We start from the raw sequence: 49424 nt of genomic DNA on the forward strand, positions 1-49424 counted from the left end.
GATTGCGCGCCACCGCCCGGGTTTCATAGCCGGCAAAAAGGCTCCAGCCGATGCCATTGGGCTTGGCGCGCAGGATTTTGCCCGATCCCGTGGCGCTGGGATTAATCCGTGGGGGCAAGGCATGGGGCAGGAAATTGCCGATCCGCCCCACAAGCCCCAGATTCGCATCAACAAAAACCGTGCCAAGATCGGCACCCACACGCGGCGACAGATCCCCCGCAAGCCAATCCCCCCATTCAAAAATCTGATAAAACCAGGCTCGCTCATAATAAAGCTGCACGGTGGGTTCGGCCTCGATCTGATAATCCCAGCCCTGGGGTTCGGGGGAATTGGTCAGGGTATGAACGAATTTCTGGGTCCGCTCCGCCAGCGAAGGTGGCCCCGTCACCCCCAGCGACAAGGTCAGGGTTTCCTGCATATTCCCCACCTGGCCCGAAGCCCCCACCTCCACAAAAAGCCAGCCCGCATAAGGGCGATCATCGGGCTGGCGTTCGCGGATCGTGATATCCTCAGGGGAAAACATCGATTGTCCAATCGCTATGAACAGATCGGTCTCTTTTGCCGCCGGTTTGGAGGGCAGCCAATCCCCGATGAAAGAGACAGCGCCGGGCCGATCATCGGGGGCCAAAGCCAAAGCCATACGAAATCCATTGGTAAACCAGCGATCCTTGCCATCGCCATAGAGATCATTTTCGCTTTGGAACGATAAAACCGAACGCTTGGGCGATTGAGAAGGCGGCATGCTTTGGGCCAAAGCCGCACTGATGGGCACATTGAGACCGATCAGAAACAGGAAAAAAGCGCTTGGATATGTCATGAGACTCAGCTGCCATCAGGAAAGATGAAGAAGGATTAAGCACAATCTGAAGGGAGGATCACCCCTTCATCGCATAGGCGGGAGGCATTTCTTCTCAGGTTTCACAAAAATTTCAAATCCGATCCATCGCCATATTATTTCAATATATTTCATATTGGGGTTTTCATAGGGCTTATAAGTTTAACCACACAATATTGTTATTAATGGGGAAATAAGGCATTTTTTGGCGCATATCCTATATATTTTGAACCCATGCATTTTTTATTAGGGTGAGTATTTACGATCACAGCCCTGTGATCTCTGTTTAAAGCTGCAAATTTCTTAATAATACATTTCTGTATTGTTTTATTCATCTCGTCATTCAGGCTGGATATTTAATCAAATTTAATCATTTATCGGCCAGATTATTGTCACATGACGAGATATTTCAAAACGCACTGGCCGGGTCTGGTCATCATCATAGATCAACATTGTTTGTTTGCGGGGGAAAGCGTGTTTTTAAAATCACAATCAAATTATATGGCTTATCAGGCAAATGCGGCAGCCCAAAGGTTGCGTACGCGACTCATGCACTCTGCCGCCAGCCTTGCTATCCTGCTGTGTGCCGCCCCAGCCATGGCCCAATCGGCTACGGCCGATGAACAGGCCCGGATAGAGGCTTTGGAACAGCAATTGCAGCAGGTTCTGGGGGTTGTGCAATCCCTGAGCCAGGAACTGAAGGCGCTGAAATCGAGCCAATCCGAGCCAGGCAATGCAGCCCCCGGCGACGCCCCGGCTCAAAACCTTTCCGCCGACACTTTGTCTCCCATTGATCTCTCCAAACGCCTTGATGAGGTGACGGCATCCGTCGCTGAAACCAATGCCCGCCTCGATGATGTGGAAGATATCGCTTTTGATATTGATGAGCGGGTGGGCAGCCGGGCTTTGGTGCGCGCCTTTGATGCCAAAAGCTTTGATCTGGGGGGTATGCTCCATACCGCCGCCACCTTCGTCGATGGCCAGAATAATGATGAATTTGCCGTCAACCGCCTGACCTTCGAGCTGTTTGCCAAGGCGGAATTGAATGATAAATGGTCCTTGTTCGTGGCGCAGGCTTTCATCCGGGAATCCAATATCAATTTCATCGATCCGGGGGCGCGGCTCGATCCCAATTTCAATATCGGGTCATCCTCTCCTTTGGTGATTGCCACCGCCACCTATAAAGCCAATGACAAATTCGTTCTCGATATGGGCCGTTTCATCACGCCTCATGGTATCGTCAATATCGAGCATTTCCCGGCCATTTTGCTTGATCCCGAACAGCCGCAATTCCTGCGTCCCTTTGGCGGACAAACGATCTTTGCCAATTTCCTCAATGGGGCGAAGGCCAGCGGCCAGTTTTATAAGCCATTCGGTATCGATGGCACCTTTGGCTATGCCGCCTATGCCGGGACCTTTACCGGAAATAGCGACAGCGTGAATTATGGCGGCCGCGCCTTTTGGAGCTTTGCCGATACTGGCATCACTCTCGGCGCCAATGTGGGCGGCGGTCGGCGCGATGGAAGCGATAGCGATTATGTGCTTTATGGTGCCGATCTGCTCTATGACAAGGGCATGATCTTGTGGAAAAACGAGCTGTTCGTCACCAGCGAGGATCAAGGCGGCGACAGGCTGGCCTTTTATTCCCAGCCTGGCCTGCGTTTTGGCGATAGCTGGACGGCCTTCTACCGCTTTGATTTCCTGGATGACGGCACTGAAGCCGGCGACCGTAAAGAGCATTCCATCGGCTTTACCTTCAAGCCCATTCCGCAGGTTCATTTGCGCGCCATCGCAAGGCTCAATCGTTTTGATGCCGGCACCGGCCTCACGGGCAATGACTTCCCAAGTGCCAATGCCGAAAATTATCAGCTTTCAGCAACATTCTCATTCTAAGGCGGGGCCATAGCATGTTCAAAACGATGAAATACAGCCTGGCCGCCTTCATGATGATGATCGGTCCGGCTTTTTGGGCCAATGTCGCGCAGGCTGCTGATTATGCCGTGATCATTCATAGCGATAATAAAATTGATCTGGCGGGCAATGCGGCACGTGAAATCATCAAGCAGCTTTATTTAAAAGAACTGACCCAATGGCCGAATGGTCTGGCGGCGGAGCCTTTCGGCCGCGAAAGCGGCTCGGCGGTGCAGCTTGCCTTTGAAAAGCAGGTGCTTGGGCTTTCAGGATCGGAAAGCAGCAATCATTGGGCCCGCATGAAACAAACCAAAGGGGAAACCCCCCCGCGGGAAGTGGGGCCTGATCGTGTTCTGTTTCGGCTGGTCGGCAAATTTCCCGGCGGATTTGCTGTGGTCACGGCAGAAGAAATGGCCAATGCGCCGTCATCCGTGATGGTGCTTTATAATTTCAGCGATTGATCCCTGTGGGAAAACTCCATGTTTAAAAAAGCGACCACTGCATTTGCCGTCCTTTCTATCCAAGGGAAAATGCTGTTTCTTCTGGGTATATTGGGCTTTCTGGTGATCGGCGGTCTGATGCTTGTGCAATATCAGATTTTTGGCGCCAGAACGGCTATTTCAGACCAATCCATATATCTCGATACGCTCGAGCGCACCAATGGTATGCAAAAAGCATTCGGTGATATGAAATACTGGTTTTCCGATCTCGCCAATAGCTTGTCGAGCGAGGCCGAAGAGCAAGGCGCGCTTGCGCTCAAAAATTTTCGCGCCAGTGCACAGGATTTGAAGGCCCTCAGCCCACAGGAACGCGACAAGCTGATCCGCAATGCCGAGCAGATCGAAAAGCTCTCTCTCGATTCTCTGGTCGAATATATGATGGAAGAGCGCAGCAAGGGCGATGCCCTGATGGCACAGGCGCGGGACCTGATCACGGAAAATGACCGGGTCATCAGCGCTCTGCTGGCCAAAACCCGCCAGGATGCCGAAATGGCCGCGCAATTGGTGGATAAAGATAGCAGGCTCGCATCGCTGCTGGGATTTGCGGCGATTGCCATTCTGATTATTTGTGGCCTGTCGATCGTTGTCACCGTGCAAAAATCCGTGGTCATGCCGATCCGCCAGATCACCGATGCGATGAAAGCGGTTTCTCGTGGGGAACAGGATTCCGATATTCCCTATCGCGATAATCCTGGCGAACTGGGCGATATGGCCCGCGCCGTGGCGATTTTCAGCGAAAATGGCAAGAAAATCGACCAGATGAATGCCGAACGCGAAGCCCAGCGCGAAGCCCAGGAACAAGAACGCCAAAGGCTGGCAGAAGAAAAGCAGGCCCGTGACGCGCAGCAGCAAAAAGAACTGACAAGGCAGGCTGAACAGCAAAAAGCCATGGCCCAATCGGTGATCGAATTGTTGCAAGGCCGGGTTTTCTCCACCCTGGATCAGGTGGTGTCGTCTGCGCATGAGCTTGAAGACGCATCAAGCACCATGGGATCGGCGGTCACGAAATCGCAAACCACGGCCAGCGATGTGTCGGTGGCCTCTGAAACCGCCACATCCCACGCCCAAAGCGTGGCATCGGCGGCAGCCCAAATGGCCGCTTCCGTGCAGGAAATTGCCAGGCAGATCGCCGCATCAACCAGAGTGACCAGCGAAGCGGTCAGCCAGCAGAGTCGGGTGAAGGGAACTGCCCAGAGAATGGTGGAGCTGGTGGGCGAGGTGACCCGCGTGGTGGGGCTGATCGATGAAATTGCCGATATGACCAATCTGCTCGCCCTGAACGCAACCATCGAAGCCGCGCGGGCCGGTGAAGCGGGCCGGGGTTTCTCTGTCGTGGCCGCCGAAGTGCGCACCCTGGCCGGTGAAACCCAAAAAGCCACGGAAAGCATTTCCAGGCAGATCACGGAAATCCATTCAGCCAGCCGCGAAACGGCTTCGGCAGTAGATGACATTGGCCTGTCTATTCAGAAAATCGATGAAGTCTCAACCGCTGTGGCCGCCGCCATCGAGGAACAGCAGGCCTCCACCGATGAAATCAGCCGCTCTATTTCTGAAGCTGCCGACAGCACGGCCGGCATATCGGAAATGATCGCCTCCGTGGTCCGTGATATTGAATTGACCGGCAAAAGCGCCACCAATGTCTCGGAACTCTCTGAAGTGCTGTTGTCGATTGCATCAAATCTCCGCACCGAAGTGGATGGTTATCTGCAAACGCTGGATGAACGGAAAAAAGTCGCCTGAGAAATGATAGGCTCTACAGATCGAGATTACATGTGTACTGACCTGCCCAATCTCCTTGACATTCGCGCTAATGAGGCGCATTGAACCTTCTGATTTCTCGCGATCACGCGAAACGCCGCCGGATCATAGCGATTTAAACGGCCTCTCATCTCGAGACATTTCAATATTTATTTTCCATGGCCCGGATGCGTGTGGGCTGCGGCAACGCATCGCCCGGCTGCCATTGATGGCTGGCCTGCGCCGTGCAGAAAGTTACGCTTCGTGACCAACCCGACCTTTGCAGATCTTGGCCTGACCAAGACCATCAGCACCGCCCTTGATCAACTGGGCATCACCCAACCCACCCCCATTCAGGCACAAGCCATTCCGCCGCTGCTTTCAGGCCGTGATGTGCTGGGCATTGCCCAAACCGGCACCGGCAAAACCGCCGCCTTTTCCCTGCCTTTGATCCAGCTTTTGACCAGCAGCCCCATCACCGTCAAGCCGGGCCAACCCCGGGCCTTGATCCTTGCCCCCACGCGGGAATTGGCCTTGCAGATTTCGGATGCCATCCGCACCTTTTCTAAGGGCAGCCGGCTTTCGCAAAGCGTGGTTGTGGGCGGCGTTCCCATGGGCCGACAGGTGCGTGATGTGGCGCGCGGCATCGATATTCTGATCGCCACCCCCGGTCGCCTGCTCGATCTCATCAGCCAGCGCCATGTGCGCCTTGATGGCTGCGATTTTCTGGTTCTGGATGAAGCAGACCGGATGCTGGATATGGGGTTCATTCATGATATCCGCAAAATTGTTGCACTGATCAAAAAGAACCGTCAGTCGCTGCTTTTCTCCGCCACCATGCCCGCGCCCATCCAGCGCTTTGCCGATGAAATTCTGCATCAGCCGGTGCGGGTCGATATCACCCCTGAAACCATCACTGTTGATCGGATCGAGCAGCATGTGCATCATGTGGCGCAAAATGATAAGCGTGCCTTGCTCACCAAAATTCTGGGTGATCCAGCCTTAAGCCGCGTGATCGTTTTCAGCCGCACCAAACATGGCGCCGACCGGATCGCCACCCAACTCGAACGTGCCGGGATCAGCGCCGATGCCATCCATGGCAATAAATCGCAAAATGCGCGCCAGAAAGCTTTAAACAGCTTTCGATCCGGCCAATCGCGTATTCTTGTGGCCACCGATATTGCCGCCCGGGGGATCGATGTGGATCATATCACCCATGTCATCAATTTTGACCTGCCCCATGAGCCGGAAAGCTATGTTCATCGCATCGGGCGCACGGCCCGGGCGGGCACCCAGGGCATTGCCATCAGCTTTTGTGATGAAACCGAATATCCCCTGCTGCGCGAAATCGAAAAGCTGACCCGCAGAACATTGGATCTGGCTGGCGGAACGCCGCCCAGCGGTCCGGTGGCCTCGATCCGCTCAGCCAGAAGCGGCAAGAGCGGTGGCGGCGGGCGTGGGGGTCGCACTGGATCATCTGCGGGCGCATCCCGTGGCCATGAGGGCGCAAAACGCCATGGCGCACCGGCAGGCCAAAATCCTCGCCGTCCGCAATCCTCTCAGCGCAGAGCCACAGCTTCCCGATAATCGGGGACCCGGGTTTTCCAGCCTAAATCCTCTTCGATCCGGCGGCGCAGGCAATCTGCTGCCGCCGGTTCGCCATGGGTGATAAACGTACAGCGCGGAGGGCTTTCCAGATGCCCCAGCCAATCCATGATGCCATTGCTATCGGCATGGGCAGAAAGCATGGGCAGCGCTTTTACCTCGGCTTTCACCGGATGATAGGCCCCATGGATCTTGATCGATTGCGCCCCCGCCAGCATCGCTTCACCGCGCGTGCCCCCGGCCTGAAATCCCGTGAATAAAATGCAATTGCGATGATCGGAAACATAGCTTTTCAAATGATGCAGCACCCGTCCACCCGTGGCCATTCCACTGGCTGAAATCAGAATTTTGGGCATGGGATCATGATCAAGGGCTTTGGAGTCTTCCACCTCTCGCACATAACGGGCAGCGGAGAATATCTTTTCACACTGCTCGGGGGATAATTTATGTTCGCCCGCATGACGAGCATAAAGCTCGGTAGCATTGATCGCCATGGGGCTATCGAGGAAAATGGGCAGGTCGCCAATCTTTCGGGCCTCTTTCAATCGCCACAGATGATATAAAAGCATTTGCGCCCGCCCCACGGCAAAAGAGGCCAGCAAAACCGTTCCCCCACGTGCCGCAGTTTGATTGATGATGGCGGCCAGCGCGGTTTCCACATCGCCCGGATCATGCACTTTATTGCCATAGGTGGATTCAACAACCAGATAATCGGCATGATGAAGGATCGCCGGATCAATCATGATCGGGCTGTCCTTCCGCCCCAGATCACCGGAAAAAACGATCCGGCGCCCCGCTATTTGAAGCTCAACAATGGCCGCGCCCAGAATATGCCCGGCAGGCCGAAATAAAACCGTGCCAATCCCATCGAGATCGAAAGGCGCGTCAAATGCCACGGGCTTTAGATGCTCCAAAGCCCGCACGGCATCCCGCTGAGAATAAAGCGGTTGGGCGGACCGATGTTTGGAAAAGCCATGGCGATTGGCAAAGTCTGCGTCTTTTTCCTGCAGAAATCCGCTATCCGGCAACAGAATATGGCAAAGATCACAGGTGCCGCTTGTGGCATAAACCTTTCCCTTGAAACCATTTTTGATCAATAGCGGTAGAGAGCCCGAATGATCGATATGGGCATGCGTCAGGATGACAGCATCAATGGATGCGGGGGCAATGGGAAAGGGCTGCCAGTTTTTCAAACGAAGCTGCTTATAGCCCTGAAACAGGCCACAATCCACAAGGATGCGTTTTTTTTGGTGCTCAATCAGATATTTGGAGCCAGTCACCGTGCCTACGCCGCCCAAAAATGTGATCTTCATATCGGCTCCATGGTGATGAATGCGCCTGCGTCGATCACATAGCCTTACAGATAATGACAAAAAATTCACGGGTTACATGCGTGCCGCAGACCTATGCAGATGATGCATGGCAGGCGCGCTGCATTCGGAGCTTCCATTGCGCCGCAACAATCGCCAGACTCCCGATGAACGCAATCGCTATGGCTTTTGATGATGAAGGAGATTTTCGATGTGCACACAGCAAAACCAGCCTTCGGATGCACCGATCAGCCTCACCGACCGATTTCTGAACGCGGCCGCCGTCATTCTCGCCGCCCTTTGTGGTCTGGCGATCAACAGCCTGATGATATAAGCCGCAAAGCATAGGGTCAGGACCCAGCGCTATCACAGATGTTTCACGATAAATTATGACTTTTCTACAGGGATGGGATGACCTGCGCGGCAGAATGTCGCATAATGGTGGGGCGTTGATCGCAATCGATCACCAAGAAGGAGAACGCCCATGAACACTGCACATGCTCAGAATGTTTCTGGCTCGAATGAGCACTCTGCCGATGTTTCCAAAATCCGGCACATAGAAATCAGCGATGTGAAAGCCGCCTTGCGCGCGGGCTATGGCGATTTTCTCAAAAGGCCATCCCATGCCATCTTTCTTGGGCTGCTTTATCCGATCTTGTGTTTCATTCTGGTGGCGGCAGTCACCGGGCGCGATCTTTTGCCCCTTGTTTATCCCCTGATTGCAGGCTTTACCCTTGTGGGGCCCTTTGCCGCTTTGGGGCTTTATGAAATGAGCCGGCGGCGCGAAGAAACAGGGGAAATCCACTGGCGCGATGCTTTCGGGGTTTTCCGCTCCGCCGCCTTCAGCCAGATTTTGATGCTGGGCCTGCTCATTTTACTGGTTTTTTCCTTGTGGATTTTGGCCGCCGTGCTGATCTACAGCCACACTTTAGGCACCATCGCCAGCCCTGCGGCCCCTTTGGCCGGGATGTTCAGCACCACCGAAGGCTGGATGATGGTTTTTGTGGGCAATATCGTGGGTGCGGTTTTTGCGGTGGCCAGCTTCACCATCAGCGTCGTATCCTTTCCCATGCTTTTGGATAAGCATGTGAACGCCCCAACGGCCCTTGCCACCTCCATTCGGGCCGTGATCGCCAATCCCAAAGCCCTGGGCTATTGGGGCCTGATCGTTGTGGCTGGGCTTTTTGTGGGATTTTTGCCGATGGCTGTGGGATTGGCCGTGGTTTTCCCCATTCTTGGCCATGCCACTTGGCATCTTTATCGGGCGCTGATTGCCTAAGGCTCCAATCTCAGCGTTCGGTGGCATCATTAAAGCACAAGGCGAAAAGCTGCGCTTGCGATGAAATGCCCAAGCGGCGAAAGGCGCGCTTTTTATAGGTGCGCACGCTGTTTTCGGTGATCCCCAGATCAAGGCTGATGGCTTCCACCGATTTTCCCAACAAGGTGCTTTTGCACACATCCACCTCACGCGCGGTCAGATGGCGATCCGCCCGCGTGAGGCTATCGGCGATCATGGTCCGGGCATTTTGTTTCAGCACCGGGCGATGGCTTTTCTTACGCAATTCGCCATGCCGGGCCAGCGCCGCCATGATCATGCCGCCCTCCTGCTCCATGGCACGATGCTGTTTTTTGCTGAAAGCCTTGGCCGCATAAAAACGCAGAATATAGATGCCATCTTCCAGCTTGCGATAAAAAGACATCTGCGTGCGTGCATCGAGAAAATCGAACAACCGCAGGCCGATGGCTTCTGACCCCACATCCTCGCGATCAGTGAGATGAAGGCGTGTCTGTTTTTCAACCAGACCTTTCAGATGAGATTTCAGGCTATGATCATCGGGCCACAGGCGCGCCCCATAGCGCAGGGCCGCAAGCGTTGCCAATTCGCCATAAGGCCCATCGCCCGCCGCCGACAAAACGATCACCCTTCCGGGCAGATATAAAAATCCAAGGCTGACATGGCATTGCCCAAGGCTGATGGCCCTTTGCAATAAAACCTCATCGAAATTGGGCAGCCCGATGGATTCAACCAGCGCTTCCAGATCATGTGTGATGGCGGCACCTTTTTATCCTGTCACCCTTTTGGGGACTATAACGGAATCTTTTGCGGTGCACAATAAGACGGTCTGTTTTTGACATAAACAGAAACACAAAGTCGAAAAGGCTGCGCCAATGAAAATGATTATTGCCATTATCCGGCCATCCCGCCTTGAAGCCGTGAAAGACAGTTTGTCGGCTATCGGGGTTGAGGGGATGACCGTGAGCGAAGTGCAGGGCTATGGCCGACAGAAAGGCCACACGGAAATATACCGTGGGGCGGAATATGCCATCAGCTTTGTTCCCAAGATCAAGATCGAAACCGTTGTGCGCGAAGCACAAATGGAATCCGCGATCGAAGAAATCAAAAAAGCAGCGCAAACCGGAAAGATGGGAGACGGGAAAATTTTCGTCCTGCCGGTGGAATTTGCCATGCGCATCAGAACGGAGGATAGCAATGAAGCGGCTCTTTGATCAGATGAAGGGGCGGATGCGCCTTTTGCGAGCCTGTGCCGCCACCGGGCTGGTGGTCTCGGCGCTGCTGGCCCCGGCCCCGGTCTTTGCCGCTGTCTCCGAAGAAACAGCATTTGTTTTCAATACTTTGCTGTTTTTGATTGGTGGCTTTCTGGTGATGTGGATGGCGGCTGGCTTTTGCATGCTGGAAGCGGGGCTGGTGCGCTCCAAAAATGTCGCCGATATCTGCCTCAAGAACATCTCGCTCTATTCCATTGCCGGGATCATGTATTATCTCATCGGCTATCGCCTGATGTATGATGGCGTTGATGGCGGCTTCATGGGCGCCATCGGCTTCTGGTCGCCCGATGATAGCGCGGCCCTGGCCGAGACGGGTGATTTTTCAGCTGGCTATGCGGCAGCATCCGATTGGTTTTTCCAGATGGTTTTCGTGGCGACTGCCGCCTCGATCGTGTCCGGCACCATGGCCGAACGGGTGAAGCTGGTGCCTTTCCTGATTTTCACCGCTCTGCTCACCGGGATCATCTATCCCATTCAGGGGGCGTGGCATTGGGGCGGCGGTTGGCTTTCAGAAATGGGCTTTGCCGATTTCGCAGGTTCGACGCTGGTTCATTCGGTCGGCGGCTGGGCGGCGCTCACGGGGGCCATCATTCTGGGGGCACGGCTTGGCAAATATGATGCCCATGGCCGTCCGCGCGCCATGCCCGGTTCCAGCCTGCCACTGGCCACATTGGGAACCTTCGTTTTGTGGTTTGGCTGGTTTGGTTTCAATGGGGCATCGCAATTGGCTCTGGGATCGGCGGCGGATTCCATCGCCATCAGCCAGATTTTTGCCAATACCAATATGGCTGCTGCCGGCGGTGTGGTAACGGCCCTGATCCTCACCCGGATCATTTATAAAAAGGTCGATCTGACCATGAGCCTCAATGGGGCTCTGGCGGGTCTGGTGGCGATCACTGCCGAGCCGCTGACCCCCAGCATCGGGCAGGCGATCATCATCGGCTCGATCGGCTCGGCTTTGGTGGTTTTTGCCATTCCTTTCATTGATCGTCTGAAGATCGATGATGTTGTTGGCGCCATTTCGGTGCATCTGGTGGGCGGCATCTGGGGCACCCTGGCGGTTCCCCTCACCAATGGTGATGCGAGCTTCCTGACCCAGTTGATCGGGGTTGTTGCCATCGGTGCCTTCGTCATCGTGCTCAGCACCATCTTCTGGCTCATCCTGAAATACAGCATTGGAATCAGGCTGGATGAAGAAGCAGAAACCATCGGATCGGATATCGCTGAATTGGGGCTGGAAGCCTATCCCGAATTTGGCGGCGGTTCGCATAAATACCGAGGTACATGAGGAGAGGACGCGGGAGCCAGCATGGCTTGGGGCTGGTTTCCCGCATCTTTGGAACAGGGGTGTGATCCGGCTCTGAAACGCCCTTGATCCACCAAAACATCAAAGCCCGGCCTCCAGTATTGATCGCATTTCAACGTCCATGGAAGGAACCCATCATGGAACGCACACTCCCCCTTTGCCTGAAGCCTGCCGCCGATAAAGTGCGCGTCTTTACATCTTTCAGCGCTTTGGCCATGATCTTATCGGCGCTGCTGGCCGCCCCCGCCGCCAAGGCCCAAGAAGCCGAAGAGGCTGAGAAAAAACCTGAATTCTTTACCATAAGCGGCAATGTGGCCCTTGTTTCCGATTATCGCTTTCGCGGCGTTTCATTAAGCGATGAAGATGCCGCCATCCAGGGGGGCATCAGCCTCAATACCGCACCGGGATTTTTCATCGGCACCTGGGCATCGAGCATCGAAACCTTTAACGGCGCCGAAACCGAGCTTGATCTTTACGCCGGCTATGGTTTCACCCTGAAAGGCTTTGCCATCACCGCCGGGGTTACGGCCTTTTTGTTCCCCGATGGACAGAATACGGATTATGTGGAGCCCTATTTCAGCGTGGGCCGCAGCTTTGGCGCCTTTAGCACCACATTTGGCGCCGCTTATGCCCCGGATCAATCCAATATCGGCAATAACGATAATATCTATGTATATAATTCCAGTTCGCTGGCTTTGGGCGATACGCCTTTTTCCCTTAATGGCACCCTTGGCTATGAGGATGGCGCTTTTGGCGATAACAAAGTGGATTGGAGCCTTGGCCTTTCCGGGAGTTGGAAGGGATTGAATGTCTCCGCAGCCTATGTGGATACCAGCAAAGCCGGGACGACAACCGATGCCACGGTGGTCTTCTCAATCGGCATGTCATTTTGATGATGATCTGCGGTGCAGGCTTGGCCCGCAACCCTTTGGGACACATGATCGCCAATTGTTATCCCCTGATTACATAAGGGATCTTTCTGGTTTCATGCCCCAACCCTCTGGCCTCAGCCGCCAGAAGCCCGCCGCCGGATTGAAAGCCGGGGCGGGCAACTTTTATTTCACAGCATCCGTGCTTCGCCACAATCAGGCCCCAAAAACCGGGCTAGAAGCCGGGCCAGAAACCGAGCAAGAAAAATCAGGCTGAAGCAGGCACAGGGCCGGTGTGCGGATGCATCAGAGAGTCCCGCACTCTGGCGATCATGATCTGGCGGGCGCGCTCCAGTATCTCATTCATCGATGGGGTTTGCGCAAACATCCGCAAAGCCCGTTCGCGCAATTGCTGGCCATTGGGCAGATCAGGCAAATCGGGCAGATGCAGATTATGCACGAGGGCACCCATTTCATGGCGGGCATGTTCCATCTTGAAATCAAGCTGGGCCTGCCATTGATCGAGCAGGATATTGATGTCTTTTTGCAGGCCATCCATCTTGTGCGACAGATCTTCCATCGAGGCATCAAAGCTTGCGCGGCCGCTCGCAAGCGACTGGCGCAATTCAGAGCTGATCATATCCAGATGAAAGCTGCCCGCCAATTGATGCGCGGCTTTTTCCACCACAGCGCGGCCCAGCCTTTGTTCATTTTTGACGACGGCTTCAGGGGGTGTTTTCAACTCATGCACCACACCAATAAAGGCCAGACCCTTCAGGATGTAAAAGCTGATATCAATTTCATACCAGCGAAAGCCCTGACAGGCGGCGCTTTGATAATAATGGTGATTATTATGCCAGCCTTCGCCAAAGGTCAGCAGCGCCAGCCACCAGTTATTGCGGGATTGATCCCCGGTCAGATAGCGCTGATTGCCATGCACATGGGCCAGCGAATTGATGAAGAATGTGGCGTGCCACAGGGCCACTGTGCTCCAGAAAAAGCCAACCACAAGGCCCGACCAGCCCGCCAGCAGCCACACCACAAACCCTAAAAGGATGGGGGGCAGATAGCGATTGCGATCCAGCCACCGCAATTCGGGATATTTGGCAAGATCAGGAACCGTTGAAAGATCGGTTTCATTATGCTTGCGATCAAAAATCCAGCCCATATGGGAATAAATGAAGCTGCGCTTTACGGGTGAATGGACGTCCTCATCGGTATCGGAATGGCGATGATGATGCCGATGGGTGGATGCCCACCATAAAGCGCCGCGCTGGGCAGAGCTTTGGGCGATGAAGGCCAGAATGAATTGAAATACGCGCCCGGTTTTAAATGTGCGATGGGAAAAATAGCGGTGATAACCACCGGTGACCCCAAACATGCGCAGGGCATAAAGCCCAAGAGCGATCATCACATCAACCAGATGAACCCCGGTCCAGATGGCGGCAAAACAAACCAGATGCGCCAGAATGAACGGGATCGTTGACCCCCATTGAATATCGGCTTTCGGGGCAGAGCCATCAATGAGTGGGGGGTGTCCGGTCCGGTAAGCTTTCATGAACTCTCGTCTTTCCTTGATGAGGGCCTTGATAAGGGTACGGCTTTGCGCAGCGATTTATAGCATGGCGGGAGACAAGCGCCTACGCACATCCACTATATAATCAAATCATTTTAAAAAAACATGGCGATGAAGGATAAAACAGAAAAATTCTGACAACCGTCTGCTCAGCCCCGTATCACAAAAAAACACCCCGGCCAGAAGGCCGGGGCGATGGAATGACGAAATCCTAAGCTGTCATGTTAAAGCCGACGGGTGAGATCGACCCCCCATGTTCTGGGCTGCGCGCGGAAGGTAAAACCACCCGGTGAGAATTCGGCATTATAATCCTTATCGCCGACATTTTTCGCCCAAGCGGTGAGGCTCCAATCATCATTTTCGATCGTGGCCCGCAGATTGACAAGGTTCACCGGATTGCGCACCGTGGTGTTGAACGGCTCCCACCATGTTTTGCCAAAGCGGATATGATCGGCCCGCAAGATGAGATAAGCATCATCCAAAATCCCCAAAGGATAGGTATATTCCAGCCCCAGATTGGTGGTGAGGCGGGTATTGAGCGGCGATTCATTGCCAATGGCCGAGGGATCGACGAAATCCTTGATCTCGCTGTCATTGAAACCAAGGCTCGCATTCAGCCGCAAGCCTTCGATCAGCAGGGCATCGGCTTCGATTTCAAAGCCATTATGATCAACCTTGTCGATGGTCCCAAGATTCTGGGTTGAGTTCTGGGCGATGAACACAAAGAACAACTCGCCCTTCATATCCGTGTGATAGGCGGCAGCGCTCACATTCACACGATTATTGAATAATTGCGCCTTCATGCCAACTTCAGACGTGCGGGCGGTGGAGGCTTCAAAAATATCATCCACCCCGGCAATGCCCAGATCGGCAGCCACGGCCCCCACACCGGATTGATTGAACCCGCCTGAACGAAAGCCTTTGCCCCAGCTTGCATAAAGGCTGACCGTATCGCTGGGCTGGTAACGGGCGGTGAATTTTGGCTGGATGGAGTCAAAACGGGTTTGCCGTTCCTGCCCCTCAAAGGCCGAATTGCCAGGCAGGCAGGGGGTGGGTGTGGCCCCATCGGGGAAGCAGAAGGGCTCATCCGGGGTCAGCGTGGTGATGCGCCGGCGGTCATTATCATAGCGGACCGAAGCCTGAAGCTGCACACTGGGCGAAAGTTCATAGACAAGATCGCCAAAAAAGGCATAGGCGAAATTATCCTGCTTATCAGCAAGGAATGAAGTCGGCAGATTCAAAGGATTGGTGCTGGGATTGATTTTTTCCGGATCGATCCCGTTTCCGGTATCAAAGCGCGTGCTCAAAGAAGCCAGCCGATCCGTTTGGATCATATAGGTTCCCACCACCCAGCTCAGCTTTTCTCCGCTTTCCGAGGTCAGGCGAAATTCCTGGCTGAGCGAATCCGTTTTGAATAAGGCAGTCTGGTTGAGATCGATTGGAAAGCCGAGTTGGCCTGCCAGAAACGAATCCTCGATGGGTAGGAAATCGAAGGCATCGCCGGTTGCCAGCTCATCGGTTTTGTTCCAAGCGGTCACGGATGTCAGGGTTGCAAAACCGGCATCATATTCCGCCCGCACGGAAGCATTATAGCTATCGCGCTCATTCACCCCGGGATTGTTCACCCGCACCGGCAAAACATTATTAACATCAGGCGTGATGGCGAAGGTAAAGGCCCGGGCATCGGTCTTGATGATATTGCCGATCACATCCACCTTCAGCTTTTCGGATGGCTCATAAAGCAGGCGGGCGCGCAAAGAGAGGTCTTCAAAAGGCTGCGCTTCTTCATCAAGGAAGGTATTGGGGATGACCCCATCCGTATCCTTGTAAGAACCGGAAATGCGAAAGCCAAGGCTATCGGTGATTGGCCCCGAAAAGCTGCCTTTGGTTTGATAGCCAAAGCCATTATCCACACCCACCTCGACCTGGCCCTCATAATCGATGCTGGGCTCTTTGGTTTCGATGATGATCGCCCCGCCAATGGCATTGCGCCCATAAAGCGCGCCCTGGGGGCCTTTCAAAACTTCGATCCGCTCCAGATCGAATAATTCGGTGTTAAACATTTCAGGATTGCTTTGCAAAACACCATCAACCACCACCGCCACCGATGGTTCGCTGTTTCGCGCCTGCCCAATCCCACGCACCACCACAAAGGCAGCGCCCTGATTTTGAGTCTGGATCAAATTCACATTGGATGTGAGATTGATGAAATCCTGTGGCGTTTCAATCCCCGCGCGCTCGATTTTACCGGCGGTGAAGGCAGTCACGGCAATCGGCACATCCTGATAGCTTTCAACGCGCTTACGCGATGTCACCACGATTTCTTCCAATTGAAGAATACGTTCCGGGGCTGCATCCTGTGTTTCGGCTCCGCCCTGCTCCTGTGCCGAAAGCTGCGCCGAAACCACAAGGAATGGCACCATACATGCTGTTTTGAGCAACAGGGCCCTCGTGTTTTGCGGCAATCGTGTCTGTCTATTGAACATGCCTTGTCCTCCCCTTGGGTTGATCGATGCAGAATCCAGACAAATGCATGGCTGGTCTTTCATCGCTGCCTTTGGCCTTAAAGCGCGCCCCGATCCGAAGGGCACCTGTGCATCCCTTCTTTTGGAGAATGCTTGTCGGCTGTCACTTTTTGACCTCTGATGAATGTAGTTTACAGAATTTCGATTTACGAAGTCAATTTCATAAATCGAAAAAATGCCGCTTCGGTGATGAAACCAAAGCGGCATAAATGGCTATCTGATTGTTTGATCAATTCCGGGGGGCATCGAAAAATCGCTCAAGGCCAATGGTTTGGGAGCAATGCTCTCAAGCTTTGGCATCTTTGGCGACCCAGCCCGCACCACGCTCAAAATTATTGGTGGGCACATCGTCTTCAGCCATCCAGCGATCCAGAATGCTGCGGGCATCATCGCCAGCACGGGCCATCATCACATCCGTATTTGGCACCCGGGTCGTCAGTTCCACCTGCATCCCATTGGGATCATGCAGATAAATCGATGATAAATAGCCATGATCGGTGAGCACATAAGGATAATCGGCCTCATCCAAACGCTTGCGATAGTCTTGCAAAGCCTCATCATCCGTCACCTCGATGGCGATATGATGGGTGAAAGGATTGATCTGCTCGAATCTTTGGATGGCGTGATCGGCATTTTGCTTCACATTCTTGAATTGGAAAAACGCAAGGCATGAGCCATCCCCCAATTCAAAAAATGTGTGAATATAATTATCCGGCTCACCCGTCACCGGATTGGTGCGTTCGATCCATGTGCCGATCAAGGGCATCGACAGCAGATCTTCATAAAATTTGCGCGTTTCTTCCATGTCTTTGGCCAGATAGGCATGATGATGCATCATGCGAACCTTGTTTTTCGCCTGACGCGCTTTGCATTTTTTATCATAAGTGGCTTGATCGAACTGCGGCTCGGGCATACTGACTCTCCTTTGAACAAATGTCGCTGATCGAAATTATATTCATTTATCGAAATTGTGCAAGAACAGCGAAAGCATGGGAAATCCGATGACAGACATCACAGTTTCTGGAAATGGCACCAACATCCCGGTCAGCCATGCGGGGCACGGCCCGGCCCTGCTCCTGCTCCATGGCTGGACATTAGACCGCCGGATGTGGGCCCCACAACTAGCGGAACTCGCTAAGGATTTCATGGTCATCGCCATCGACAGACGCGGCTTTGGCGATCATGATGCGGCCCCCGATCTGGCAGCAGATCTTGCAGATATCGATCGGGTGCTGGATCATTTCGATCTGCCGCAGGCCAGCCTGATCGGCATGTCGCAAGGCGGCAGGCTCGCCCTCAGCTATGCAGCCCAATCGCCAAAACGCCTTAGATCCATGATTTTACACGGGGCCCCCTTAGAGGGGTTTTTGCCTTTGGCCAAAGGCGATGAGCAGATCCCGCTGGATACATATCGCCGCTGGGCCCGCGCCGGGCGCATGGATGATGTGCGATCCGCCTGGCGCACCCACAGGCTGATGCAGGTGCCCCATGATCAGCCCGAGGTGCAGGCACTGGTTGATAGCATTCTGGCGGGCTATCGCGGCCTTGATCTGCTGCACGATCCCGCCCCCACACCTTCAACTCCGGGGCTGAAAAAAATAGGGGAAGCCAGCACCGATCAGAGCATGGCGGCGCGCTTATCGCAGATTGATGTGCCCACATTGGCTTTGGTGGGGGCGCAAGATACGCGCTGGCTGGATCTGGTGGCGTCGGCTCTTGCCTATGGCCTGCCATTTGGCCAAAAAGCCGTGGTGGCGGGGGGCGGGCATCTGGTCAATCTCACCCATCCCGATGCCTATCATGCCGCTATCCGTGGCTTTCTCGCCTGATCCCTCGGCTTAAGGACATTCAGGACGATATTTTGTCCCGCTTGGTGGGGGCATAGCGCATCTTGATCGAATGGGCGAGCGGCGGCCATTGGCGGATCGCCGCTTCGATGCGGCTGGCGGCTTCATTCAAAATCGGCAGGCGATCCTTGATGATCTCGGTTTTATCAATCCGGGCGGTGGAGGTGGAACAATTGATGGCGCATAAAATCTCGCGCTTTTCGGCAAAAATCGGCACAGAAATCGAAACGATTCCATAATCGAGCTCATCTTGAATACTGGCATAGCCCTGGGCACGGGTTTCTTCCAGAATGATTTCCAATGTGCTGCGCGATGTTGTGGTATGGCTGGTGAGCGGCACCAATTCGGTGTGATCGAAATAATCGGCAATGCTTTGGGGGGATTGAAAAGCGAGCAAAACCCGGCCCAATGACGTGGCATAAGCGGGAAAACGGGTGCCGATGCCCGCCGCCAATCGGATCATCCGATTGGTGGATACATGCTGCAGATATAACACTTCATCGCGCCACAAAACCGCCATCGAGGTGCTATCCCCGGTTTTATCGGACACATCCTGCAAATAAGGCTGCACGATGGTTTCCAAATTCATCGAATTCAAATAAGCCGATGAAAAGCCAAGTACTTCAGGCGTCAGCAAAAACAGCCGACCATTTTTGGCAACATAGCCCAATTCCAGCAATGTATTGAGACAGCGCCGAACGACAGCGGCATTCAGCCCCGTGACCGCCGCAACTTCGCTCAGGGTCATTTCCGGGCGATCACTATCAAAGGCACGCAAAACCGATAAGCCACGGGCAAAGGTCAGCAGATATTCGCTATCATTCTTGCTGGTTTTTTGGCCAGTTTTCTCTGTGGTCCCGGTTTTTACCGTGGCCCCGGCTTTTTCGGCAACCATTGGCCAAACTCCCTGTAACACCCATCGCAAACTGACCGAAAGATATAGGCAAGGCTCAGACCTTTGCATAGATATTATTGGGATCAGGCCGCATTAAACCCGCTAAAGCCCAGAGCATCATGCCCTTTATCTTTGGCCAAGCCATGCCCGCACCCCCCAAAAATGTGTTTAAAAAATCCCCGCAATCGTGAGGCGGGAATTTTCTATAATTTTCACTTTATGGTGATGGCGCGAAGTGATGCCTTACAACTGAAAACGAAGTTTGATATTATATTCTGATATATATCGAATATAGAGTGATGATCTCTTTTTTTGATGGAAAGAATGAAGATCGTGAAAAATATCAATGGGATGCTTGGGCCAAGCGCGACGACAAAGATAACACCGCTGGCGTGTGTTGTGATTGCGAAAAAGGCCATACTCACATCTCTCTGGGTTCCTTCGCCGACTAAGATTGAAACCTATGGCCGGAGGCGGTGATTATGGCGGATAAAGCCATCAGCAGAACGGCGTTGCTCGCCTTCGATCAGGTTCATATTGCGTTTTGGCAGGCCTTCCGGTCATTCCGGTCGGGGGGCCTGCCGCGCGCGCTCGGCCTTTTTGGGCTGGCGGTTGGCACGACCATTCTGCTCATGGCGATGCTCCTCCATTTTCATGAGACCAGCTATGATACCTGGCTCCCTGATTGGGAGCGCATCCATCGCGTTGAATTTTCGCTTCATAATATGAACGGGCAAGGGATCACCTCCTATTCGACCAGCGCCCCTGCGGCTCTGGCACCGGCCCTTAAAGCCTCGGCCCCCTTTATCGAAGATGCCGTTCGGATCTATCGGCCATCGGTTGTTGCCATCAGGCCGGAAGAAGGGGCACCCGCACGCACGGCGATCAATTTTGTGGATCCGCATTTTTTTACATTCTTTGGCCTTCCGCTGCTTTCCGGCGATCCCGCTACCGCACTGCAAAGCCCGGAGCGCGTGGTCATCATGGAGGAAGAAGCGATCCGGCTGTTTGGTCGCGTCGATGTGCTTGGCCAAACCATTGCCGTGGATGGCGGCGCCCCGCTCACCATCGCCGGGGTCATGAAAACCCTGCCAAGCCGAACGCATTTCCGGTTTTTCGGCATGATTGCACCCGTCTCATCACCCCTATCGCGGGGCCAGGCCTTTCTGGATGCGATGTGGGAGCCAGCCACTGTTCTTACCTATATCAAAACGCATGAGCGCTTGGATTCCTTAGCGATTACTGATGCGATGGAGCCTTTTTTACGTAACCATGTGAGACATCTCAATTCAAACACAGAAACGAATGCCGTTCATTTTGACATCTACAGAATAAACGATCTTAGAATTAAATCCAAAAGCGATAGCCACTATATGAAAAAGAGGGCTAATATTGATTATATCAATATATTGTTATATTTTGGTATCATATTGATGGTTCTTTCTGTTATGAATTATGTTCTAATAGAAACAAATATTTTGAATAACAGTAGAAAAAAAATAATATTAAAAAAATTATTTGGAATATCAACATATATGATGATTGCAGAAATCATCATTATGTATAGTGTATCGATAATATTTTGCATTATTGCATTATTTTTGTTTGCATACATCTCTAATAATTTACTGCAAACTATTACATTTATAAATATAGATTATACAAATTTATTTAATTCTAAATTTTCAATAAAAATTGCGATTTTCTTTATATCAATAATCGCATTATTGTCCATATATGCTAACAATATAACTTATCGCATTGCACATAATAAAAAACTTTCATATTACAATGACAAAATTATAACTATATATAGAAATGTTATTATATTCATACAATTTACTTGCACAATATTTTTTATCATTTCCGCGATTGTCATATTTCGGCAGATAGATCATCTGAATAAATTCGACCGGGGTTTAAATCTGGAAAGCGTTTATGCTGTATCTGCTGATAGCGGGACAGAGCATCGCCTCGATGTCTTGGCCGAACGGATTGCCGCACAATCAGGTGTTCTCGCGGTGACGAGGGTCGGGCAAAAGATCCCGGATAATGGTCAGAACCAAGTTCAGATTTCGGTTGTAGGGCAGTCGGGATCACGTGACAGCGATCTGACCGTCAGTTTCATGAATGTGGTGCCCGGTTTCGATAAGTTTTTCGGGATCGAGATGCGTGCAGGACGTTGGTTCGATCCGGCCATGGATGTCGACCGTCTGGGCTATCGCAAATTAGGGCGCACCGGCTCCGCCGTTATCAGCGAGGGCGCATTGCGCCAATTGGGTTTCTCATCGCCCGAGGATGCGCTCGGAACCGATCTCAATCTGGTAATGGAAGGGGCGCGGGCTCTGGTAAAAATTATCGGCATCGCACCGGATATCGTTTGGGGCGAGGGCCGTGCAGACCCGGCCCCACAGCTTTATGTTTTTGAAGGGAACCCGGAAGCTGGCATTCTTTATCGCCTGGCAGCGAAAGACGCGACCGCATTTCATTCCTGGCTCACGGCGTTCTGGGCGGAAATGGAGATTGGCAGCTATATTGCCGGCGATAGCCTTGAAGTCAGATATCAGGCATTGCTTGCCGATGAGCGGGGTCGTTTGCATGCTGTCCTTGGATTTGCCTTCATTTCTGTTGCGCTCTCGCTGATCGGTCTTTATGGCCTCACCGCCAATTATCTCCATAAACAGGGGCGCGAACTTGCATTGCGCAAGCTGCATGGGGCCAGCACTCTGCTCCTTACCGGCCTTTTGTCGCGCCGCATCCTGACCCCGCTTGCCGGTGCTGCTATCGTGGCCGTGCCGATTGCTTTTCATTTCAACGCCACCTGGCTGAAGACCTTCTCCGAACGGATCGAGCTTGGCCCCACGCCCTTTCTGTTCGGGGTCATTCTCGCCATTCTCGCCGCCCTCGGGGCCGTTCTGCCGATCATGCTCAGCGCCAGCCGACGCTCGCCGATCCTGTTTCTCAGGAGCGAGAATTGACCCCGCTCGATAGGGTCGCCTTCTACGAAACGTTCAACAACCAAAAAGGGAAATCAACAATGTTCCTGAAATTATCCGACATGCCGAGGACTATTTATCTTCTTCTTACCTGCCTCTTTTTCTTCCACTTCAATGGTTCTGCCTTTAGTCAGAATAATGTTGATGAACTGATCGGCTCTTATCAGACCAGATATATTTTTGGGGAGCATGAAGAGAATGATGTCCTCATTATCCACTATAATAAAAAAGACGAGATAGAAGTGATATGGAAAAATTTTATCGATAATGAAAAACTATATCATTTAAACCCATTCTACGATCTGCGGTTAGAGGGTGATAAAGTATTTTTCAAAATCAAAACTACGACAACAAGCCCGATGCACCCGGAGCCGAAAATTGGATTTATCCAATTTGAAGGAAAGCGCGAGGGTGATGAAATATATGGCGTCACTCTTTACCCTCCAAACTCCAAACCTCGGGAAGCGGGCTCCATCTATATGAAAAAAATCAGCGAATGAAGGACGGATCATGATCATTGATTTCATGTTTCGGCGATTGTTCGCCATTGCCTTGGCCGCCGCGATGACGGGGCAGGCATCTCTTGCGTGCGCGCAACAGACGCCAAGCCAAACTGGGCAGGCTTTTCAATTAAACCATGATCTGGCACTTGTTGCGTCGCCGGAAACGCTGGATGCTGCGCGCCTATCCACCACCCTCGACCGTGCCGGTCTTGCTTTCAAGCGCTTTTTTGGGGAACTGCCGGCGGGTCGCGGCCTTATTTTTGACAATACATCCGACCTGTCGAATCCGGATCCCAACGATCCGGAATTTGTCTGGAGCCTGCGCTGGTCGCTTGAAAGCTTTCGCATCGGGCAACAGGCCCCTGAAACAAATTCTGTATCGGAACGCGAGAAGGCAATGGCCCTGCTTGCAGCCATCGATAACCCCGAAGCCTTGAAAAAATTTCTGCTCAGCCAAGCGCAGGCGGGAATGGGCGAGGCTTTTAAAAATCTTTCCGAAGAACAACGCACAGCCCTTGGCGAGACATTGCTGCGATCCTTCAGTTCCCAGCAAGCGCCCATCGTCGCCCGGGCGCGCGCCCTTGTTGAAGGATCGACAGACCAGGATGCGGATGGTGATACAGGTCCGACCAAAAATGCGGAGAAACGCCATGCTATCGCCGCAGAAACACTGGCCCATGAAGTGGGACATAACCTGTTTGGTGTCGTCATTTGGGACGAGGCCCGCCTTGAAACGGCTTCGGCTTATGGCAGTGGAGCCCCGGATTGGCTTGATGAAGCCGCCGCCATCCTTATGGAGGGTGATGTTCTCAATGCGCAGCGTCGCCGGGCGTTCGTCAAGATGATCGAAGACGGTATCGATTTTATTCCCCTCGACACCTTCCTGATCATGCATCATCCGGTCTTGAAAAGGATCGAACGCGAGCACGGAACGCCTGAACCCAACACGCCCTTCAATGTCTCAAATTCGCCCGAGGCAACACCGGACGCCTCATCGAACGAGACCCTTAACTTCTACACCCAAACCCGTGGCTTCATCGATTATCTGCTGGCACGCACCAGCAATGAGCGGGTGTTTCTGGAGATCGCAAGCCATCTAAAGGCGGGCGGGACGATGGCATCGTGGCTGGAGACGGGAGAAACGGCACTGAAAAGCAACCTTCCCACCACAATTGCGGCGCTTGATGTCGATTTCCTTGCCTTTTCCCGTGCCGCTGCCAATCCGGCCCCCAACTGAGCCTCAAGCATACGAAGTCCGCTGTCGCTTTTGAAAGCAGCAGCAGGTTTTTCCAAAATCATGGGTATATGAAACGGCCTTCTGATGGCGGGTGATATGTGGCCCGCCTTCAGATCACCTCGCGGATATCTTCGGTCACAACATGGCCATCAAACAGATTGATGGTGCGTTTGGCATAATCGGCATGGCTTGGGGAATGGGTAACCATGACGATGGTTGCGCCCTCGTCATTCAGCGCCCGCAGCATATCCATCACTTCCTGACCATGGGCGGAATCGAGATTGCCGGTCGGCTCGTCCGCAAGGATCAGATCGGGTTCGGCAACCAACGCCCGGGCAACGGCAACACGCTGCTGCTGGCCACCCGAAAGCTGGCTTGGCATATGCTTGGCGCGGTGCATAATGCCCACCTTTTCCATCACCATATCGGCGCGGGCGCGGCGTTCTTTTGCCGGAATTTTGTGATAAAGCAGCGCCAATTCAACATTCTCGCGCACGCTCAGTTCATCAATCAGATTAAAGCTTTGGAAGATGAAACCGATATGGGCTTTGCGGATATTGGCGAGCTTTCTTTCACCATAGCCGGCAATATCCTCGCCAAGGAAAAAATAATGGCCATAAGTGGGGCTATCGAGCATGCCGATGATATTGAGCAGCGTCGATTTTCCACAGCCCGATGGCCCCATGATGGAGACGAACTCGCCGCGCTCGATGGCGATATCGATCCCATCAAGCGCCAGTGTTTCGATATCAGCGGTCTGATAGGATTTGCTCAGCCCCTGTAGCCGGATCATCGCGCCATTCTGCCTGTCGTCATTCATCTTGCGTCTTTCCTTCCAAAATCAATCCAGCCTTAGGGTCATCTAAAAAGGCGAGGGCCATGCCCCCTTATTGGTCGAATTCCAGCCGGTCCATGTCGGTGAAGCCGGTATAGGGACTGGTCACCACACGCTCGCCCGGCTCAAGCCCCTCAAGCACCTCGATGAAGCGGGCATTGCGGCGGCCAAGCCGGACGCTGCGCTTTATCGCCTGCGTGCTATCCGGCGTCATCACAAACAGCCAATTGCCCCCCGTATCCTGATAGAAGGCACCATTCGGGATCAGCACCGCCTCTGTTGGATCGCCAAGCGAAAGGCGCGTTTGCAGCGTTTGTCCGCGCCTGATATCAGATGGCATATTGCCGCTAAAAACGAGATCGATCTCGAACTGGCCATCGCGCACCTGCGGATAAATTTTGGCGATCGAGAGCAGATAGGTTCTCCCATCGATCTCAACACTGGCGCTTTGGCCGATATCGACACGCGGCAGATAAAATTCATCGATCAAGGCGGAAAGCTTGAAATCCTCGGGGCTATCAATCTGGCCGAGCCGTTCACCCCGCGCCAGCGACTGGCCGATTTCCGCCGTGAAGGCCGTCAGCTTTCCGGCAATCGGTGCCTTGACATCGAGATTATCAAGATTGCGGCGGGCGAAGGCAAGATTGGTTTTGAGCTGCGCCACCGAATTTTCGAGTTGAACCATCTGCGCTTTCTGCAGCCGTTCATCGGTTGTCTGGGCTTCGATGGTCACATCATGGCGGCGTTTCCAATAGCTAAGCTCATCCTCGGTCGCTTCCAGATCCTGCAGGCTCACATGGCCATTGGCCGACAGGTCTTGCCGACGATTGGCCAAACGGGTCAAGCGGATGATCTGATAATCGATCTCCACAAGGCTGCGCTTGTGATCAAGGCGGTTCTGTTCAAGCTGTAGTGCCAACGTATTGAGATTATTGAGCTGTTCGGTCACCTCCGCCTCGCGCGAGATGACATCGAGCTGCAATGACGTATTCGAAAGCCGCACCAGCAGATCGCCAGCCTTCACAGTTGCGCCGTCTTCAACGAAAATTTCCTCCACACGGCCACCTTCTATTGAATCGAGAAACAGGGTGCGCAGGGGCGTCACCCGGCCGCGCACGGGGATAAAATCTTCAAATACCCCGCGGCTGACTGTGGAAATGCTCACGCGCCCCGCATCAAGCCGCAAAGCCCGCCCCGCCTCGGGCATCAGCATCATGGCGGCAAGAATGATCACAATCAGGCCGAAAAGCCCGGCAGCCGCCGGTTTCAACCATTTCGGAAAACGACGCTCGATCTTGCGATCCATGCGAACGCCGCTCTTATCGCCGTGTATCCTGTCAATTTTTTCTGTTTTCATTATCATCGCTGTCGGTCCCCGGGCCGTGTGGTTTATTCCGTGTGGTCTATTCCGTCGGCTTGGTCGCTAACCGGATCACAGCAATTCCCGTGCCAATTAGGGTCCTGACCCTAAAACCCGCCGGAATTGCAATAAAGCGGCCGCCATCAACAAAGGGTATTGTCCGATAGCGGACATAAGCTGTACGAATATGAACAGATTCCCCCACAGATAAGGTGCAGGATGGACGACGCCCGGATCCTGATCATTGATGACGACCCGGATATTGTGACGGCAGCCCGGCTGCTGTTAAAACGCGATTATCGCCATATTGAATCCCTTGATCAGCCAGAGGGCCTGCCCGAACGCCTCGAAGCCGGGCCGCTCGATGTCATCCTGCTCGATATGAATTTCGGTCCCGGTGCCAGTTCGGGGGCGGAGGGGCTGGAGTGGATCGAGCGGATCAGGGCCATCGACCCAGACGTGATCATCATCATGATCACCGCCCATGGCGGGCTGGCAACAGCGGTGGAGGCGATGAAGCGCGGCGCCAATGATTTCATCAGCAAGCCCTGGGCCAATGAACGGCTACTGGCAACCATTGCGAACGCCCTTGCCCTTGCCCGCAGCCGCCGGGAAAGCCTGGCCTTACGCGGCCGCACGGTGGCCCTGATGGAAGATGCCGCCCGTCCTGATCATCAGATCATCGGCGATAGTCCTGAAATGGCGCAGGTTCTAAAGCGCATCACACAGGCCGGACCCACCGACGCCAATGTGCTGCTGCTGGGGGAAAATGGCGTCGGCAAGGAATTGGTTGCCCGCGCTTTGCACCGCGCTTCAAGGCGGGCGGGCGAGGTTTTTCTCTCGGTCGATTGCGGTGCCATCCCCGAAAGCTTGTTTGAAAGCGAGATGTTCGGCCACAAAAAGGGGGCCTTCACCGGCGCCAATGCCGACCGGGTCGGCCGATTTGAAGCGGCATCAGGCGGCACCTTGTTTCTCGATGAGATCGGCAATCTGCCCCTTGGCCAGCAGGCAAAATTGCTGCGGGCGCTGGAAAGCCGCACCATCATGCCGCTGGGCGCACGCCGCAGCGTCTCTATCGATGTCCGTCTGATCAGCGCCACCAATATCCCCCTTGAGGCGCTCGGCGATCCGGCGCGGTTCCGGTCTGATCTTTATTTTCGGCTCAATACCATCGAAATTCATCTGCCGCCGCTGCGGGATCGGCGTCAGGATATTGCCCCACTTGCCCTTCATTATCTCGAAAAAGCCGAACGCCATTATGGCAAGGCGCCAAAGCCGCTGTCCGAGGCGGCGCGCGCGCATCTGATGGCCCATGATTGGCCGGGCAATGTCCGGGCCCTGCGGCATGCGGCTGAACGCGCCGTGATCTTCAGCCAAACAGATCATTATCAACCGCAGGATTTCGCCCTGCCCCATCATCCCCCATCGATGCCGGAGCACCCCGCGCCCGATGATCTCAATCTCGACCGGCTGGAGCGTCAGACAATCAAACAGGCGCTTTTACAGCATGGCTATAATATCTCGCGCGCAGCGAAGGCGCTGGGCCTCACCCGGGCGGCCCTTTACCGGCGGATGGAAAAGCATGGCCTTTAGCCATTTCAGCATCGGCATGATCTTGCGCCTCGTTTTTTTATTGGCGGGGCTATTGCTGATCAGCTTTTCGATTGCCGGGCTTGTGCCCTTGCCATTTGCCATTCCCGGCTCTGGGCTCGCCCTTTTCATGCTGTGGAGCCTGATCGGGCAGATCCGTCAGACGAACGAAGCCCTGGCCCGCTTTCTGGAATCGGTCCGCCATGCCGATTTCACTCAGGGCTTCACGATGCCTGAAAAGGGGGCGGGGTTCGCGGAACTCGGCGCTGCGATGACGGCGCTGATCCGGCATTTTAAAAGCAGCAGGGCAGTGCAGGAGCAGGATATCCGCACGCTTCGGGCGATCATCGATCATGTTCCGGCACCGCTTTTAAAGCTCCGGCCCGATGGATCACTGGTCCTTCTCAATCATGCCGCCCGTCGGCTTTTCGCACCGCAAAGCCCTGTGAAATTGAGCGATCTCGCCCATTTTGGCCCCGATCTTCCGGGGATTTTTACCGATATTGCGCCGGGCGAAAACCGGCTTTTAAGCGTCCGCCTCTCTGATGGCACGGTCAGGCTTGGGCTGAGCGCCGCCGAGATTATCAGCGGCCAGGCGCGGCAACGAATCTATGCCCTGCAAAATCTTTCCGGCGCGCTTGAAGCAACCGAGATCGAGGCATGGCAGCAATTGGTGCAGGTGCTGACCCATGAAATCATGAATTCCCTGACGCCGGTGGCCTCGCTCTCGAAAACCGCTTCGGACCTGCTCGCCCGCGCCGAAACGGATCCGGAAGCCGTTCTGGACGCCCGCGAAGCCGTTGAGACGGTGGCCCGCCGGGCCGGAACACTGATGCAATTTGTTGGCAGCTATCGAAGCCTGACGCGCCTGGCAAAGCCAAAATTGGAAAGCATCGCGCTCCTCGACTTTCTGGATCATCTCGAACGATTGGTCGCCGCCGAATTGGAGCAGCAGCAGATCCACCTTCGCTGCAGCGTCTCGCCCCCTACGCTCAGCCTGCTTGCCGATCGGGCGCAGCTTGAACAGATGCTGATCAATCTGCTGCGAAATGCGATGGAGGCCCTATCCGTAACCAAAGCGCCCACCATCCATATCACGGCACGGATCGGTGTACGGGGCCGGGTGTTGATCACGGTGCGCGACAATGGCCCCGGCATTGGGGACGAGATCAGTGACCGCATCTTCGTCCCTTTTTTCACCACAAAGCGCGGCGGCTCTGGTATCGGCCTCGCCCTCGCCCGCCAGATCATGGCTGGCCATAAAGGCTCGATCGCACTCGAACAGACAACCAACGGCGGCGCAGCCTTCACCTTGCGGTTTTGATGGGGCTGCAACCAAATGAGCGCCCGATCAAAAGCCGGGCTTACAATGCGCTTCGCGCCAATGTCAGTTGCTCAACCTGTGCCAGATGACATATCAATCATAAAAAATCTTGCCGCTTATGGTTGATATATTAATATGAGAATAGCAAGAATAAAGACAATTAGAAGATGGTGACCACAAATGTTTTCATTGCGCTAAGGTCATTAAGCAAAAGGCAAGAAATTGCCGCTTCTGTGAACAGGACGTTTGTGAATTGAAGAGGGCAAAAATAAAAGTCGCCATCATTATAGCGCTATCCCAAAGGGATTTAAGCCATGCCAGACGACAAGAACATAAAGATTTCAAAAATTCTGGCGAAAACGCGCCGTAAGCTTCTCGAAACCGGTACACGAAATCGGCTGATCCATGTCAATCGCACCAACCAGCGGGCAAATTGCCTGAATGTGATCAATGAACGTTCAGACGATATCTATTCGCTTTTGCGGATCGACGCAAAAAAAATGCGTTTTAAGGCGATGGGCAAAGATAAGGGAGAGGGTGATGAGGACATGCACCTTGCCACTCCGGACATCGATCAAGCCGATGACGCCGAGCGCTATACCGATAATTTCATCGAAACGCCCACAGGGCCAGAAGCGCTGGCACGGCGACTGCTCCGCCTCGCCCATGACGCAAAGACTGCCGAAGAAGAGCAAGGTCTCAACATTCTCTATCTGGCCATGGGCTTTCTGCGCTGGCGCGAAAATGCTTCATCAAAAATCCAGCGCGAAGCGCCCCTTATTCTCCTGCCGGTGGAGTTGATCCGAGACGAGCGCACATCGACCTACACTATTCAGTCGCGGGATGACGAAATTACTACCAACCTGCCTTTACAAGAACGCCTGCGGCAGGATTTCGGGATTGTGCTGCCAGAAATCGAAGAAGTCGATAGCTGGCAACCGTCGCACTATTTTTTGCGGGTGATCGAAGCAATATCGACACAACCGGAATGGTCGGTCGACGAAAACGGAATTCAGCTCGGCTTTTTTTCATTTGCAAAGCTTCTGATGCATCGTGATCTAGACCCGACTAACTGGCCTGAAGACGCATTTGCGGAAAACGACCTGCTGACAGGGCTGATGGCAAACGGTTTCGAAGCCGATACGCCGCTCTTTGGGCCTAAGACAAGCTCGACGACCATCTCGATCCAGCGGAAATCATTCAGGTGATCGATGCCGACGCGTCTCAGACCAAAGTGATCGAGGAAGTTCGCCATGGGTCGAGTTTGGTCGTGCAAGGACCACCCGGCACCGGTAAATCGCAAACAATCACCAACATTATCGCAGCAGCAGCGCATGACGGGAAATCCGTACTTTTCGTCGCCGAGAAAATGGCAGCGCTATCGGTGGTACATGACCGTTTGATGAAAGCTGGATTGCGTGACATCTGCCTTGAACTGCATTCCCGCAAGGCCAACAAGAAGGCCTTGGCGCAGGAACTTGGACGCACCTTGTCAGCAAGCGCTCGCGCTCTCCCGGATGCAGCGGACCCCGCCAAATTGCGCCTCACGCGCGACGAATTGAACAAAATCACGGCTCTGCTGCACACGCCTCTCGCACCCTGCAACGACAGCCCTTTTCATGCGATCTCCGAGATCATCGGCTTCATAGGCAAAGGAACGAGGCCGCCCTCCCTTTTGCAAGAAGATCTGGCGGATCTTGATCGCGAAGCACGCAAACAAGCCTTGGCAGCCATTACCGCCTTTGTCGAAGCGCTCAAGGCATCCGGGCCGCCGGAAGCGCACCCGTTCCGGGGAACAAAGGCTCTCGACCTGCAACCCACCGATTTGGCACGGCTCGCAGATGACCTGACCGCGACAGTCGCTGCAATCTCGGAATTACAGCAAGAGGCGGCGCGTATTTCACATATGCTGCATCGGCCGGAACCGGGCAGCCTGTCCGATATACAGGCGCTAAGCGCGGGGCTTGCCGCGCTTGCCGACGCACCCGACGGAACGACAGAAAAAGCGGCAACGCTATTCGTTCTTGTCGGGCAGCCTCGACTGGAGGAGGCCCTGCGCATCGGGGCGGATTGGGCGACCGCACAAGCCGCAGCGGCTGAAAAATTTGCGCCTCCCGCTTGGAAGACCAACCTTGACGGCATGCGACAGATTATCGTTCGCGGGCAGACTTCATTTTTATCAAGGCTATTTGGGCCCTATCGCCGCGTGTCGGTGGAACTGGCGAGTATCTTGTCTGGACCGCTCCCCAAGGATCCGACAGAAAGGCTGGCGCTTCTGGATGAACTGGCAGAAGTCCAGGTTCGACGCCTGCGCCTCGCTGAAGAAGAAGACTGGCTAGAATCCTGCCTTGGTGCCGAATGGCGTGGCGAGCGCACACCTTTTGCCTCGCTTCTCAACATCAGTATATGGCTGGCGCAGATCAAGCGTTCAGGAACGTTTTCCGAAGCTGCATCGATCAAAGAAGCGCTTTTGGCTTTTCCCGATCCGTGTGACATCGCCAAGGCACTTGAAGACCGTGCCAAGACTTGCCGCGCAACCATCGAAACGTCAATAGCGCGGTTGCGATTTGATCTGGAAGAGGCAGAAATCGGCAACAGCATCGAGACCGTGCCGATGGGTGAACTTGCAGCAATCCTTGCAGATATGCAGGCGGATACAGGACGCTATAACGACTGGACAAGGCTCGTACATTCTATTGACTTGGCACGAAGCCGTAATGCCGGTGGAATTATCGATGCGGTGACGGAAGGAACAATCGCACCGGATGACGCAAAGAGCGAATTTACCTATGCCTGTGCCGAAGCGCGATGGAATGCAGCACGGGCCGCACGCCCCGAACTGAACACCCTCTCGCAGCTTGATCGGCACGAACGCGTTCGGCTTTTCCGCAATTTAGAGAAAGGCCATATTAATACCGCCAAGATTCTCATTCTATCGCGCCATTTCGAGCAGATGCCGCGCGGCACCATGGGTGAGATGGGCGTAATCCGACGTGAGATCGGGCGCAAGCGCGGCCACAAACCCATCCGCTGGATGATGAAGAACGCCGGCAGCATGGTGCAGCGCATCAAGCCGGTCATGTTGATGAGCCCGATTTCAGTCGCCCAATTTCTGCCGCCCGGCAGTGTCTCTTTCGATCTTCTGGTTATTGACGAAGCGTCTCAAATTCGTCCTGAGGATGCTCTGGGCGTTGTCGCCCGGGCCAAGCAGATCGTGGTGGTTGGCGATCAGAAACAACTCCCGCCGACATCGTTCTTTGATCGTCTGGTTGATGATACCGAAGAAAGCGATGATGAGGATGAGGATGCTCCAGTTGGCGCCACAGCGGCCGATATGGAGAGCATTCTGTCCTTGTGCGAGGCCAGCGGCCTGCGCTCACGCATGCTCGAATGGCATTATCGTTCCCGCGATCCCTCGCTGATCAGCGTTTCGAATGCCGAATTCTATGACAGCAACCTCGTTCTACCTCCATCGCCGCTACAGCTTGACGCGGATTATGGCCTCAAGTTCCGCCATATTCCCGGCATTTATGTCTCTGGCCGCAGCGGTGCGGGCCGCAAGGGCACCAATCGGATCGAAGCGGAGGCCGTCGCGCAGGCAGTGGCATCACACGCCCGAAATTGGCCCGATCTCTCGCTCGGTGTGGTCGCCTTTTCCAAGGCTCAAGCCAATATGCTAACTGAGGTGCTGGAACTCGAGCGTCGCCGCGATTCAGTGCTTGATGCTTTTCTCCGCGAGGGACGGCATGAAGATGTCTTCGTTAAGAACATCGAGAATGTTCAAGGCGACGAGCGCGACGTGATCCTGATTTCGGTCGGTTATGGCCCGCAGGAGCCAAATGGGCGGCTGAACTCCATGTCGTTTGGCCCGGTGAACGGCGAGGGTGGGGAACGGCGACTGAACGTATTATTTTCCCGCGCGCGAATACGTTGCGAGGTCTTTGCATCCTTTGATCCCGGAGACATTGATCCCACGCGATCCAAGCACGTCGGTCCAAGAATTCTGAAGCGCTTTCTCGATTTTGCCAAAACAGGCAATATGGAAGAACGCGTAGCCACTGGCGCTGAGGCCGATAGCCCGTTTGAAGAGGATGTCGCTGCAGTGATCCGATCTTTGGGCTATCTGGCCGATCCCCAAGTTGGCACGGCGGGGTTTCGGATCGACCTCGGCGTGCGCCATCCTGATCAGCCCGGCCAATATCTGCTGGCGGTCGAGTGCGATGGCGCAACTTATCATTCTGCTTTATGGGCACGCGAACGAGATCGCTTGCGGCAGGATGTTCTTGAAGGTCTCGGTTGGCGTTTCCATCGCATCTGGAGTACCGACTGGTTCCACCACAGATCACGAGAAATCGAACGGCTAGCGGAGGCGCTGGAACGAGCACGCACGGCAGTCGAAAATGGCATCCGGGTGCGCGGGGCAAATCATGAGACTTTTCAAGCTGCGCCAGAGATGCAGCCGGAAATAGAAGGGCCAGTTCCTATCGATCACCGTCCATTGAGGGCACCAGCCTATATGAAAGCCGAGTTTTTTATAAATTCAATGATCGAACCGCACGAGGTACCAGTTGAACAGCTTGCGGATTTAGTCGCAAAAATTGTCGCAATCGAGGGCCCGATCCATATTGATGAGGTAACGCGACGTCTGACTTCAGCTCATGGCAAGTCTCGGGCCGGGAGACGGATTGCTGAGGCGACGAAACATGCGGTCCATCTGGCAATTCAAAGAGATTCAGCGCTCATTCAATCTGAACACTTTCTGCTGACAGATGAACAGGCCAAGAACCCACCCATCCGTGACCGCAGTGCTGAAACCGGCTCCCTCCTCAAAGCCATTTACATATCCCCTCTGGAGATTAAGGCGGCCGCTGAGCGCATATGGTCTGAAAGCGGCGAAATGACGCAGGAACAACTGACCCGGGCTATTGCCCGGCTCTTGGGTTTTCGTCGGGTTGGGAATGAACTCGCAGCAGAGATCAGTAAAGTTGTGAATAATGATACCAATTCACAATAAACTGAGCACAATAATGCTGAAAAAAATTGTCGTCGCAAGGACCGCATCTGCCAAGTCCATAGCGATCAATAACAAACCAAACGAAAATAAAATGGGGGGGAAGCTGGCGGAGAGGAAGGGATTCGAACCCTCGATGAGCTTTTGACCCATACTCCCTTAGCAGGGGAGCGCCTTCGACCACTCGGCCACCTCTCCGCCGCCGGGTTTATTCGTCTCGGCTCTGTCTGTCAACGCCCTAAACGTTTATAGCTGAAAGTTGAGGGCCTAGGATCAGAATCCATTAACCGCATCAGACCAGTGTCTGCATCCGGTCGGATGTTTTAAGGTCGATAATCCGGCTGGCGGGCAAAATGACATCAACCCTGGTGCCCTTGCCCCATATGCTGTGCAATTCCAATCGCCCGCCATGGGCTTCGGTCAGAGCCTTGCACAAAGGAAGGCCAAGGCCGGTACCCTCGGCTTTGCGGGCCAGATGGCCTTCTGCCTGACCAAAAGGCTCCAGCACCTGGGCGAGATCGCGTTCGGCAATGCCGATGCCATGATCCTCAACCGTCAGGACAAACTCGCCCGTCTCCGTAATCTGCATACGGATATAAATGTCTTTGGACTCGCCGGAAAATTTGATGGAATTATTGATCAGATTAACCAGAATCTGTCGCATCAACTGGCCATCGGCATAGATATCAGGCAGGCCAGCCGGGGCATCCAGATGCAGATTGATCCCCCGGCGCATGGCCGTTTCCCGCAGCATTCGCATCACCACCCGCGCCACATCCTCAATATCCACATAATCTTCTTGCAAAACCAGCCGATTGGCTTCCACCTTCGACATATCAAGAATGGCATTGATCACATTGAGCAGATGCTTGCCGCTTTCATTCACATCTTCAATATATTCAGCATATTGGCGCGGTTCGATCCGGCCCAGTGTTTCGGCCCGCATGAAATCGGTAAAGCCGATGATGGCATTGAGCGGCGTGCGCAATTCATGGCTCATATTGGCGAGAAACATGGATTTCGTGCGATTGGCGGTTTCCGCCGCGATCTTGGCCTGTTCCAACTCGGCCGAGCGCATTTTGGCGCGCACCACGCTCATCTGCAGCATCGAAAGCGGCGTGCCGATCCCCGCATAAAGATCGTTTTTTGTAACGATAAACCCTTGGGTGAGGGCGGCGGGCCGCTCATCAAGAATGAACTGACCCAAAAGCTCGATGCTCATGCGGCCATCCACGATCAGGGGGGTGGAATCCATCAGCCGGGTGATCGGCTTCTTCTCGAACAAAGGCCTGCCAAAACGATCCGCCAGTCGCAAGGTCAGTTCATGGCGATTAACAAGGCCCAAGGGCTTCCCATCCTCAACCACGGCAATGGCCAGAAGATCGGTTTCGCCGGAAAAAATTTCATAGACTTCCGCGCATAAGGCATCCGGGCCAACAACCGGGGCGTCCGTCGCCAGCGCTTCAATGATGTCCATAAGCCTCACCAGTTCAAAGGCCGAACCATGTGCTTATCTGCACCTTATGATCAGCAAAAGAGTGCGCAAAGTTGATCACCGCGCCATGACAATTTTATCACAGCGCGGCGATGATGTGTTCACAATCGCGTCAATCCCAAAATTTTCAGGATGACCCCAGCTTTTTTGCGAGGATTTCATTAACCACCGCCGGGTTCGCCTGCCCCCGGCTTTCCTTCATCACCTGCCCCACCAAAAAGCCGATGACCTTGGTTTTCCCGGCTTTATACTGTTCCACCTGCGTGGGATTGGCGGCGATGATCTGATCGGCCATGGCTTCGAGTGCGCCGGTATCCGAGACCTGCTTCAGGCCCTTTTCCTCAACAATCACAAGGGGATCACGGCCAGTAGCAAACATATCTTCCAGCACATCTTTCGCTGCAGAGCCGGAAATGGTGCCATCAAGCACCAAAGCCAGCAAAGCCGCAGAACGCGCCGGATCAATGGGGCATTGGGTGATGTTTTGGCCCGCCTTATTCAGATGGCCATAAAGATCCGACAGCATCCAGTTTGAAGCTTTGGCAGCGATTTTAGCAATCGGCTGCCCGGTTTTGGCCACAAGTTCATCGATCAGCTGCTCAAACCAATCGGCGCTTTCCTTTTCCCCCACAAGGGTTGCGGCATTATGTTCGGCCAGGCCCCATTCATGGGTGAACCGGGCCTTTTTGGCATCGGGTAATTCCGGCAGGCTTTGCCGCGCCGCTTCGATAAAGTCCTCGTCAAATTCCAAAGGCAGCAGATCAGGATCGGGGAAATAGCGATAATCATGCGCATCTTCCTTGGATCGCATGGAGCGCGTTTCCCCCTTATTGGGATCAAACAGCCGGGTTTCCTGATCGATGGTGCCGCCCGCCTCGATAATATCCACCTGCCTTTGGGCTTCATATTCGATCGCCTGCATCACGAAACGCACAGAATTGACATTCTTGATTTCGCAGCGCGTGCCAAAGGGCGCGCCGGGACGACGGACCGAGACATTGACATCGGCGCGCATCGATCCCTGCTCCATATTCCCATCGCAAGAGCCGATATAGCGCAAAAGCGTGCGCAGCTTTTTCAGATAAGCCCCGGCTTCTTCCGGCGTGCGCATATCGGGTTTGGAGACGATTTCCATCAGGGCAACGCCCGACCGATTGAGATCGACCAAAGTCATGCGCGGATGCTGATCATGGATCGATTTTCCCGCATCCTGTTCCAGATGCAGGCGCTCGATCCCGATGGCCTTGCTCGCGCCATTGGCCAGTTCCACATGCACTTCGCCCTCACCCACAATGGGATCGGAAAACTGGCTGATCTGATAGCCCTGAGGCAGATCGGCATAGAAATAATTCTTCCGGTCAAAGCGCGAATAGCGGTTGATCCTGGCACCCAATGCCAGTCCGGTTCGCACCGCCTGGCGCACACACTCGGCATTGATCACCGGCAGCATGCCTGGAAAAGCAGCATCCACCAGGCTCACATTGTCATTCGGCTCCGATCCAAATGTGGTAGAGGCGCCGGAAAACAGCTTGGCTTTCGAAGTCACCTGCGCATGAACCTCAAGACCGACGACGATTTCCCAATCCCCGGTCGCCCCACGGACGATATAGCTTTCAGGGGCGATGCTCATGCGCCTTTCCTCCACCAATCTGCGGGCCGGGCCGTGAATGCCGCAGCCTTTTCCATCACATCGGCAATCTTCAAAACCGTGGCTTCATCAAAAGCCCGGCCCAAAAGCTGCAATCCCAAAGGCAAGCCATCCGCCGACAAAGCCGCCGGGATCGAAATCCCCGGCAATCCCGCCAAAGATGCAGGCACTGTGAACACATCATTCATATACATGGCCAGCGGATCGGGTTTGGACCCAAAGGCAAAAGCCGCGCTGGGTGCTGTGGGGGTAAGGATTGCATCAACCTTTTGCCAGGCATGAGCAAAATCATCGGCAATCAGGGTGCGAAGCTTTTGCGCCTTCAGATAATAGGCATCATAATAGCCCGCAGACAGCACATAAGTGCCCATCAAAATCCGCCGCTTCACCTCGTCGCCAAACCCTTCGGCACGGGTTTTTTCGTAAAGTTCGGTCAGGCCATCCCCCGCTTCAAGCGCAGCACGAAAGCCATAGCGCACGCCATCATAGCGGGCCAGATTGGATGACGCCTCGGCCGGGGCCACGATATAATAAGTAGGCAGGGCGAAATGGGTGTGCGGCAAAGAGATTTCAACGATCTCGGCCCCAGCATCCTTGAGCCAATCCATCGCTTTCTGCCACATGGCATCAATTTCGGACGACATGCCATCCACCCGATATTCCCTGGGAATCCCGATTTTCAAGCCGCGAATATCGCCGCTCAAAGCCGCTTCATAATCGGGAACGGGCGTATTGACGCAGGTGCTGTCTTTTTGATCATAACCCGCCATCGCCCCCAACATGATGGCGCAATCGCGCACCGAACGGGCAATGGGTCCAGCCTGATCAAGGGATGAGGCAAAAGCCACCATCCCAAAGCGCGAACAGCGGCCATAGGTTGGCTTCAAACCTACCGTTCCGGTAAAGGCCGCGGGCTGACGGATCGAACCGCCGGTATCGGTGCCGGTGGCGCAGGGGCTGATACGGGCGGCGACCGCAGCCACTGATCCCCCCGATGATCCGCCGGGTACCGTTTGAACATCGCCTGCTCGCCAAGGGTTTATAACGGAACCGTAATAACTTGTTTCATTGGATGAACCCATCGCGAATTCATCCATATTCACCTTGCCCAGCATCACCGCGCCCGCCTGCCACAAATTGGCGGTTACGGTGCTTTCATAGGTCGGGATGAAGGGATCGAGTATCCGGCTGCCCGCGGTGGTGCGCACACCCTTGGTACAAAACAGATCCTTCACCGCCACCGGGATTCCGGTCATCGGGCTGTGCGTGCCGGCTTTCAGGCTGGCATCGGCGCTTTCGGCCATCGCCAAAGCCCGCTCGGGGGTTTCGGTGATAAAAATATTCAGGCTGCGGGCCTCATCCATCGCCTTCAGGCTGGCCATGGTCAGTTCCTGGGCAGAACATTCGCGGGCGGCGAGCTTATCGCGCGCCTCGGCAATCGAGAGATCGGTCAATTCGGTCATATCATTCAATCACTTTGGGAACGGCAAAAAACCCGAATTCGGCAGCCGGGGCATTGGCCAGAATTTCATCACGCTTGCTGCCATCGGCGATGACATCGTCCCGCCAATAAAGGGCATGATCGACAACACTGGTCATCGGCTTCACCTGATCCGTATCGACAGCGGACAATTGTTCCACCCAACCCAGAATCTGGTTCAATTCGCCCGCCAAAGGGGCCAATCTGTGATCTTCGATGCGAATACGCGCAAGTTTTGCGATTCGCTCTACCGTCGCTTTATCAACCGACATCGTTTTCCGTATCCTGTGGCATTATTTCATCTGAAATCCGCATCGAAGGCACAAAAACACCTTTTGCGGCGGCATTGCGGCGGACGCTACACGCTGATTTCGGCCCGCGCAAGAGAGGCCGCACGTCTTTTCCAGCTTGCACGCAGCACGCTTAAAGGCAACAACAAAGACAAAATCGATCAAAAGGGATCAAAACACATGGCACGTATCTTTTTATATGGCATTGCCATCATCATTGGCCTGCTGATTACCGGCAGTGCTGTGCTTTATGCATTCTGGGATGAAGCCCAGATGTTTGCGCTCTCCAGAATGATCCCCGAGCAAAGTTATTCACAAGCCCCTCAAAGCCCTCAGCCCGATTACAGCCTACCTTCAAGCTGGGCGGCGCGGCCCGGTGCCGATGCCGATGCCCGCGTCACCCCGCAGGGTGTCGCCCTGCCTGATCCCCTGGCCGCCGATGTGTTTTTCATTCATCCCACCACCTATCTGGGCACAGATTATTGGAATGCGCCCATCGATGAACCCTCGGCCACGGCCTCGATCCCTGCTGTTTTAAAGGCCCAGGCCAGCCCCTTTGCGGCGTCCGCCCAAATTTATGCTCCCCGCTATCGCCAAGCGGCTTTTGGGGCTTTTATCGCCGCCAATGCCGATACGGTTTCGGCTTTGATGCTGGCCTATCGCGATATCGATGCGGCCTTTGATGCTTTTCTCGCCATGCGCGGCAGTGATCGGCCTTTCCTGCTCGTTGGCCATAGCCAGGGAGCTTTATTGGGAAGTTTTCTCCTGAAAAACCGGATTGCGGGCACGCCTCTTGCCGAGCGGATGGTGGCGGCCTATCTGCCGGGATGGACCTTTTCACTAACCCATGATCTGGGCGCCCTGCCCGGCATGGGAGCCTGCGAAAATGCCCTTGATACCGGCTGTGTGCTGAGCTGGCAGAGCTTTGGCGAGGCCGGCAATCCAGACTACATGATCAAAGGCTATCAAAATCAGGTGGGCCTTGATGGCCAGTTGAAAGGGCAAAGCCCGATGCTGTGCATCAATCCCATAAGCTGGCAGCCCAATGGGGCCGCGCCGCGTTCGGCGCATCTGGGTTCGGTGCCGCCGGTGTCCCAGCCCGATGCCGCTTTGCCGGCTCCCCTTCCGCAGGCTTTGGCCGCCGAATGCCGGGAAAACGGTTTTTTATATCTCAGCCCCGATCCCGGCGATGCTTTCAACCGCTTTTTGATGCCCGGCAAAAATTATCATGTCTATGATATTCATCTGTTTGCCATGGATATACGCGCCAATGCCCGGGATCGCATCAAGGCCTGGCTTCTAAAACATGCCACCGCCACCGCTTTGCAACCAGGCCCTGCGCAATGAATGAAGCCATCCGCATATTGGTTGGGGGGCTGGGCAAAGGCCAGCGGCTTTTGGGCTTTGATGTGGGCACGAAAACCATCGGCCTGGCCCTGTCTGATCACTCCTTCGTCATCGCCAGCCCCCTCGAGACGATCCGGCGCACAAAATTTACCAAGGATGTGGAGAGCCTGAGGGCCATCATCGCCGCCCATAAAATTGGCGGCTTTGTCATTGGCCTGCCAATCAATATGGATGGGTCAGAAGGCCCGCGTTGCCAAGGCGTGCGGCAATTTGCGCAGAATCTCGAAGACAAGTTTCCTTTGCCCCTGGCCTTTTGGGATGAGCGGCTTTCCAGCGCCGTCGTGGAACGGATGCTGATCGAAGCCGACCGCAGCCGCAAACGCCGGGCGGAACTGGTGGATAAACTGGCCGCCGCCTATATACTACAAGGGGCTTTGGATAGCCTGCATGGCCGAAAATAAATATCAAATATTTAATGTCAATTTATCAAATTTCGTTCCCTTTTTATTAGGGGCAGACCCCACGAACCGTCTTCTCTTTGCCACGTTTCGTAATTTATTAACAATTTACACAATATTTTTAATGGCCAGATGATCTGGCCTTCACGCAAGATCCAAGATCAGGACGATTCTGAAAATGCCCTCTGCCGATGTCCATAAAACCCTGAGAGTTCCGTTCTTCAGTTTTATAGGTAAAATAAGAAAATCCATCGGTTTTCTGGTTCTCCTTGCGCCCCTGATCTTGATTGGCATGGTGGTCCATTGGTCGATCACCGATTCTCGTTCCCAGGCCCGGGCCCAAATCGTTTCTGCCAGCTATAATCTTAGCACCAATATCAGCTATGCCCTGCGTGCGTTGGAGCTTGTGCTCAGCACCGCCGCCAACCAATTATCTGCGCCGGATAAAACCCTTAATATGAAGCCCTTTTTAGAAGAAATTTCCGCGCGCCTGCCGCCGATCAAAACGATCACCATCATCAGCCCCGATGGAATCATCCAAACCGACCTGCGCCCATCCCAGCCCTCTCGCGGCATTTCGGTGGCGGATCGCGATTATTTCAAAGTGCATCTTAATCGGCAAACCCAAGGTTATTACTATTCCCCCCCCATCACCAGCCGCGAAGATGGCAAGATGCAGATCACCATTTCACGCGCTAGCCGGGCCCCCAATGGCACCCTGATCGCAGTGGTGGTGGTGAGCATCGATGATCGGTTTTTCAGGCGCATCACCGGCGATATGGAACAGATGAAAATATACGAAGCCGATATTCTGTATCGGGATGGCAGCCTCGTCTATCCGCTGATCCATTCCAGCCCCGATGAAATGATAACCCCTTTATGGGTGGCGATGCTGGCCGATTTATTGGGCCATGATCAATGGATCGCGAGCCCACGCCTGTCCATTCCCCATTCGGATCTTGATGTCGCCTTGCGTCTGCAGCGGTCGGCTTATCTGTATGCCGCCCTCGACAGATCATGGCCGCCGGTGCTTTTCATTATCCTGATCACCATGGTCTTTGGTTTTTTTGAGCGTTTCCGTCGCCGCGCCCAGGATCGTCATAATAAATCGATCGCAGAAAATATCCGCCTCAATGCCCGCTTGCGCATGCTTTATCATGCCGCCCCCGATGCCATCATCACGGTGGATGGCCAGCAGATCATTATTGAATATAACAAAGTTGCCGAAACTCTGTTTGGCTGGAGCGTGGATGAAGCCATGGGCATGCCCCTGAGCCGGCTTTTACCTGAAAAAGCCCGCGCCGAGCATCATCGGACGGCAGATTATTTCCTCCGAAAAAACAAGCAGGCCCCCTATCAGATGGCGGCCCGCACCGTGAAGGCCCTGCATCGTGATGGGTATGAATTTCATGTCCGGGTGTCGATTGCCACGGTCAAGCTGGAAAATGGCATCGCTGCCACCGCCATCATCCGCGATGTGAATGAGATGGAGCGGATGAACAGCCGCCTCATTGCCCTGTCGCAGGATCTGGAGGCCCAATCGCGCCGGGCGGAAGAAGCCAATCAGGCCAAATCGCAGTTTCTGGCGACCATGAGCCATGAATTGCGCACGCCTTTGAATGCAATCATCGGCTTTTCCGAACTCATCCAGAGGGAAATTTATGGTCCGATTTCGCATCAGCGCTATGAAGGCTATATTTCCGATATCCGCCATAGCGGCGAACATCTTTTGTCCCTGATCAATGATGTGCTCGATCTCGCCCGCCTTGAAAGTGGGGAATCAGCCCTTGAATTTGAAAGCGTCCCCACCCGGATGGCCATAGGCCAGGCGATCAAACAGGTGCGCGGATTGAGTAAAAGCCAGGGCCTGCGGCTCAGAGCCCGGGTGCCGCGCAATATTGCGCCCATACATGGCAATCGCCGCGCCATGCATCAGATTATGCTCAATCTGCTCTCCAATGCGATTAAATTCACCCCGGCGGGGGGGCGAATTTTAGTCTCGGCAGCCCAAACAGCAGATGGCAAGATCAGATTGATCGTTGATGATGAGGGCTGCGGCATACCGGCCGATAAAATCAATATCCTTGGCCAGCCCTTCCGCAGCCTTTCAGGCAATAGCCATCATGCCAATGAAACAGGCATGGGCCTTGGCCTTGCGATCAGCATGCGCCTGAGCCGGGAAATGGGCGGCAGCCTTGAAATCAGAAGCATCGAAGGCGCGGGCACCAAGGTCATCATTCATCTCATCGCCCTATCCGATAGCCAGGCCATCAAAGACAGGGCCACGCCAGATCATGAGAAGGCCCCTGATGATGGCCCCGGCCGGATCGCGATTTAGGCGATCCCGATCAGCTTATGGGTTTGCAGGCTGATCCGCCATTGGGGATGCCCCATGCAATAGTCCGCCGCCGCCTTCATATGCGCGGCTTGTTGGGGGCAATCCATCGGCTGCAGGAAAAAATGCCGGAAATCGAGATCGGCATAGCGATCCGGCATTCCGCCCTTTTGGGGATAAACCAGCTTCAATTCATCGCCCCGGCGCAAAAGCAGCTCGGCATCCGCCTTGGGGCTGACACAAACCCAATCGATCCCATCGGGGGGCAGCAAAGTGCCATTGGTTTCCACCGCAATTTCAAACCCCGCCTGATGCAGGGCATCGATCAGGGGCGGATCCATCTGCAATAAAGGCTCCCCCCCTGTGCACACCACCAAGGGCCGCACGCCGGGCAGCACCCCATGGGGCCAATGCAAAGCCACCTGCTGCGCCAGATCCTGCGCGTTTTTGAATTTGCCACCGCCCGGCCCATCAGTGCCCACGAAATCGGTATCGCAAAAACGGCAGATGGCCGCATCCCGGTCGGCTTCCCGGCCCGACCATAAATTACACCCGGCAAAGCGGCAAAAAACCGCCGCCCGGCCCGCATTTGCCCCCTCGCCTTGCAGGGTATAGAAAATTTCTTTTACGCTATAGGTCATGATGCCTTGTAGCGCGTGGGGTCGGCGATCCCCGCTGCCGCAAACCCTTCGCGGCGCAAAAAACAGGCATCGCACGCCCCGCAGGCGCGTCCATATTCATCGGGATCATAGCAGCTTGTGGTTTGCGCATAATCCACATCAAGCCTTGTGCCGGCGGCCACAATCTCAGCCTTTGACATATGAAGCAGCGGAGTGCGGATTTCAATCCGCGCGGTGCCCGAACGCCCCAGCACGGTTGCCAGATTGGCCATGGTCTCATAGGCCTTGATATAATCGGGACGGCAATCGGGATAGCCGGAAAAATCCACCGCATTCACCCCGATGAAGATATGCCGGGCTTCGCGCACCTCGGCAAAGGCCAGGGCATAAGACAGGAAAATCGTATTGCGGGCAGGCACATAGGTGATGGGAATGCCCGCATCCCGGTCACTATCAGTTCGCCCCTTGGGCACATCGATATCGGCGGTGAGGGCACTGCCGCCAAACAGCGCCAGATCGATATGGGCCACTTTATGCTCAACCACATCAAGGCTTTTGGCCACCCGGTCGGCTGCCTGCAATTCCGCCTTATGGCGCTGGCCATAATCAAATGACAAGGCATGAAGGGCAAAGCCATCGGCGCGCGCCATCGCCCCCACGGTTGCGGAATCAAGGCCACCCGAAAGCAGCAGAATGGCCGGGGTGCCCGGCGATGAAGAACCTTTTGTCATGGGTCTGGTCATTATCCCATGCCGGCAGCGCGATCAAGCGGCATTGCCACCGGCATGGGTCCTCACCATAAAAGGCGAGATCATCCGTGCTTAAAAACGTCCAACAAGGGTAAAGCGCGCATTGATCGGTTCCCCGGTGGAAATATTGGTATTGCTATGAGCATCGGAGAAATAATCTTCATCCAGAAGATTTTCCACATTGATCTGAAGGCTGAGATGATCGCTCAATGCATAATAAATGGCGGCATCCACACGGATGAAATCCGGCACTTTCACCGAATTATCTTCGCGAACGAAATAGCTGTCTTGATATGTTGCCCCCACACCGAAGCTGAATTTATCCGAAACCCTGATATCATTCCAAAGGGAGAGCATGTTTTCAGGGGTTTGCCGGGTTTTATTGCCATCATTGCCCCCGCCATCAACCTGCCTGACCTCACCATCCAGATAACTATAGCCTGCAGCCACAGTCCACCATCCGGTGAGCTTGCCATTCAGCTGCAGTTCAAAGCCTTGGGTTTGCGACCCTTCAACCACGATCAACTGCCCCTGATCATCGGGATCAACCGAGGTAAAGCTTGATCTATCGAGATCAAACAGGGCGGCGGTGAGGCTGAGATCAGGCCGAAAATCCCATTTCAAGCCAATTTCGGTATTCTTGAAAGATTGCGGGCGGGTGCTTTCATCATCAAGATTAAGCGTCAGGAACTGATCCCCCGAACGCGGCAAAAAGGTTTCGCTATAGCTGGCATAGGCCGAAATATTCTCGGCAGGCTTTAAAATAGCGCCCAAACGCGGGGTGAATTTCTCATCCACCCGCGAGAAATTGCCCCCCAGCCCATCTCCATCATTCTGCTCGATGATATCCAAAACCTCGATATCAAAACGATCAAAGCGCACACCCCCCACCAGCTTCAGCCAGTTGGTCACATCGATCTGATCCTGCAGATATACGGACGCAAATTGAACCTGCGATTCCCGATCCCGCACAAGATTGGAGAAAGAAAAGGCGGGAATATCAAGGGGATCGGTAAAGGCAATGGTGATCTGATCATCGCCATTGGCCTCGAAAACAGTGTCGTTCCGTGAATTGGCCGTGTCCTGATCGCCAAATTCACCACCAAAAAGAACCGTATGGCCGAAAGGCCCGGTTTTAAATTCACTGACCAGATTGGCCTGAATGATCAGATTTTGTCGATCGGTGGAATCCTGATAGCCATCCAGTTCGACCTCAAGGGGCGATCCGCTGCCAATCGCGATCCCGCTGTTTGCGAAGATATTCTGATAAAGCTTGTCATAATCGGCAAATTGCACGGTCAGATTTCCCCGCAGGGAATCGGTGAAGGTATGATCGATCCGAGTTTTGGCGATATGCGCTTCCAATGTGGTGAGATTGTCATCCGGTGAGCCGAAAAAGGTTTTATCAAAGCCCTTCAATGGCACATCCGGTCCGTTTTCAACGATTTGCGACGTGACCCCGCGATCAACCACCCGCTCATCATCGACATATTCATAAGACAACAAAACATTCGTATCCGGCGTGGCCTTGAAAGCAAAAGTCGGGTTGACGGCAAAGCGCTCACCGCCAAAAAAATCCCGGTGATTATTGAGGTCTTCATAAAAGCCATTCAGGCGAAAAGCCGCATCTTCATGCACCGCCATATTCAAATCGCCGGACACATTATAAGAGCCGAATGTATCGATGCTTGAAGAAAAGCCACCGAACTGTTCGCCAAATACGGGCTTTTTGGTGACCCGGTTCACCACGCCACCGCCGCCGCCACGCCCAAAAAGAAGGGCATTTGCGCCCCGCAGAATTTCCACGCGCTCCAGATTATAAAGAGGCCGAAAATACTGCACATCATCGCGCACGCCATCGATAAAGAAATCCGCCGTCGTCTCGACACCGCGAATGATGATGGCGTCGCGATGCCCTTCACCCTGCCCAATGGATAAACCCGGCGTATAGCGCAAAACATCGCCCAGATTGGTAAAAGATTGCTTCTCGATCTGTTCGGAGGAAATGATCGACAGGCTTTGAGGAATATCGAGGATCGGGGTCGGTGTCTTTACAGAATCCAGCTTGTCGAGCGAGAGATATTTGCCGCTGACAACGATCTCTTCAATCTGGCGATCCGCCTCTTCAGCCATGGCCACGCCGCCCTGCAAAAGCGCAAGAAGGCTAACCGCTTTGAAAACGCGATAAGCTGGAAGCTGACGGTGGACTGACATAAAGAAGGCCTCTCTGATTTTGCGAATAATTATTAACTGCATTATTCAGAATGAGAGTGCGTGTCAATCACAAATTTGGCCGCATGGAATGAAATTCTGATCAATTTTAAAAAAGCCCTGAGGGCCCTGATCTTGCCTGTGAACGCAGATCCCTTGCAAATTGTGGCAGGGGGATTAAAGTTTGCGCCACGAATTCTTTCGGGGACTATAAAAAGGGATCAATGCAATGAAAATCAAAACACTCCTGCTGGCAAGCTGCTGCGCCTTTGCGCTGGCAGCCTGTGGCAATCAAAATGACAGTGAAACGAGCCAAAATAAGGCAGAAAGCGCGCAAACGACCGCCGCCAACAGTCCCGAATTGGGGGCATGGGGGGTGGAGCTTGATGCCCGCGATACCGCCACCGACCCGGGTGATAATTTCTTCCACTATGCCAATGGCACTTGGCTTCAAAATTTTGAAATCCCTGCCGATAAAACCAGCTATGGGGCCTTTACCGTGCTGCGTGATCGTTCGGAAGAGCGGGTGAAAACCATCATCGAGGATTTGGCCGACGAAAGCTTTGAACCCGGCAGCATCGAGCAGAAAATCAGCGATTATTATGCAAGCTATATGGATGTGGATGCCGTGAATGCATCGGGTATTGCGCCCTTGCAGCCTTTGCTTGATGAAATTTCCGCCATCGATAGCCGCGATGCATTGATCACCATGTTTGGCCGCGCCGGTCGCGAAGGTCTCGATAGCCCCATCGGCAGCGGCATCGGCATCGATCGCGTTGATCCTGATCGCTATATGGTCAATGTCAGCCAAAGTGGTCTCACTTTGCCGGATCGCGATTATTATCTGGCCGATGATGAACGCTTCAAAACCGTGCGCACCGCCTATGAGGGCTTTATCGCCCAGATGCTGACATTCACCGGGGCGAATGACCCCGAAACAGCAGCGAAGGACATTCTGGCCCTTGAAACCGAAATCGCCACCCATCACTGGCCACGGACCGAACTGCGCAATCGCGATAAAACCTATAATGTTTATACCCTCGCCAAGCTGGAAGAAGAGTTTCCGGGCATGGGATGGGATGGTTTCTTTGCCGCTGCGGGCACGCCTGAGATTCAGGAACTCAATGTCACCACCCCCAGCGCCCTTACCCCGCTGATCAAGCTGATCGATGAAACATCCCTTGAAACATGGAAAGCCTGGCTGCGTTTCAAGGCCATTCAAAGCCATGCCAATCTGCTGTCTGCCGAGATCGACGACGCCAATTTTGAATTTTTCGGCAAGGTGTTGTCGGGCCAACAGGAACAGCGCCCACGCTGGAGCCGGGGTGTCAATCTGGTGGGCGGTCGCGGTGGCCTCGGTGAAGCCATCGGCCAGGTTTATGTCGAACGCCATTTCCCCGAAGATTCAAAGACCAAGATGGTCGAACTCGTGGAAAATCTGCGCGAAGCCTATCGTCGCCGGATTGAAGCCATCGATTGGATGGGCGAAGATACCAAAAAAGAAGCCTTTGCCAAGCTCGCCTCGTTCAATCCCAAGATCGGCTATCCCGATCAATGGCTCGATTTCAGCGATCTGACCATCGTGCCGGGCGATCTCTTTGCTAATTCCAAAGCTGTCTCCCACTTCTTCTATGATGATCAGATTGATCGTCTGGATGAAAAAACAGACAAAAGCCGCTGGTTCATGACCCCGCAAACTGTGAATGCCTATTATAATTCCTCATGGAATGAAATCGTCTTCCCGGCGGCCATCCTGCAGCCCCCCTTCTTTGATCCCAATGCCGATCCGGCTGTGAATTATGGCGGCATTGGCGGGGTGATCGGCCATGAAATGGGCCATGGCTTTGATGATCAGGGCTCGAAATCCGATGCCAATGGCATTCAGCGCAATTGGTGGACCGATGAAGATCGGGCCAATTTCGAAGCCCGCACCAAATCTTTAGGCGCGCAATATGATGGCTATGAGCCCATCGAAGGCCAATTCGTCAATGGCTCTCTCACCATGGGGGAAAATATCGGCGATCTGGGCGGCCTTTCGGTGGCCTATGAAGCCTATAAGATCGCCACGGAAGGTGTAGATGTGCCGGTGATTGATGGGCTGACCGGCGATCAGCGCTTTTTCCTGGGCTGGGCGCAGGTTTGGCGGGCGAAGGATCGCGAAGAAGCGATGCTCCGCCGGATCAAATCCGATCCCCATTCACCGGCTGAATTCCGGGTCAATGGCGTGGTGCGGAATATGGATGCCTGGTATCAGGCCTTTGATGTTCAGCCCGATGATGCCCTTTATCTGCCACCCGAAGAACGCGTGAGCATCTGGTAAAGGCACCCGCGCCACAAATATCGTCATCCCGGGCGGAGACCCGGGATCCATCTTTGCCACGCGCGAGCTCTGCACGAGATGGACCCCTGTGTGTTGGGGCTGTGATATGATGGGTGCGGGCGGGAGATCGT

Annotated in this window: 37 protein-coding genes and 1 tRNA gene; 21 read left to right on the forward strand and 17 right to left on the reverse strand. The window is 54.1% G+C overall.

The window, feature by feature from the left end; translation table 11 throughout:
- A partial coding sequence (locus AQ1_RS10015; protein ID WP_052371189.1) for a lipid A deacylase LpxR family protein occupies positions 1-817 on the reverse strand: 817 nt, incomplete at its 3' end.
- A 552-nt stretch (positions 818-1369) separates the two neighbouring features.
- On the opposite strand from AQ1_RS10015, the gene AQ1_RS10020 reads away from it, so the two are divergent.
- From AQ1_RS10020 to AQ1_RS10035, 4 genes are all read left to right on the forward strand, one after another.
- On the forward strand, positions 1370-2728 hold the full coding sequence (locus tag AQ1_RS10020; protein WP_150007317.1) for a hypothetical protein: 1359 nt from the start codon (positions 1370-1372) through the stop codon (positions 2726-2728).
- Between the two features lie 14 nt (positions 2729-2742).
- On the forward strand, positions 2743-3207 hold the full coding sequence (locus tag AQ1_RS10025) for a type 2 periplasmic-binding domain-containing protein (protein WP_042086839.1): 465 nt from the start codon (positions 2743-2745) through the stop codon (positions 3205-3207).
- 69 nt (positions 3208-3276) lie between these two features.
- Positions 3277-4986: a methyl-accepting chemotaxis protein gene (locus AQ1_RS14595; protein WP_161760553.1), complete on the forward strand. Its 1710-nt coding sequence runs from the start codon at positions 3277-3279 to the stop codon at positions 4984-4986.
- A 261-nt stretch (positions 4987-5247) separates the two neighbouring features.
- Positions 5248-6570 (forward strand): DEAD/DEAH box helicase, encoded by a 1323-nt coding sequence (locus AQ1_RS10035; protein WP_042086842.1) that lies wholly within the window; start codon positions 5248-5250, stop codon positions 6568-6570.
- On the opposite strand, the gene AQ1_RS10040 is transcribed toward AQ1_RS10035, so the two are convergent.
- Positions 6543-7901: an MBL fold metallo-hydrolase gene (locus AQ1_RS10040; RefSeq protein ID WP_042086843.1), complete on the reverse strand. Its 1359-nt coding sequence runs from the start codon at positions 7899-7901 to the stop codon at positions 6543-6545. The two genes, AQ1_RS10035 and AQ1_RS10040, sit on opposite strands and share 28 nt — an antisense overlap.
- 208 nt (positions 7902-8109) lie before the next feature.
- On the opposite strand from AQ1_RS10040, the gene AQ1_RS15470 reads away from it, so the two are divergent.
- Both AQ1_RS15470 and AQ1_RS10045 read left to right on the forward strand, forming a co-directional pair.
- Positions 8110-8232 carry a hypothetical protein gene (locus tag AQ1_RS15470; protein ID WP_313981972.1) on the forward strand — a complete coding sequence of 41 codons (123 nt, stop codon included), beginning with the start codon at positions 8110-8112 and terminating at the stop codon, positions 8230-8232.
- 150 nt (positions 8233-8382) lie between these two features.
- Positions 8383-9177, forward strand: coding sequence for a DUF2189 domain-containing protein (locus AQ1_RS10045; RefSeq protein ID WP_042086847.1), 795 nt, complete (start codon positions 8383-8385; stop codon positions 9175-9177).
- 10 nt (positions 9178-9187) lie between these two features.
- Here the strand turns inward: AQ1_RS10045 and AQ1_RS15475 are convergent, their stop codons facing one another.
- A complete protein-coding gene (locus AQ1_RS15475; protein ID WP_052371191.1) occupies positions 9188-9886 on the reverse strand; it encodes a helix-turn-helix transcriptional regulator in 699 nt (232 codons plus the stop codon).
- Between the two features lie 181 nt (positions 9887-10067).
- Here AQ1_RS15475 and AQ1_RS10055 point away from each other — a divergent pair, with 181 nt between their 5' ends.
- From AQ1_RS10055 to AQ1_RS10065, 3 genes are all read left to right on the forward strand, one after another.
- Entirely contained in the window at positions 10068-10406 is a 339-nt protein-coding gene (locus AQ1_RS10055) for a P-II family nitrogen regulator (protein WP_042086849.1), read from the forward strand.
- A complete protein-coding gene (locus AQ1_RS10060; protein WP_313981976.1) occupies positions 10390-11754 on the forward strand; it encodes an ammonium transporter in 1365 nt (454 codons plus the stop codon). The genes AQ1_RS10055 and AQ1_RS10060 overlap by 17 nt, the downstream gene beginning before the upstream one ends.
- 155 nt (positions 11755-11909) lie before the next feature.
- Complete coding sequence (locus AQ1_RS10065; protein WP_052371192.1) at positions 11910-12665, forward strand: TorF family putative porin; 756 nt, start codon at positions 11910-11912, stop codon at positions 12663-12665.
- A 244-nt stretch (positions 12666-12909) separates the two neighbouring features.
- On the opposite strand, the gene AQ1_RS10070 is transcribed toward AQ1_RS10065, so the two are convergent.
- From AQ1_RS10070 to AQ1_RS10080, 3 genes are all read right to left on the reverse strand, one after another.
- Positions 12910-14199, reverse strand: coding sequence for an acyl-CoA desaturase (locus AQ1_RS10070; protein WP_042086851.1), 1290 nt, complete (start codon positions 14197-14199; stop codon positions 12910-12912).
- Between the two features lie 242 nt (positions 14200-14441).
- Positions 14442-16703 carry a TonB-dependent receptor gene (locus AQ1_RS10075; protein WP_462687122.1) on the reverse strand — a complete coding sequence of 754 codons (2262 nt, stop codon included), beginning with the start codon at positions 16701-16703 and terminating at the stop codon, positions 14442-14444.
- A 325-nt stretch (positions 16704-17028) separates the two neighbouring features.
- On the reverse strand, positions 17029-17655 hold the full coding sequence (locus AQ1_RS10080) for a VOC family protein (RefSeq protein WP_042086856.1): 627 nt from the start codon (positions 17653-17655) through the stop codon (positions 17029-17031).
- An 88-nt stretch (positions 17656-17743) separates the two neighbouring features.
- Here AQ1_RS10080 and AQ1_RS14605 point away from each other — a divergent pair, with 88 nt between their 5' ends.
- Positions 17744-18571 carry an alpha/beta fold hydrolase gene (locus AQ1_RS14605; protein ID WP_161760555.1) on the forward strand — a complete coding sequence of 276 codons (828 nt, stop codon included), beginning with the start codon at positions 17744-17746 and terminating at the stop codon, positions 18569-18571.
- 19 nt (positions 18572-18590) lie between these two features.
- Here AQ1_RS14605 and AQ1_RS10090 read toward each other — a convergent pair whose 3' ends face one another.
- The gene (locus AQ1_RS10090) at positions 18591-19484 is read right to left on the reverse strand and encodes an IclR family transcriptional regulator domain-containing protein (RefSeq protein ID WP_081837264.1); all 894 of its coding nucleotides are present in this window, start codon (positions 19482-19484) and stop codon (positions 18591-18593) included.
- Positions 19485-19966: 482 nt separating this feature from the next.
- On the opposite strand from AQ1_RS10090, the gene AQ1_RS10095 reads away from it, so the two are divergent.
- From AQ1_RS10095 to AQ1_RS10105, 3 genes are read left to right on the forward strand one after another with little or no spacing between them, the layout of a single operon-like run.
- Positions 19967-22462 (forward strand): ABC transporter permease, encoded by a 2496-nt coding sequence (locus AQ1_RS10095; RefSeq protein ID WP_042086858.1) that lies wholly within the window; start codon positions 19967-19969, stop codon positions 22460-22462.
- Positions 22459-22980, forward strand: coding sequence for a hypothetical protein (locus tag AQ1_RS10100; protein WP_042086860.1), 522 nt, complete (start codon positions 22459-22461; stop codon positions 22978-22980). Before AQ1_RS10095 ends, AQ1_RS10100 begins: the two co-directional genes overlap by 4 nt.
- A gap of 10 nt (positions 22981-22990) precedes the next feature.
- Positions 22991-24220 (forward strand): hypothetical protein, encoded by a 1230-nt coding sequence (locus AQ1_RS10105; RefSeq protein WP_042086863.1) that lies wholly within the window; start codon positions 22991-22993, stop codon positions 24218-24220.
- A gap of 109 nt (positions 24221-24329) precedes the next feature.
- Here the strand turns inward: AQ1_RS10105 and AQ1_RS10110 are convergent, their stop codons facing one another.
- Both AQ1_RS10110 and AQ1_RS10115 read right to left on the reverse strand, forming a co-directional pair.
- Positions 24330-25013, reverse strand: coding sequence for an ABC transporter ATP-binding protein (locus tag AQ1_RS10110; protein WP_042086865.1), 684 nt, complete (start codon positions 25011-25013; stop codon positions 24330-24332).
- A 94-nt stretch (positions 25014-25107) separates the two neighbouring features.
- On the reverse strand, positions 25108-26361 hold the full coding sequence (locus tag AQ1_RS10115) for an efflux RND transporter periplasmic adaptor subunit (RefSeq protein ID WP_081837265.1): 1254 nt from the start codon (positions 26359-26361) through the stop codon (positions 25108-25110).
- Positions 26362-26634: 273 nt separating this feature from the next.
- On the opposite strand from AQ1_RS10115, the gene AQ1_RS10120 reads away from it, so the two are divergent.
- The 4 genes from AQ1_RS10120 (at position 26635) to AQ1_RS10130 (ending at position 34343) form a co-directional block, all read left to right on the forward strand.
- A complete protein-coding gene (locus AQ1_RS10120; protein WP_042086868.1) occupies positions 26635-28008 on the forward strand; it encodes a sigma-54-dependent transcriptional regulator in 1374 nt (457 codons plus the stop codon).
- On the forward strand, positions 27998-29329 hold the full coding sequence (locus tag AQ1_RS10125) for a sensor histidine kinase (protein ID WP_042086869.1): 1332 nt from the start codon (positions 27998-28000) through the stop codon (positions 29327-29329). The genes AQ1_RS10120 and AQ1_RS10125 overlap by 11 nt, the downstream gene beginning before the upstream one ends.
- A 314-nt stretch (positions 29330-29643) precedes the next feature.
- A complete protein-coding gene (locus AQ1_RS15480) occupies positions 29644-30537 on the forward strand; it encodes a DUF4011 domain-containing protein (protein ID WP_313981988.1) in 894 nt (297 codons plus the stop codon).
- Positions 30534-34343, forward strand: coding sequence for a DUF3320 domain-containing protein (locus tag AQ1_RS10130; RefSeq protein WP_313981990.1), 3810 nt, complete (start codon positions 30534-30536; stop codon positions 34341-34343). The genes AQ1_RS15480 and AQ1_RS10130 overlap by 4 nt, the downstream gene beginning before the upstream one ends.
- A 104-nt stretch (positions 34344-34447) precedes the next feature.
- Here AQ1_RS10130 and AQ1_RS10135 read toward each other — a convergent pair.
- The 5 genes from AQ1_RS10135 to gatC form a co-directional block, all read right to left on the reverse strand.
- A tRNA-Ser gene (locus AQ1_RS10135) sits at positions 34448-34538 on the reverse strand.
- Between the two features lie 94 nt (positions 34539-34632).
- Positions 34633-35817 carry an ATP-binding protein gene (locus tag AQ1_RS10140; RefSeq protein ID WP_042086873.1) on the reverse strand — a complete coding sequence of 395 codons (1185 nt, stop codon included), beginning with the start codon at positions 35815-35817 and terminating at the stop codon, positions 34633-34635.
- Between the two features lie 145 nt (positions 35818-35962).
- Positions 35963-37465 carry an Asp-tRNA(Asn)/Glu-tRNA(Gln) amidotransferase subunit GatB gene (gene gatB, locus AQ1_RS10145; protein ID WP_042086875.1) on the reverse strand — a complete coding sequence of 501 codons (1503 nt, stop codon included), beginning with the start codon at positions 37463-37465 and terminating at the stop codon, positions 35963-35965.
- Complete coding sequence (gatA, locus tag AQ1_RS10150) at positions 37462-38946, reverse strand: Asp-tRNA(Asn)/Glu-tRNA(Gln) amidotransferase subunit GatA (protein ID WP_042086877.1); 1485 nt, start codon at positions 38944-38946, stop codon at positions 37462-37464. The genes gatB and gatA overlap by 4 nt, the downstream gene beginning before the upstream one ends.
- Before the next feature lies 1 nt (position 38947).
- Positions 38948-39235 carry an Asp-tRNA(Asn)/Glu-tRNA(Gln) amidotransferase subunit GatC gene (gene gatC, locus AQ1_RS10155; RefSeq protein ID WP_042086880.1) on the reverse strand — a complete coding sequence of 96 codons (288 nt, stop codon included), beginning with the start codon at positions 39233-39235 and terminating at the stop codon, positions 38948-38950.
- Positions 39236-39433: 198 nt separating this feature from the next.
- Here gatC and AQ1_RS10160 point away from each other — a divergent pair, with 198 nt between their 5' ends.
- The 3 genes from AQ1_RS10160 (at position 39434) to AQ1_RS14610 (ending at position 43396) form a co-directional block, all read left to right on the forward strand.
- Entirely contained in the window at positions 39434-40600 is a 1167-nt protein-coding gene (locus AQ1_RS10160; protein ID WP_042086904.1) for a DUF3089 domain-containing protein, read from the forward strand.
- Positions 40597-41061 carry a Holliday junction resolvase RuvX gene (ruvX, locus tag AQ1_RS10165; RefSeq protein WP_042086882.1) on the forward strand — a complete coding sequence of 155 codons (465 nt, stop codon included), beginning with the start codon at positions 40597-40599 and terminating at the stop codon, positions 41059-41061. The genes AQ1_RS10160 and ruvX overlap by 4 nt, the downstream gene beginning before the upstream one ends.
- Before the next feature lie 175 nt (positions 41062-41236).
- The gene (locus AQ1_RS14610) at positions 41237-43396 is read left to right on the forward strand and encodes an ATP-binding protein (RefSeq protein WP_081837267.1); all 2160 of its coding nucleotides are present in this window, start codon (positions 41237-41239) and stop codon (positions 43394-43396) included.
- On the opposite strand, the gene queE is transcribed toward AQ1_RS14610, so the two are convergent.
- From queE to AQ1_RS10185, 3 genes are all read right to left on the reverse strand, one after another.
- Entirely contained in the window at positions 43393-44034 is a 642-nt protein-coding gene (queE, locus tag AQ1_RS10175) for a 7-carboxy-7-deazaguanine synthase (RefSeq protein WP_042086884.1), read from the reverse strand. The genes AQ1_RS14610 and queE overlap by 4 nt on opposite strands.
- Positions 44031-44744: a 7-cyano-7-deazaguanine synthase QueC gene (queC, locus tag AQ1_RS10180; protein WP_042086886.1), complete on the reverse strand. Its 714-nt coding sequence runs from the start codon at positions 44742-44744 to the stop codon at positions 44031-44033. Before queC ends, queE begins: the two co-directional genes overlap by 4 nt.
- A 90-nt stretch (positions 44745-44834) precedes the next feature.
- A complete protein-coding gene (locus tag AQ1_RS10185; protein ID WP_042086888.1) occupies positions 44835-46976 on the reverse strand; it encodes a TonB-dependent receptor in 2142 nt (713 codons plus the stop codon).
- Positions 46977-47202: 226 nt separating this feature from the next.
- On the opposite strand from AQ1_RS10185, the gene AQ1_RS10190 reads away from it, so the two are divergent.
- Positions 47203-49293 (forward strand): M13 family metallopeptidase, encoded by a 2091-nt coding sequence (locus AQ1_RS10190; protein ID WP_042086891.1) that lies wholly within the window; start codon positions 47203-47205, stop codon positions 49291-49293.
- Positions 49294-49424: the final 131 nt, after the last annotated feature.

The sequence above is a fragment of the Iodidimonas nitroreducens genome (assembly GCA_000710935.1).
GTDB classification, from domain to species: domain Bacteria; phylum Pseudomonadota; class Alphaproteobacteria; order Sphingomonadales; family Rhodothalassiaceae; genus Iodidimonas; species Iodidimonas nitroreducens.

What these genes read in the sequence shown, in the direction of transcription:
- AQ1_RS10120 (WP_042086868.1), top strand. Translation starts at nt 26,635, where the DNA reads ATGGACGACGCCCGGATCCTGATCATTGATGACGACCCGGATATTGTG.
- AQ1_RS10055 (WP_042086849.1), top strand. Translation starts at nt 10,068, where the DNA reads ATGAAAATGATTATTGCCATTATCCGGCCATCCCGCCTTGAAGCCGTG.
- AQ1_RS10025 (WP_042086839.1), top strand. Translation starts at nt 2,743, where the DNA reads ATGTTCAAAACGATGAAATACAGCCTGGCCGCCTTCATGATGATGATC.
- AQ1_RS15480 (WP_313981988.1), top strand. Translation starts at nt 29,644, where the DNA reads ATGCCAGACGACAAGAACATAAAGATTTCAAAAATTCTGGCGAAAACG.
- AQ1_RS10105 (WP_042086863.1), top strand. Translation starts at nt 22,991, where the DNA reads ATGATCATTGATTTCATGTTTCGGCGATTGTTCGCCATTGCCTTGGCC.
- ruvX (WP_042086882.1), top strand. Translation starts at nt 40,597, where the DNA reads ATGAATGAAGCCATCCGCATATTGGTTGGGGGGCTGGGCAAAGGCCAG.
- AQ1_RS14605 (WP_161760555.1), top strand. Translation starts at nt 17,744, where the DNA reads ATGACAGACATCACAGTTTCTGGAAATGGCACCAACATCCCGGTCAGC.
- AQ1_RS10160 (WP_042086904.1), top strand. Translation starts at nt 39,434, where the DNA reads ATGGCACGTATCTTTTTATATGGCATTGCCATCATCATTGGCCTGCTG.
- AQ1_RS15470 (WP_313981972.1), top strand. Translation starts at nt 8,110, where the DNA reads ATGTGCACACAGCAAAACCAGCCTTCGGATGCACCGATCAGCCTCACC.
- AQ1_RS10125 (WP_042086869.1), top strand. Translation starts at nt 27,998, where the DNA reads ATGGCCTTTAGCCATTTCAGCATCGGCATGATCTTGCGCCTCGTTTTT.
- AQ1_RS10080 (WP_042086856.1), bottom strand. Translation starts at nt 17,655, where the DNA reads ATGCCCGAGCCGCAGTTCGATCAAGCCACTTATGATAAAAAATGCAAA.
- AQ1_RS10190 (WP_042086891.1), top strand. Translation starts at nt 47,203, where the DNA reads ATGAAAATCAAAACACTCCTGCTGGCAAGCTGCTGCGCCTTTGCGCTG.
- AQ1_RS10110 (WP_042086865.1), bottom strand. Translation starts at nt 25,013, where the DNA reads ATGATCCGGCTACAGGGGCTGAGCAAATCCTATCAGACCGCTGATATC.
- AQ1_RS10090 (WP_081837264.1), bottom strand. Translation starts at nt 19,484, where the DNA reads ATGGTTGCCGAAAAAGCCGGGGCCACGGTAAAAACCGGGACCACAGAG.
- AQ1_RS14610 (WP_081837267.1), top strand. Translation starts at nt 41,237, where the DNA reads ATGCCCTCTGCCGATGTCCATAAAACCCTGAGAGTTCCGTTCTTCAGT.
- queC (WP_042086886.1), bottom strand. Translation starts at nt 44,744, where the DNA reads ATGACAAAAGGTTCTTCATCGCCGGGCACCCCGGCCATTCTGCTGCTT.
- AQ1_RS10115 (WP_081837265.1), bottom strand. Translation starts at nt 26,361, where the DNA reads ATGGATCGCAAGATCGAGCGTCGTTTTCCGAAATGGTTGAAACCGGCG.
- AQ1_RS10075 (WP_462687122.1), bottom strand. Translation starts at nt 16,703, where the DNA reads ATGTTCAATAGACAGACACGATTGCCGCAAAACACGAGGGCCCTGTTG.
- AQ1_RS10065 (WP_052371192.1), top strand. Translation starts at nt 11,910, where the DNA reads ATGGAACGCACACTCCCCCTTTGCCTGAAGCCTGCCGCCGATAAAGTG.
- queE (WP_042086884.1), bottom strand. Translation starts at nt 44,034, where the DNA reads ATGACCTATAGCGTAAAAGAAATTTTCTATACCCTGCAAGGCGAGGGG.
- AQ1_RS10045 (WP_042086847.1), top strand. Translation starts at nt 8,383, where the DNA reads ATGAACACTGCACATGCTCAGAATGTTTCTGGCTCGAATGAGCACTCT.
- AQ1_RS14595 (WP_161760553.1), top strand. Translation starts at nt 3,277, where the DNA reads ATGCTGTTTCTTCTGGGTATATTGGGCTTTCTGGTGATCGGCGGTCTG.
- AQ1_RS10185 (WP_042086888.1), bottom strand. Translation starts at nt 46,976, where the DNA reads ATGTCAGTCCACCGTCAGCTTCCAGCTTATCGCGTTTTCAAAGCGGTT.
- gatB (WP_042086875.1), bottom strand. Translation starts at nt 37,465, where the DNA reads ATGAGCATCGCCCCTGAAAGCTATATCGTCCGTGGGGCGACCGGGGAT.
- AQ1_RS10095 (WP_042086858.1), top strand. Translation starts at nt 19,967, where the DNA reads ATGGCGGATAAAGCCATCAGCAGAACGGCGTTGCTCGCCTTCGATCAG.
- AQ1_RS10040 (WP_042086843.1), bottom strand. Translation starts at nt 7,901, where the DNA reads ATGAAGATCACATTTTTGGGCGGCGTAGGCACGGTGACTGGCTCCAAA.
- gatA (WP_042086877.1), bottom strand. Translation starts at nt 38,946, where the DNA reads ATGACCGAATTGACCGATCTCTCGATTGCCGAGGCGCGCGATAAGCTC.
- AQ1_RS10070 (WP_042086851.1), bottom strand. Translation starts at nt 14,199, where the DNA reads ATGAAAGCTTACCGGACCGGACACCCCCCACTCATTGATGGCTCTGCC.
- AQ1_RS10140 (WP_042086873.1), bottom strand. Translation starts at nt 35,817, where the DNA reads ATGGACATCATTGAAGCGCTGGCGACGGACGCCCCGGTTGTTGGCCCG.
- AQ1_RS10060 (WP_313981976.1), top strand. Translation starts at nt 10,390, where the DNA reads ATGAAGCGGCTCTTTGATCAGATGAAGGGGCGGATGCGCCTTTTGCGA.
- gatC (WP_042086880.1), bottom strand. Translation starts at nt 39,235, where the DNA reads ATGTCGGTTGATAAAGCGACGGTAGAGCGAATCGCAAAACTTGCGCGT.